The organism is Mesorhizobium sp. P2_E10 (genome assembly GCF_056404235.1).
Map to the genome: position 1 here is coordinate 1 of NZ_JBFUEK010000025.1, position 45000 is coordinate 45000.

The 45000-nt window shown below is 63.2% G+C and carries 41 protein-coding genes, 1 tRNA gene and 1 pseudogene; 23 read left to right on the plus strand and 20 right to left on the minus strand.

Annotated features, from left to right (window positions below; all coding sequences use genetic code 11):
* Positions 1 to 226, plus strand: a pseudogene (locus AC1D0N_RS29905) (IS110 family transposase); the annotation flags it as partial.
* Between the two features lie 137 nt (positions 227 to 363).
* Here the strand turns inward: AC1D0N_RS29905 and AC1D0N_RS29910 are convergent.
* Complete coding sequence (locus tag AC1D0N_RS29910; protein ID WP_477250073.1) at positions 364 to 882, minus strand: disulfide bond formation protein B; 519 nt, start codon at positions 880 to 882, stop codon at positions 364 to 366.
* A 46-nt stretch (positions 883 to 928) separates the two neighbouring features.
* The gene (locus tag AC1D0N_RS29915) at positions 929 to 1516 is read right to left on the minus strand and encodes a YqaA family protein (protein ID WP_477250009.1); all 588 of its coding nucleotides are present in this window, start codon (positions 1514 to 1516) and stop codon (positions 929 to 931) included.
* A 180-nt stretch (positions 1517 to 1696) separates the two neighbouring features.
* On the opposite strand from AC1D0N_RS29915, the gene AC1D0N_RS29920 reads away from it, so the two are divergent.
* Positions 1697 to 1781: transfer RNA gene (locus AC1D0N_RS29920), tRNA-Leu, on the plus strand.
* A gap of 381 nt (positions 1782 to 2162) precedes the next feature.
* Here AC1D0N_RS29920 and AC1D0N_RS29925 read toward each other — a convergent pair.
* The 8 genes from AC1D0N_RS29925 to AC1D0N_RS29960 form a co-directional block, all read right to left on the minus strand.
* Positions 2163 to 3743, minus strand: coding sequence for an alpha/beta hydrolase (locus tag AC1D0N_RS29925; RefSeq protein ID WP_477250010.1), 1581 nt, complete (start codon positions 3741 to 3743; stop codon positions 2163 to 2165).
* A gap of 383 nt (positions 3744 to 4126) precedes the next feature.
* Complete coding sequence (locus tag AC1D0N_RS29930; RefSeq protein WP_477250012.1) at positions 4127 to 4336, minus strand: hypothetical protein; 210 nt, start codon at positions 4334 to 4336, stop codon at positions 4127 to 4129.
* A gap of 75 nt (positions 4337 to 4411) precedes the next feature.
* Complete coding sequence (locus AC1D0N_RS29935; RefSeq protein ID WP_477250013.1) at positions 4412 to 5569, minus strand: YncE family protein; 1158 nt, start codon at positions 5567 to 5569, stop codon at positions 4412 to 4414.
* Between the two features lie 139 nt (positions 5570 to 5708).
* The gene (locus AC1D0N_RS29940; protein ID WP_477250015.1) at positions 5709 to 6989 is read right to left on the minus strand and encodes a GNAT family N-acetyltransferase; all 1281 of its coding nucleotides are present in this window, start codon (positions 6987 to 6989) and stop codon (positions 5709 to 5711) included.
* Positions 6989 to 8401, minus strand: coding sequence for a lipopolysaccharide biosynthesis protein (locus AC1D0N_RS29945; protein ID WP_477250016.1), 1413 nt, complete (start codon positions 8399 to 8401; stop codon positions 6989 to 6991). Before AC1D0N_RS29945 ends, AC1D0N_RS29940 begins: the two co-directional genes overlap by 1 nt.
* A gap of 276 nt (positions 8402 to 8677) precedes the next feature.
* A complete protein-coding gene (locus tag AC1D0N_RS29950) occupies positions 8678 to 9178 on the minus strand; it encodes a hypothetical protein (protein WP_477250018.1) in 501 nt (166 codons plus the stop codon).
* Between the two features lie 175 nt (positions 9179 to 9353).
* Positions 9354 to 9668, minus strand: coding sequence for a hypothetical protein (locus AC1D0N_RS29955; protein WP_477250020.1), 315 nt, complete (start codon positions 9666 to 9668; stop codon positions 9354 to 9356).
* Positions 9646 to 9918 (minus strand): DUF4242 domain-containing protein, encoded by a 273-nt coding sequence (locus AC1D0N_RS29960; protein WP_477250021.1) that lies wholly within the window; start codon positions 9916 to 9918, stop codon positions 9646 to 9648. The genes AC1D0N_RS29955 and AC1D0N_RS29960 overlap by 23 nt, the downstream gene beginning before the upstream one ends.
* Positions 9919 to 10161: 243 nt before the next feature.
* Between AC1D0N_RS29960 and AC1D0N_RS29965 the strand changes: the two genes are divergently transcribed.
* A complete protein-coding gene (locus tag AC1D0N_RS29965; protein WP_477250022.1) occupies positions 10162 to 12750 on the plus strand; it encodes an ATP-binding protein in 2589 nt (862 codons plus the stop codon).
* 223 nt (positions 12751 to 12973) lie between these two features.
* On the opposite strand, the gene secA is transcribed toward AC1D0N_RS29965, so the two are convergent.
* The gene (gene secA, locus AC1D0N_RS29970) at positions 12974 to 15706 is read right to left on the minus strand and encodes a preprotein translocase subunit SecA (RefSeq protein ID WP_477250024.1); all 2733 of its coding nucleotides are present in this window, start codon (positions 15704 to 15706) and stop codon (positions 12974 to 12976) included.
* A 252-nt stretch (positions 15707 to 15958) separates the two neighbouring features.
* Here secA and AC1D0N_RS29975 point away from each other — a divergent pair, with 252 nt between their 5' ends.
* The gene (locus tag AC1D0N_RS29975) at positions 15959 to 16876 is read left to right on the plus strand and encodes a peptidylprolyl isomerase (RefSeq protein ID WP_477250026.1); all 918 of its coding nucleotides are present in this window, start codon (positions 15959 to 15961) and stop codon (positions 16874 to 16876) included.
* Between the two features lie 61 nt (positions 16877 to 16937).
* On the opposite strand, the gene AC1D0N_RS29980 is transcribed toward AC1D0N_RS29975, so the two are convergent.
* From AC1D0N_RS29980 to AC1D0N_RS29990, 3 genes are all read right to left on the minus strand, one after another.
* Positions 16938 to 17537 (minus strand): TetR/AcrR family transcriptional regulator, encoded by a 600-nt coding sequence (locus AC1D0N_RS29980; protein WP_477250028.1) that lies wholly within the window; start codon positions 17535 to 17537, stop codon positions 16938 to 16940.
* Between the two features lie 89 nt (positions 17538 to 17626).
* The gene (locus AC1D0N_RS29985) at positions 17627 to 18190 is read right to left on the minus strand and encodes a nuclear transport factor 2 family protein (RefSeq protein ID WP_477250030.1); all 564 of its coding nucleotides are present in this window, start codon (positions 18188 to 18190) and stop codon (positions 17627 to 17629) included.
* Positions 18187 to 18852 (minus strand): caspase family protein, encoded by a 666-nt coding sequence (locus AC1D0N_RS29990; protein ID WP_477250031.1) that lies wholly within the window; start codon positions 18850 to 18852, stop codon positions 18187 to 18189. Before AC1D0N_RS29990 ends, AC1D0N_RS29985 begins: the two co-directional genes overlap by 4 nt.
* Positions 18853 to 19018: 166 nt before the next feature.
* On the opposite strand from AC1D0N_RS29990, the gene argJ reads away from it, so the two are divergent.
* The 5 genes from argJ to AC1D0N_RS30015 all read left to right on the plus strand — a co-directional run bounded on the left by argJ (position 19019) and on the right by AC1D0N_RS30015 (position 22194).
* Positions 19019 to 20260, plus strand: a complete 1242-nt coding sequence (gene argJ, locus AC1D0N_RS29995; RefSeq protein WP_477250032.1) for a bifunctional glutamate N-acetyltransferase/amino-acid acetyltransferase ArgJ — start codon at positions 19019 to 19021, stop codon at positions 20258 to 20260.
* Positions 20260 to 21039, plus strand: a complete 780-nt coding sequence (locus AC1D0N_RS30000; protein WP_477250034.1) for a GNAT family N-acetyltransferase — start codon at positions 20260 to 20262, stop codon at positions 21037 to 21039. Before argJ ends, AC1D0N_RS30000 begins: the two co-directional genes overlap by 1 nt.
* On the plus strand, positions 21036 to 21458 hold the full coding sequence (locus tag AC1D0N_RS30005) for a (deoxy)nucleoside triphosphate pyrophosphohydrolase (protein ID WP_477250036.1): 423 nt from the start codon (positions 21036 to 21038) through the stop codon (positions 21456 to 21458). Before AC1D0N_RS30000 ends, AC1D0N_RS30005 begins: the two co-directional genes overlap by 4 nt.
* Before the next feature lie 111 nt (positions 21459 to 21569).
* On the plus strand, positions 21570 to 21884 hold the full coding sequence (locus AC1D0N_RS30010; RefSeq protein WP_477250037.1) for a hypothetical protein: 315 nt from the start codon (positions 21570 to 21572) through the stop codon (positions 21882 to 21884).
* Between the two features lie 127 nt (positions 21885 to 22011).
* Positions 22012 to 22194: a Flp family type IVb pilin gene (locus tag AC1D0N_RS30015; RefSeq protein ID WP_477250038.1), complete on the plus strand. Its 183-nt coding sequence runs from the start codon at positions 22012 to 22014 to the stop codon at positions 22192 to 22194.
* A 38-nt stretch (positions 22195 to 22232) separates the two neighbouring features.
* On the opposite strand, the gene AC1D0N_RS30020 is transcribed toward AC1D0N_RS30015, so the two are convergent.
* Positions 22233 to 23105, minus strand: a complete 873-nt coding sequence (locus tag AC1D0N_RS30020; RefSeq protein WP_477250039.1) for a methyltransferase domain-containing protein — start codon at positions 23103 to 23105, stop codon at positions 22233 to 22235.
* A gap of 62 nt (positions 23106 to 23167) precedes the next feature.
* On the opposite strand from AC1D0N_RS30020, the gene AC1D0N_RS30025 reads away from it, so the two are divergent.
* From AC1D0N_RS30025 to AC1D0N_RS30040, 4 genes are read left to right on the plus strand one after another with little or no spacing between them, the layout of a single operon-like run.
* Complete coding sequence (locus AC1D0N_RS30025; RefSeq protein ID WP_477250040.1) at positions 23168 to 23953, plus strand: ComF family protein; 786 nt, start codon at positions 23168 to 23170, stop codon at positions 23951 to 23953.
* Positions 23954 to 23988: 35 nt separating this feature from the next.
* Positions 23989 to 24258 (plus strand): glutaredoxin 3, encoded by a 270-nt coding sequence (grxC, locus tag AC1D0N_RS30030; RefSeq protein ID WP_477250042.1) that lies wholly within the window; start codon positions 23989 to 23991, stop codon positions 24256 to 24258.
* 10 nt (positions 24259 to 24268) lie between these two features.
* On the plus strand, positions 24269 to 25135 hold the full coding sequence (locus AC1D0N_RS30035; protein ID WP_477250044.1) for a carbon-nitrogen hydrolase family protein: 867 nt from the start codon (positions 24269 to 24271) through the stop codon (positions 25133 to 25135).
* On the plus strand, positions 25132 to 25557 hold the full coding sequence (locus AC1D0N_RS30040) for a DUF1178 family protein (RefSeq protein WP_477250046.1): 426 nt from the start codon (positions 25132 to 25134) through the stop codon (positions 25555 to 25557). Before AC1D0N_RS30035 ends, AC1D0N_RS30040 begins: the two co-directional genes overlap by 4 nt.
* Before the next feature lie 4 nt (positions 25558 to 25561).
* Here the strand turns inward: AC1D0N_RS30040 and AC1D0N_RS30045 are convergent, their stop codons facing one another.
* Entirely contained in the window at positions 25562 to 26047 is a 486-nt protein-coding gene (locus AC1D0N_RS30045; protein ID WP_477250048.1) for a MarR family winged helix-turn-helix transcriptional regulator, read from the minus strand.
* A gap of 101 nt (positions 26048 to 26148) precedes the next feature.
* Between AC1D0N_RS30045 and AC1D0N_RS30050 the strand changes: the two genes are divergently transcribed.
* Entirely contained in the window at positions 26149 to 27039 is an 891-nt protein-coding gene (locus AC1D0N_RS30050; protein ID WP_477250049.1) for a DMT family transporter, read from the plus strand.
* Positions 27040 to 27185: 146 nt separating this feature from the next.
* On the opposite strand, the gene AC1D0N_RS30055 is transcribed toward AC1D0N_RS30050, so the two are convergent.
* Both AC1D0N_RS30055 and ubiG read right to left on the minus strand, forming a co-directional pair.
* Positions 27186 to 27395: an MmcQ/YjbR family DNA-binding protein gene (locus AC1D0N_RS30055; RefSeq protein ID WP_477250050.1), complete on the minus strand. Its 210-nt coding sequence runs from the start codon at positions 27393 to 27395 to the stop codon at positions 27186 to 27188.
* Positions 27396 to 27420: 25 nt separating this feature from the next.
* Positions 27421 to 28170 carry a bifunctional 2-polyprenyl-6-hydroxyphenol methylase/3-demethylubiquinol 3-O-methyltransferase UbiG gene (ubiG, locus tag AC1D0N_RS30060; RefSeq protein ID WP_477250051.1) on the minus strand — a complete coding sequence of 250 codons (750 nt, stop codon included), beginning with the start codon at positions 28168 to 28170 and terminating at the stop codon, positions 27421 to 27423.
* A gap of 361 nt (positions 28171 to 28531) precedes the next feature.
* Between ubiG and AC1D0N_RS30065 the strand changes: the two genes are divergently transcribed.
* From AC1D0N_RS30065 to AC1D0N_RS30100, 8 genes are all read left to right on the plus strand, one after another.
* Positions 28532 to 29785 (plus strand): aspartate kinase, encoded by a 1254-nt coding sequence (locus tag AC1D0N_RS30065; protein ID WP_477250053.1) that lies wholly within the window; start codon positions 28532 to 28534, stop codon positions 29783 to 29785.
* Between the two features lie 81 nt (positions 29786 to 29866).
* Complete coding sequence (ptsP, locus tag AC1D0N_RS30070) at positions 29867 to 32137, plus strand: phosphoenolpyruvate--protein phosphotransferase (RefSeq protein WP_477250054.1); 2271 nt, start codon at positions 29867 to 29869, stop codon at positions 32135 to 32137.
* Positions 32138 to 32146: 9 nt separating this feature from the next.
* Entirely contained in the window at positions 32147 to 33226 is a 1080-nt protein-coding gene (prfA, locus tag AC1D0N_RS30075; protein WP_477250056.1) for a peptide chain release factor 1, read from the plus strand.
* Entirely contained in the window at positions 33219 to 34088 is an 870-nt protein-coding gene (gene prmC, locus AC1D0N_RS30080; RefSeq protein ID WP_477250058.1) for a peptide chain release factor N(5)-glutamine methyltransferase, read from the plus strand. The genes prfA and prmC overlap by 8 nt, the downstream gene beginning before the upstream one ends.
* Before the next feature lie 313 nt (positions 34089 to 34401).
* On the plus strand, positions 34402 to 35412 hold the full coding sequence (locus AC1D0N_RS30085) for a DUF4167 domain-containing protein (protein ID WP_477250059.1): 1011 nt from the start codon (positions 34402 to 34404) through the stop codon (positions 35410 to 35412).
* Between the two features lie 223 nt (positions 35413 to 35635).
* Positions 35636 to 38242 (plus strand): ATP-dependent chaperone ClpB, encoded by a 2607-nt coding sequence (clpB, locus tag AC1D0N_RS30090; RefSeq protein WP_477250061.1) that lies wholly within the window; start codon positions 35636 to 35638, stop codon positions 38240 to 38242.
* A 35-nt stretch (positions 38243 to 38277) separates the two neighbouring features.
* Complete coding sequence (locus AC1D0N_RS30095; protein ID WP_477250063.1) at positions 38278 to 38634, plus strand: MmcQ/YjbR family DNA-binding protein; 357 nt, start codon at positions 38278 to 38280, stop codon at positions 38632 to 38634.
* 135 nt (positions 38635 to 38769) lie between these two features.
* The gene (locus AC1D0N_RS30100; RefSeq protein WP_477250065.1) at positions 38770 to 40260 is read left to right on the plus strand and encodes a L,D-transpeptidase; all 1491 of its coding nucleotides are present in this window, start codon (positions 38770 to 38772) and stop codon (positions 40258 to 40260) included.
* Here AC1D0N_RS30100 and AC1D0N_RS30105 read toward each other — a convergent pair.
* Positions 40234 to 40866 (minus strand): TMEM175 family protein, encoded by a 633-nt coding sequence (locus AC1D0N_RS30105; RefSeq protein ID WP_477250067.1) that lies wholly within the window; start codon positions 40864 to 40866, stop codon positions 40234 to 40236. The two genes, AC1D0N_RS30100 and AC1D0N_RS30105, sit on opposite strands and share 27 nt — an antisense overlap.
* A gap of 170 nt (positions 40867 to 41036) precedes the next feature.
* Here AC1D0N_RS30105 and AC1D0N_RS30110 point away from each other — a divergent pair, with 170 nt between their 5' ends.
* On the plus strand, positions 41037 to 42596 hold the full coding sequence (locus AC1D0N_RS30110) for an MFS transporter (RefSeq protein WP_477250069.1): 1560 nt from the start codon (positions 41037 to 41039) through the stop codon (positions 42594 to 42596).
* Between the two features lie 59 nt (positions 42597 to 42655).
* Here the strand turns inward: AC1D0N_RS30110 and AC1D0N_RS30115 are convergent, their stop codons facing one another.
* Entirely contained in the window at positions 42656 to 44623 is a 1968-nt protein-coding gene (locus tag AC1D0N_RS30115; protein ID WP_477250071.1) for a M23 family metallopeptidase, read from the minus strand.
* Between the last annotated feature and the right edge of the window lie 377 nt (positions 44624 to 45000).

The following is a 45000-nucleotide window of genomic DNA, read 5'->3' on the forward strand; positions in this document are numbered from 1 at the left end:
GGGCAACAGGCATGTGCGTGGCGGACGCGCCGGGCCACGGGGCATCCTCTTCATCGTCGCGGCCATCGTGGCCAAGTTCGATCCCCATCTCAAAGCTTTCGCTCAACGGTTGCAACAGGCGGGAAAACCCAAAATGCTCATCCGCATCGCGCTCGCCAGAAAACTGCTCGTCATCCTCAATGCAAAAGCACGCGACGCGCGAGCCGAGTTCGCAAATGCAACTTGACACCCCAGATAGTCGCTCTCCCCCCTCCGGAGGGAGAGGAAGGGAGCCAGCTGGAATCGCTTCGCGCCTTTCCTCTCCCCGTTGATCGGGGGAGAGGTGGCTCGGCGAAGCCGAGACGGAGTGGGGGTCGACCTGGATCAGTCGCGGGAAAGTGCGCCGCGGAAGGCGACGGCGGCGAGGATGAAGCTGGCGATGGCGTTCCAGCCGGCCAGCGACAGGCCGAGGATGCGCAAAGCCGCCTTGTCGCAGGAGGGCGGCACGAACTTGTCGAGCGCGTCGAGCACGCCCTTGCCGCCGGTGTCCACCGGTCCCGCACCCGCGGTGCAATCGGTCGGACCTGCCCACCACGCCCATTCGACACCGGAGTGATAGACGCCGAGATAGAGGCCGTAGAGCATCAGCAGGCCGCCGATGCCCAGCAGTCCGCGGGTCAGCCATGCCGGCGCGTGCAGCACCGAGGCAAGCACGGCCAGCAGCATCAACGGCGCGCCGATATAGTAGGGCGTGCGTTGCTCCAGGCAGAGATGGCAGGGGATGTAGCCGCCAATATGCTGGAAGGCCAGTGCCGAGCCGACAGTGGCGGCCATGGCGACGGCAAGAAACAAGGCTGTCCGTGTTCGCTGGCGTCCGGCGTCGGCATCCATGGTCGCTGTCATTGTTTGTTCGTCCATTGAGTTCGCCGCCCGCTCAAAGCATCCTTGCTCAGAAAGCGTATTTGACGAGGATATAGAGCAAAATCAGGGCAGCGGCCGCGGCACCGGCGATCAGACCGAGGCGCTTTTCGATGAATTCGCGGATCGGCTCGCCATAGCGGCGCAGCAGCCAGGCCAAAAGCAGGAAGCGGCCCCCGCGGGCGACGATCGCCAGCACGATGAACAGCGCCAGATTGACGCCGATGACGCCGGACAGGATCGTCACTACCTTGATCGGCGGCAGATGGGCAGCGCCCGAGGTGATCAGCATCAGGATGATGAAACCGATGCCCGACGAAGTGCGCAGCTGCTCGAACTCGTCATACTTGCCGTAGAATTCGAGGATCGGTCGCGCCACTGCGTCATAGGCATAGTGGCCGATGAACCAGCCGGCAATGCCGCCGAGAACCGAAGCAACGGTGGCGATCAGTGCATAGCGGTAGGCGCGGTCCGGCCGCGACAGCGCCATCGGCAAGAACAGCACGTCGGCCGGCACCAGGAACACTGAGCTTTCGACGAAAGCGATGAAGGCCAGCCACCATTCGGCGGATTTTCTTGCCGCCAGCGACAAGGTCCAGTCGTAAAGTCCGCGAAGCATCGGCACTCCCTGTGGCATGCGCCGTTTGTCTAGAAAGATTTTCCGCGCTGCACAATGGCCGCGACCTGACGAAAGCGAAAGGTGAGGTTTTGACGCAAGCCCGCCTCGGTGGAGAATTGGCCAGTTGACGAACAGGCCTCCAACCGTATAGTCCGCGCCCATCCAGGCCCTGCGGCCTGAGCCCCTATGGCGGAATTGGTAGACGCGCTCGACTCAAAATCGAGTTCCGCAAGGAGTGCTGGTTCGATTCCGGCTAGGGGCACCATTTTCCATTTTTTCGAGCTTTGATATCGCGGAACCTCTTAGCGGAAGCTTGTGGCTTCCGCGATGTTCAGAGCAGATTCCGCATAGGCCAAAAGCCTAGCAAGGCGGGGATAGCGCTACTTGGTTGCTTCCGCATGCGGGGTATTAAAGCGCGTCGCGCTGAAGCGGATTCAGGTGACGCGCTTTAAGCCTTTGTTTTTGTGCATGTCGTTCCCCCAAAACCGCTGCGCACTTTTGGGCGACAAGCACTAGTTCTGTGAGTGAGGACAAATCTTGGGGTTTGTCATCGCGGCAATTACCAGGCACGGCCGACCAGCGCGGAACTTCCATTCCGAGTCCTAACGCACAAAAGCGATTAAGCTGCCTCTCGACGAATGACGTGCTACTCGATCGAAATCGCAGCGCGATGCCCGGATCGAAATGGCAATCTTCTCTGTTTTGAAGCCATTGCCGACAGCCCCGACCATAGTTCCTCGACATGGCCTGGGAACTCGGGAGCCCCCAGCTGGTCGACACATTCAGTGTCCAGCTTGCGTCGAGGGTTTGCCAAGAAATCGTCCGCCACCTTCGAACCACAAGGATCGGAATCAATCACATCATGTCCGATTCCTCGAAAAACGACCACTTGCCCGAACGGAAGCGTTTTGGCTGCCCGGTTCGCCCAGACAGTCGGCGTGGCCGGATCATACTCTCCTGACAACAGCAGGGTAGGTATATCAAGGCGACGTGGCTTCTTTAACGATGCGGGCCTATCATCAGCGAGCCAGAGTGGGCATGCCCAGGTGTAGTCACTCCGTTCGGCCCAGTTTGCCCAGTATTGGTCATGTTTGCCGCTCAGATCAGGTGGGTCGGTGTCTGAACAAGTTACAGAGAAGTCCATACCCTGGGAGATTTCGAGGTCGTCGGGCTCAAACATGATATCCGTCAGCGGCCGGTAGTCCTGTTTGTATGTCCTCTCGATCAGCTCCGGCAGGCTTGGTATAGTCTCCCTGTCGTATAGCATGCCGAATATAAGATCGAGGAAGTTTGCACCGGAAACATATGTGTATCGCGGATGCTTCTCCGCGCTACGCAAGAGCGCTGGCTGACGATCGAGTTGCCTAGCGATGGAGTGGACGGCTTCGGCTAATCCTTGCTTACAGCCATTCGCTTTCAGGCAGTCCTTCTGCAAAATGGCGAGTGATCGATCAAGGTTAGGGCCGTCTTCATCCAGGTAGTTGATGTCCATCGGAACAACTGAGTCCAATATGCTCGCGGACACCCCCTCGGGATGCTGGTTCATCACTTCCAAGGCTAGAAGTGTGCCGTATGAGACCCCATAAAGTACCCATTTTTCTATCCCGAGAGCCTTTCGAAGATCGTTGATATCCTCGGCATTTTGTTCGGAGGTGTAGGCGTTGAGATCGATTCCCTTGGCGATCAAGGCGCTCCTGCACGCGAGAAGCTCCTTCTTCTGGACATCGACTAGTCTGCTTTCCGCGTCGAGACTGGGCAAAATGGAATTCCAGTGATCAACTACGAAAAAAGGAGAGCAGTCTAGAGACGGATCGGACTTCCCGATTCCGCGTTGATCGACGACGACCACTCGGCGTCCAATCATCCAGCTTTGGGCACCAATAAAGTCCCACCATCCATCGATGTCTTCTCTGCTACCGATTTCGACGGGCTGACCCGGCCCACCCGTGAGAAATACGATTGGCTCGTGCCGTTCGAGATCCGGTTCAAAGACGACCGCGGACAAAACGATTTCAGCATCAGTTTTCGTCTGACGGTTCTCGGGCACACGCAGGGTTCCGCATGTCATTGTGCGATCCCGCGGAACTTCAAACCAGCAGTCCGCCTTCTTGAACTCGCCCGCGAACAGCTCTCCACCACCTGCGCAAACAAGAAACGCAGCCAGCATGATTGGGAGAACGGACGCCCGATAAATAGCGAATAAAGTAAATCTGAAAACGGTCAGCATTTGCCCCCCCCCTTTAAAATAAAGGTTGGAATAACCTTCGCTTGCACAAAAATCGGACGCGCTGTCTGACGTGCTCGACGAATGAGTAACGGTCGCGCCTATTATCTATGCGAAGCTAACGGTGTTTCTCTACGAATGTTTTTCAGGTCGGCGACAATTTATCGATCATGCTTTGAAGGTCGCTTTTCCCGATCTTTGCCCTGAAAGTTCTTGAAGGCCTTTGCCTCCAAATCATCGGGTTAGATAAGATACAACAGTAGCCCGGTACGAACATCCACGCACAAGCTGTTTCATTATCCCCTCACTCCCCCCATTTAGATATGGCATACAAGCATATTCTAATGTTCGGTTATCGGCAAGCGGGCGTAATGGAAGTTGGCTACTCATTTTGGATTGATCGTGCAGCCCCGTTGCCGCAAGTGAATCGATTGCCCGGATACTGCCAAGCTATTGGCTGTGGTGTTGGTGTTGCCAATGGTGTCGATGATCGAGCCGCTGGCGAAGACGTCGCCTTCGACGTTGAGGTTGCCCTTCAGGGTGGGCAAGTCGCAAGAAAAGCATAATGACTTTTGGAGGCGCAGGATTCGTCCCATCCATTCGCTAAGCGCCTGAACTATTTCACTTCTTGTTCCCGGTTAGGGGGCATCAGTCTTTCCCGCAAACGCAACCTACCGCATATTTCCCGTATGCCCTTGCGAGTACCGCCCAGGCTGCGGCCAGACCGTCAGGCCATGCGGCTCGACCCCGACACGGATCTTGGTCACGGCGCCGTTCGTCGTGTCGATCATGTAGGCGTCGCTGTCGAAGCGGCCGGACAGCCATAGCTGTTTGCCGTCTGCGCTGACATTGCCCATGTCGGGGCTGCCGCCGCCGGGGATCGGCCATTGCGCGACGACCGCGCGGGTGGCGAAGTCGATCACCGTCACGCTGCCCGGTCCCTTTGCCTTGCCCTGCTCCATCCTGTGCGAGCCGCGGTTCGAGACGTAGAGCCGCTTGCCGTCGCGGCTGACGACGAAGCCGTGGGTGCCGATGCCCGTCGGAATGAAGCCGATTTCCTTGAAACTGTCGCCATCGACCAGGAAGACGCCGTCATTCATCATGTCGGCGACGTAGAATATCTTGCCGTCGGGCGAGAGGCGGATGTCCTGCGGCATGCCCATTTTCGAGAAGTCGAGATGACCAAGCACCTTCTGATTCTTCAGGTCGATCTTGGCCAGCCCGCCATTACCGTACTCGCAGGTGAAGATCGCGTAGGCGCCGTCGACCGAGAAATCGGCGTGGTTGATGCCGGGGCAGGTCGGCGTCGGCAGGCTCGACTTCAGCGCCATGGTTTGAGGATCGCGGAAATCGAGCTGCTCCAAGGCTTCGTCGACGATGATGGCCGCGCTGCCATCCGGCATGAAGTAGACGTTGTAGGGATCGTCCACGTCTATCTGCGCGCCGGGCTTGCCGGTCATTGGATCGATCGGCGTCAGGCTGCCGTTCTTGCCGGTGCCGTTGTTGGCCACCCATAGTGTCTTCAGGTCCCAGGAAGGGATGACGTGCTGCGGTTTGCTGCCGACCGAGAACCTGTCGACTTCCTTCAGCGTCATGGTGTCGATCACCGTGACGCTGTTGGAGGAGCGGTTCGGCACATAGACGCGGGGCAGCGCGCCAAGCGTGGCCGGGCCGAGATGGCCGGCGACTGTGTGGCTGTAGATGTTGACGCACGGCGGGGGCTCGCTGCAATCCTCGGGACAAGTATCGGCCCAGGCACGAGCGGGCAGGAGTGCAAGCAATAGGAAGGCCGCACCGGCACTGGCGTGACGCGAAAAATTTGTGATCATCTGGATGGTGTGTCGTGAAAGCCGGCTGAAATTGCCGCCGGGACCAATAGCGTGTGTTTCGTGGTTGATCCAGCGCCTTTTCAGGCCTCGGCATACGGTTGAGCAGCCGAAGTGCCTGCGTTGGAAGACCATCTCTGGACTAGCGCCGCCCGAGCAGGCTCTTCATGCGGTTGCGCAGGATGCGTGCCATGTTGCGGGTCTCGCGGTAGAGATGCAGCTGCGAGGCCGCCTGACGGGCGAGGCGGTCGGCGTCCGGCGTCAGCCCGATGACCAGCGAGCCGACCGGCTTGCGCTCGCTCCACAGCCGGCTCATCACCGGATGGTCGGGCACGGCGCAGGAATCGGTCATCATGATGTTGGGGTCGTCGAGATGCTGCCTGGTCACTTCGATCATCAGCAGCGTGCCGGGCGAATAGGCGGCGAGCCTCTCGTCATAGGCGGTCTTCCAGGTGTAGGCGACGCCGGCTTCGACGAAGACGATCAGGCAAGCGACGGTGCGGCCGTCCAGCGTCAGCGAATGGATGCGGCACAAATCGTGTTCGGCCAGCCGGTGCACGGCCTCGCGGGCGAAGGCGGCGCGGTAGCGGTCGATGGCCATGGCGGTGCGCTCGCGGCCCTTCCAGCCGGCGGCCTCGAGCGTCAGGAAGCTTTCGATGGCGTGGCGGATCTCGTCGGGTCCGCGCGCCACCACATGCTCCAGTTTGCCAAGATCGGCGAGGCGCCGCTTCAGCCGGCGGAACTCGCGGTAATGGTGCGAGCGCAATGACGCCTTGAGGTACGCGTCGCCATCGAGCTCGCTCTCAAGGAACGGACGCTCGGCCTTGCCGGTGGTGACCATCGTCAGGCCGCGCGTCTCGGCGACGCTGGCGAGCAGGCTTGCCACCGCGCCGTCGAGCCGCATGTCAGGCAGGACGAAGACCTTTGGCAATTTGAGATGCGGCCGCGACAGCATCGCAAAGAAATCCTCGATCACGCCGACCGGATCGTCGCGGTCGACCAGCGGCGTGCCGATCGGACCGAACGGGCTCGACCATGTGCGCATGACCGGGACGCCGAGCGGCACCGCCGGCTTTTCCACCGAGAATGGCACAAGCAGGCGCAGGCGGTTGCGGTATTCGTCGCCGTCGCGGATGACGGCCAGCCGCACTTCGCGGTCTTCCAGCCGCGGCATTGCCGGCGCCAGGAAGCGCGGGTTGAAGAAGATGTTTGGCTCGACCGTGCGTGTGCACAGATAATCCAGTTCCTCGACCAGGTCGAAGCCGGCGGAGGCCGGGTAGATCGCCAGCTTCCGCTGCGGCCGGTTGTTGGCCAGGATCTCGAGATGGGCGGGATCGGCGTCGCGCTGCAGCCCGGCAAGGCCGGACACCATGGCGCCGGCCGGGCCGCCGCTGGTTTCCTCGAGCAACGGGGTGGCGGCCATCAGGCGTCTCCCCTGGCGGCCGGCACGGCGGGCACGAAGATGAGCATGACGATGCCGAGCTTGCGCCAGACGGTGAAGGACAGCGCGCTGGCCTCGAAGATCATGGCGAAGCTGGTGGCGATCGCCGCGCCCCACAGGCCAAACAGCGGGATCAGCACGACGTTGAGGCCGATGTTGAGGGCCAGCGTCATGGCATAGACGGCCGCGCAGATGTTCTGGTTGCCGCTCATCGTCAGCAGGCTTTCGCACGGGCCGACGGCGGCGCGGGCGACAACGCCGAAGACCAGCAGGAACAGCAGCGGATAGCCTGCTGTGAATTCAGGGCCGAACAGCACCAGCATCGGCCAGCCCAGCGCCAGCACCAGCAGCGCCATCACCAGCGACGGCCAAAAGGTCCACGACACCGTCTCGCGGGCGAAGGCAGCAAGCTTGTCGGGGTCGCCATGGGTGAACTGCGCGTAGCGCTGGGCGACGCCGGCCTTGACCGCGAAGTAGACGAAATGCACCAGCGCCAGCGTCTTGACGGTGGCAAAATAGACGGCGACGTCGTTGGGGTCGAGATAGGCGCCGACCATCAGCACGTCGGCATTGGTGAGCAGGAAGAAGAAGCTCTCGACCAGGAAGATCGGCAGCGACACGATGAACCATTGCGCGAAATGCACCTTCATCGGCCCGGCCGGGATTTTCTTGTCCATGCGCGTGGTGACGCCGATCAGCTGCGCCAGCGTGGTGGCGTAGGTGGCGGCGATCGAGGCGAAGATCGCAGTTTTGGCGTCGGGCGCGTAGCCGACCAGCAGCATCAGCGCCATCAGCGCCAGGATCAGCACCGGCCGCACCAGATAGGTCGGCGACAGCGCAAACAGCGCCCATGAATTGGCCCGCGACAGCCCCTGCAAAAGGTCGCCCATCGCGATCATCGGCAGGCAGATGACGCCGAGGATGAACGGCACGACATAATAGTTTTCGATAAACGGCGAAAACAGCCAGACGCCAAGCGCGCCGAGCCCGGCGAACAGCGTCGAGGCGATCAGCACGAACAGGCGGCTGGCCACCACGATGCCGCGCAATTCGTCCATCATGCCGCGCTCGCGGTATTCGGGGATGAAGCGGATGACCGAGGTGTGGAAGCCGAGGCAGGCGAGGTTGCCGACGATGACCATCGTCACCCAGACGAGGACGAAAATGCCGTATTCGAACGAGCCCATCCAGCGTGCCATCAGCACCTGGCTGACGAAGGCGATGACGGCGCTGATGATGCGGATGGAAAAGGCGATGATCGACATGCGGCCGGCTTCGCCGCGCTCGTCGGCGGTGAACAGCACGGCATCGATGCGGCCAAGCAGCGGCCTTATGCGCAGCGCCAAGCGCTGCGGCAAGAACCGCCCGGCTGTCGTGGCCGCGGAAAAGCGCACCCCGATTTCACTCCGTTTTCCGCCTCTTTTCTGGGTTCGGTGTAGCCAAAACACATTAAGAAAACGTGGGCGGAGGGAGGCCTTCTCCCCGTCTCTATACGGGCGGAAGGTGCCGGCAGGCGGATGAGGGGCAGCGCAAGCTTTGGGGGATTTGCGCGTATATCTTCGAGACGATGGGGCGGCGATGAGATAATGGCCAACCCCTGCGCCGCCCCTCATCCGGCCCTTCGGGCCACCTTCTCCCCGTAAACGGGGAGAAGGAAGAATCGCTCCGCCCTACATCCCCTTCATCGCCTCACACGACACGTTCGGGTTCATGTCGGCGAAGGTGCCGGTCGGGTTCTGTTTCCAGGCCCAGACATGCAGCTCGTAGAACGGGCCGAGGCCGTAGCGGTTGGGGGCGCTGTTGAAGTTGAACAGCTGGCCGCCGAGCGAGGCCGGGCCTTTCGAGGTGATGTATTCGACCGCCACCAGTTTCAGCGTTCCGTCGGCCATCGGCTCGTACATCACCGCCTCGGGCTTGGCGACATTGACCGCGTCGTCCTTGAGATAGGCGCCATTGACGTAGTGGATGCCCATGGCGCCGCCGGTGATGCCGCTGGCGCAGGGGATCGGCGCGTAGCCTTCGGCGGTCGCCGCCGCCACGTTCTCGAAGCGGTCGTTGGCCGTTCGCACCATGTCGGCCAGCATGTTGGCGTCGTGGGCATGGGCGGCCGTGGCTGTGATCGACAGGAGGGCGAGGGCAGCGAAGCGCCCGGTCCAAAGCGTTTTGGTCATGATCGTTCCATTCGTTGTTGATGACGCGACAGGACGGCCGGCCGTGAGGCCGGGCCGTTGCAACGCTGCGGCGTCTGGTTTGCAATCCGGAACGGACTGACCGTCCGGTTTATTCAGGCCACGTGGCCTTTGCGGTTTTCGAAATGTCCTTGCCGTTCAAAACGGTTTTGCGGAATCAGTGGTCCCACCAGTAATATTGCCAGTATTCCCGCTGGATACGCTCGGAAAGGCCGATGTCGCGCCTCAGATAATCGTCTTCCGGGGGCAATCGCCGCCTGCCATACAGATGCGAAGGCAGGTTCGCCGCGAACCGCCATAGACGGCCGAGCAGGGAGGTTGCTTGACCTCCCACGACAGGCGCGGCTTCACCGACCGGCAGGCCAGCAAGCAGGTCGCCATCGCCGCGAAGGGCAGCTTGATGCTCATCGATTTGCCGATCATTTGAGATGTGCCGATCGTTTTGGAGCTCAACGGTAAAAGTAAGGGTCAAGAACCCGCACCTCCATGATCTTGTCGACCGGCAGCGAATTCTTGTGGGCCGCGCTGCGGATCGCCTCGGGCGAGGGGCCGTCATAGATGCAGAAGCTGTGCTTCTTGTCGGGCGTTACGAAGGACTGCACCCAGGTGACACCTTTTTCGGCGTTGCGCATGACGACGCCGCCGAGCGCTTCGGCGCCGATTTCGGTCATCGGCACGTTCAGCCCGTCTGGAAATGTCCGTTCCACCACATAACGAGGCATGGGAAGTTCCTCTTCTTATCGATTCACGCTCGGTCCGAGCGCGGCTGGACAATGATCACGTCCGGCAAGAGCGCACATCGGAGCCATTCCCTATTTTTGGCGGGACGATTCCCTATGTTGGCGACGTTATTTGTGGAGAGAGTCACCGCAATGTGTGGAAAGTCACATTGCCGCGCTTTGGCCCAGGGCTATCGTGGCGGCAGCCACCAGGTGGCAAACCCCCGATCTCGCGAGAGAATGACAATGCTTCTGGAACGGCAGACACAGCTGGAGCAACTGGACGGCCTGCTCATGGAGGCGGCACGCGGCCGTGGCCGGGTGGCGGCGCTGGGAGGAGAGGCGGGCGCCGGCAAGACGTCGCTCGTCGAGGCCTTCATCGGCCGGGCGGGAGAAGGCACACGCGTCTTGCGTAGCGCCTGCGAGGATCTGTCGATACCCGATCCGCTCGGGCCGCTCTATGATCTCGCCCGGGAGGCGCAATGGGCGCTGCCGCAAGCGATCGACCACCGGCAAGGGCAAAGGCTGCCGCTGTTTTCCGATGCGCTCGAGATCTTCGAGACCAAGGCGCAGCCAAGCCTGCTGGTGATCGAGGACCTGCACTGGGCAGACGACGCGACGCTGGATTTCGTTCGCTTTTTCGGCCGGCGCATCGTCAACACCCATATCCTGCTTCTGGTGACGGCGCGCAACGACCGCAGCGAGGCGCAGATGCGCGTGCGCCGGGCGCTGGGTGAAATCCCGGCGGGCAATGTCGCGCGCATCGACGTGCCCCTGCTCAGCGAGGCGGCGGTGCTGTCGCTGGCCGACGCGGTGGGCCGCGACGGCGACGCCATTTACAGGGCGACGGCCGGCAACGCCTTTTTCGTCACCGAACTGTTGTGCGCCGAAAATGCAACGACGCCGCCGGCCAGCGTGCGCGATGCCGTGCTGGCGCGGGCCGAGCGGCTGTCGGCCGGCGCCCGCTCGATGCTCGACGCGGTGTCGGTCTTTCCAAGGCGCGCCGATGCCTGGGCGTTGCAGGGCCTGTGCGGCGTCGCCAGCGCCGGGCAGCTGGCGGAGTGTGTCTCGGCCGGCCTGCTGGACGATATGGGCGACGGCTATGCCTTCCGCCACGAGATCGCCCGCCGCGCCGTCGAAATGATGCTGACGACGAGCCACAGGCGGCAATTCAACCAGCGCGCTCTGGCTGCCCTGCTCGAAAACAGCGATGTCTCCGCCGGTCGCCTGGTGCATCACGCGGTGGAGGCGCACAATCTGGAGGCCGTGCGCGAACTGGCGCCGATCGCCGCGCGCGAGGCATCCCGCGTCGGCGCACATCGCGATGCCGCCGGCTATTATGAAGTCGCCCTGCGCCATGCCGACGGCCTGCCTGCGGTGGAGCGCGCGGTGCTCTATGAGAAATATGCCTTCGAGTGCCACCTCATCGGCCAGATCGAAGAGGCCATCGAGGCGCAAGGCCATGCGCGCCTCCTGCATCAGGCTCAAGGCAACAGAGCGAAGGAAGGCGACTGCCTGAGATGGCTGTCGCGCTTTGCCTATCTGATGGGCGATCGCAAGGCCGCCGACGTCTTCGGCGAGCAGGCGGTGACGCTGCTGGAAACCGTGCCGGCCGGCGCAGAACTCGCCATGGCCTACTCCAACCTATCGCAACTGGCGATGCTGGCCGAGCGGCTGGACGAGGCGTTGCTGCTTGGCGAAAAGGCGGTCTCGCTTGCCGAGCGCATGAACCGGCCCGACATCGTCTGCCACGCGCTCAACAATCTCGGCAGCGCCGGGCAGTGGCTGGATCTGGCAGCGGGACGGCTGCACCTTGCCCGCAGCCTGGAGATCGCGCTCGAGCAGAATTTTCAGGAGCATGCGGCGCGCGCCTTCACCAACAGCGCCTGCAGCGAGATGAACCAGCTTGGCTTCGACGTCGCGCAGTCCTTCCTCGATCGCGGCATCAACTATTGCGTCGAAAACGATCTCGTCACCTGGCGCGATTATATGCGCGGCGTGCTGGCGCAGCTGCTGCTACGCCAGGGGCAATGGGAAGAGGCCGCCACCGAGGCGCTCGATGTGCTGTCCAACGATCATGCGACCATGCTGGTCCGCTATCCCGCGTTGATTGCGCTGGCGAAGCTCAGGATACGGCGCGGCGATCCTTCGGCCGAACCGCTGTTGCAGGAAATGAAACAGTTCCTGGAAAAGGGCACGGAGCTGCAGCGGCTGGCGCCCTATGCTTGTGTCATGGCCGAGCGGGCATGGCTCGGGCAAGGCGACAGAGATGAGGCGCTGCGGCTGATCGATCTGGCCGAGAGCCTGTCACCGACACGGGCGGTCTTCAGCGACCTGGCGACATGGCGCCAGAAGCTGGCTCCGCATAGTCACCCCGGCGATACGTCAGGCATGGCCGCGCCCTACCAACTGCTTCTTGACGGCGACTGGCAGGGGGCGGCGGCGCTTTGGGCCGAGCTGAACGCGCCCTATGAACGCGGACTTGCCCTCGCCCAGGGCGACGAGGAGGCGCAGCGTTTGGCGCTGGAGATTTTCGAGAACCTCGGCGCCAGACCGGTGGCGCAGCATGTGCGTGAAACGATGCGGCGCAACGGCGTCAACAATATCGCCCGGGGGCCACGCCGCACGACGCGCGAAAATCAGGCCGGCCTGACCCAGCGCCAGATGGAAGTGCTGCAGCTGATCGAACGCGGTTTTTCCAACAAGCGGATTGCCGAGCAGCTGACCATCTCACCGAAGACGGTGGATCATCATGTGTCGGCGGTGCTGGGCAAGCTGGAGGCTGTTTCGCGCGGGGAGGCGACTGCTGCGGCGCGCGATTCGGGGTTGCTGTAGGAAGTCGTTCGGGAGGGACGGTATCGAAGGTCGGCGAACCTTCGCGCCCCCCTCTGCCCTGCCGGGCATCTCCCCCACGAGGGGGGAGATTGGATGTCGCGTCGGCTTTCGCCAATCCCCAAGGTTGAAGAAAAGGCGCTGTCAGCGCAGCTGCCGATCTCCCCCCGTGTGGGGGAGATGGCCGGCAGGCCAGAGGGGATGTGCCCGCCGACCTATTCAGTTATCAGGCAAACGCGCCGTGGCAATGCTTGTACTTCTTGCCGGAGCCGCAAGGGCAGGCCTCGTTGCGGCCGACCTTGCCCCAGGTTGCCTGGTTGTTGGGATCGCGATCTTCGGGGGCGACGATGGCGTTCTGTTCCTGACGGACCAGGAGTGCTGTCTCGCCGCCTTCAAAGTCGTTCTCGCCGGTGGTGCCGTCGATATGGAGGCCGAACATCTCCGGCGCTTCCGGCGGCGGCGCTTCGGCCGCCTGGCGGACCAGTTCGACGCGCATCAATTGCGCCGTGACGGCCTGGCGCAGATTGCCCAGCATCGCCTGGAACAGTTCGAACGCCTCGCTCTTGTACTCCTGCAGCGGATCGCGCTGGGCGTAGCCGCGGAAGCCGACAACCGAACGCAGATGGTCGAGATTGACGATGTGCTCGCGCCAGAGGTGGTCAAGCGTCTGCAGCACCACCGAGCGCTCGACATAGGTCATCACGTCGGGGCCGAAACGCTCGGCGCGTTCCTTGGCGGCGGTGTCGGCGGCCTCGGTGATACGCTCGCGGATGTCGTCCTCGGCGATGCCCTCTTCCTTGACCCAGTCCTCGATCGGCAGGTCGAGGTTGAGGAATTCGGCCACCTCGGCCTTGAGGCCGGCGGCATTCCACTGCTCGGCATAGGCGTTTTCGGGAATGGCCTTGGCGACGATCTCGTCGATGACGCCTTCGCGCATCTCGGCGATGATTTCGGTCAGGCCCTCTCCGTCCATCAGTTCGATGCGCTGCTCGAACACCACCTTGCGCTGGTCGTTCGAGACGTCGTCGTATTTCAGGAGGTTCTTGCGGATGTCGAAGTTGCGGGCTTCGACCTTCTTCTGCGCCTTTTCCAGCGCCTTGTTAATCCACGGATGGATGATCGCCTCGTCTTCCTTGAGGCCGAGCTTCTGCAGCATGCCGTCCATGCGCTCGGAGCCGAAGATGCGCATCAGGTCGTCCTGCAGCGACAGGAAGAATTTCGAGCGGCCTGGATCGCCCTGGCGGCCGGAGCGGCCGCGCAGCTGGTTGTCGATGCGGCGCGATTCGTGACGTTCGGTGGCCAGCACGTAGAGGCCGCCGGCGGCGAGCGCCTTTTCCTTGAGACGGGCGACATCCTCGCGGATTGCCTTTTCCATGGCCTCGCGCTCGGGTCCCTCAGGCATGTCGCCAAGCTCGTCGGCGATGCGCATCTCGGCATTGCCGCCGAGCTGGATGTCGGTGCCGCGGCCAGCCATGTTGGTGGCGATGGTGATGACGCCGGGCTTGCCGGCCTGGGCGACGATGGCCGCCTCGCGCTCGTGATGGCGGGCGTTCAGCACTTCGAAGTCCTTGAAGCCTTCCTTGCGCAGGCGCTCGGCCAACTGCTCGGATTTTTCAATGGAGGTCGTGCCGACCAGGGTCGGCTGGCCCTTGGCGCTGGCCTCCCTGATCTCCTTGACGATCGCCTTGTATTTCTCCTCGACCGTCCGATAGACCTCGTCATCCTCGTCAATGCGGATGACCGGCAAATTGGTCGGGATCTCGGTGACGTCGAGATTGTAGATGTTGCCGAATTCCTCGGCCTCGGTCAGCGCCGTGCCGGTCATGCCGGCCAGCTTCTTGTAAAGGCGGAAATAGTTCTGGAAGGTGACGGAGGCCAGCGTCTGGTTCTCCGGCTGGATCGCCACATGCTCCTTGGCCTCGAGCGCCTGGTGCAGGCCTTCCGAATAGCGGCGGCCCGGCATCATGCGGCCGGTGAACTCGTCGATGATGACGATCTCGCCGTTGCGGACGATGTAGTCCTTGTCCCTTTGGAACAGCCGGTGCGCCTTCAGCGCATTGTTGACGTGGTGGACGATGGCGACGTTCTCGACGTCATAGAGCGACTCGCCCTTGAGCAGGTCGGCGTCGCGCAGCAGGTTCTCCAGCTTCTCGGTGCCTTCCTCGGTGAAGATCGAGGTCTTCTGCTTCTCGTCGATCTCATAATCCTGCGGCTGCAGCTGGATGATGAAGGTGTCGATGGTGTTGTACATTTCCGAACGGTCCTCGAGCGGACCGGAAATGATCAACGGCGTGCGCGCCTCGTCGACCAGGATGGAATCGACTTCGTCGACGATCGCGTAATTGTGGCCGCGCTGCACCATCTGGGCGCGCTCGTACTTCATGTTGTCGCGCAGATAGTCGAAGCCGAGCTCGTTGTTGGTGGCGTAGGTGACGTCGGCGGCGTAGGCGACGCGGCGCTCCTCGTCGGAGAGGCCGTGGACGATGACGCCGACCGAGAGGCCGAGGAACTTGTAGACGCGGCCCATCCATTCGGAGTCGCGGGTGGCCAGATAGTCGTTGACGGTCACGACGTGGACGCCGTTGCCGGCCAGTGCATTGAGGTAGACGGGCAGCGTGGCGACCAGGGTCTTGCCCTCGCCGGTGCGCATCTCGGCGATGCCGCCATTGTGCAGCACCATGCCGCCGATCAGCTGCACGTCGAACGGGCGCATGCCGAGCACACGGCGGGCCGCCTCGCGCGCGGTGGCGAAGGCCGGTACCAAAAGGTCGTCGAGGCTGGCGCCGTTGGCGATGTCCTGGCGGAATTTGTCGGTGCGGCCGACAAGCTCGGCGTCGGAGAGCGCCCGCATCTCGTTTTCCATGGCGTTGATCGCCTCGACACGGGGCCGGGTCGCCTTGACGCGGCGATCGTTTGAGGAGCCGAAAACCTTACGGGCGAGACCGCCGAGACTGACCATCCAATGGTCCTTTCGATAGAATTCTCAATCTTGAGACGGGTGCCGGCCGGCCCCATCACATCCGCGTGATACGCGGACGAACACAAAAAGCGCCCGGAAAACGGTTCTGGACGCAAAGTCGTTGGACAGATAAGAGGGGGCTCAACTGATGTCAACGCCGCGCTCGCCCTCGGGGTCGCGCCAAATTCCGCCACAATCAGGCTGATCTGCAAGCCCTTCCCGCTCTCGCAATCCCCCATTGGAGTTATCTTGATGTCCTTATTGTTCCGCCGTGCGTCGCTCGCCAGCCTTGGTCTGGCTTTCGGCCTGTCGGCTCTCTCCGTGTCGCCGCTGATGGCGGAAGATGCCGCCCCTGCGCAGCCGGCGGCCGCAGCACCCGCGGCGGCACCGGTCGATCCGAATGCCGTCGTCGCCACGATCGACGGCCAGACGCTGACCGAGGCAGACCTGGTGCTTGCCGAGGGCGAGCTGTCGCAGCAATTCGCCCAGCTTCCGCCCGAACAGCGCCGCGCCGCTGCCCTTTCGGCGGCCATCGAGATCCGCGTCATGGCTGCCCAGGCGGTCACCACCGGGCTCGACAAGGATCCTGATTTCCAGCGCCGCATGGCCTTCCTGCAGCAGCGTGCCCTGCATGGCGAGCTGGTCGAGAAGGGCGTCGTCAACAAGGTCACCGACGCCGAAATTCGCGCCCGCTACGACCAGGAAATCGCCAACACCCCGCCGGTCAATGAGGTGCATGCCCGTCACATCCTCGTGAAGACGAAGGAAGAGGCCGAGGCGATCATCAAGCAGCTCGACGGCGGCGCCGATTTCCAGAAGCTTGCCAACGAGCACACCAGCGATCCCTCAGGAAAGACCAGCGGCGGCGATCTCGGTTGGTTCGGACCTGGCCAGATGGTGCCGGAGTTCGACAAGGCCGCCTTCGCGCTCGAGGTCGGCAAATACACCAAGGAGCCAGTGCAGTCGCAGTTCGGCTGGCACGTCATCAAGGTCGAGGACAAGCGCGTCAAGCAGCCGCCGGCGTTCGACGACGTCAAGGACCAGGCCAAGCAGGCCGTCATCCGCGACAAGTATTTTGCGCTGGTCAAGTCGCTGCGCGCCGCCGCCAAGGTCGAGATTCCCGACGCGAACCTGAAAAAGGCGGTCGATACGCTGGAAAGCGCCAAGTAAGGCTGAGGCCGACGACAAAAGGGCGCTGCAAGCGAGAGGGCTTGCGGCGCCTTTTTTGTTTCTAGCGCGCGCCGGGGGCTATGCCGTGCATCACATAGCGGACAGCGGCGCGTATGGTTGCCTCGTCTTCGTCGAGGCGGTCGGTCAAAAGATGCGTCCAGGCGAAGGAGGCGATCAGGTCGGCGACAAGCGCCGGATCGACGTCGGCCGCAACCTCGCCGCGCGCTTTGGCGCGTTCGATCATCTGGCCGGTATGGGCGCGCCGGCCTCGCGCATAGTCGGCAAGGGCCGCGGCCGCGGTTGGATCCGACTGCGCTTCGGCGACCAGCGACCGGAACACGCTGCCCGACGACGTCTGACGCCAGTGCGAGAACAGGTTTTTCAGGAAACCGACGAGGTCTTCCTCCAAATTGCCGGTGTCGGGAGTGTCGACGCGCTTGCCCCGCTGATAGACTTCGAGCAGCAGCGCGGCCTTGCTCGGCCACCAGCGGTAGATCGTCGGTTTTCCCGCACGCGCCCGTCGCGCCACGGCCTCGATCGAAAAGCCGGCATAGCCGGCCTCGACCAGCACCGCTTCGGCAGCATCGAGAATGGCGCCGGCGCTGTCGGGGTTGCGCCGCGCGCCGATCGATTTGCGGCCGGGATCGGCGTCTTCACTCATCTGTCTGTTCCCTGCGGACCATTTCTCCAGGGATCATATAGGGTCTCTTGATGAAACGAAACGATCCGTTTTGCGCCCTGAGGCTGCGCTTATTTCATCGCTTCGGATGTTTCCGACGCAATGCGCCATTGCCCATCGGCCTTGACCAGTCCCAGCGTCACCCGCGCCTTGCCTGCCAGCCGCGCTGCCGCTTTGTCCTTCGGCACATAGTCGTAAGCCATGGCGAAAACCGCGTCGGCGCTGTCTTCGCCATGCGGCGTCACCTCAAGGCTGCCGGGCTCGAGATTGAACGACCATGATGCAAATTGCGCGAACCAGTCAGTCTTGACCTTGATGAGGGCGTCCGTGTCATAGCGGGTGCCGAAGATGGTGGCGGAGGGACTGTAAAGCCGCTTGACGGTTTCGCTCATCGCCTTGGTATCCGGTGCCAAATAGTCTTGGAGCAGGAAAGCCTCGATCGCGCCCTTGTCGCCGACGGAACGCTCCAGCGCCGCAACCTTGGTTTCGGGCGCGGGGCCGACAGCCGGCTTTACGTCCGCGACGGGTTCTCCGCCGGGCACGAATTCGAAGCGTTCGAGCAGCGAGCCTTGCTCCCAAGGGCGCTGCCCCTCGCGTGTTTCGGAGACCACGTCGCGGCGCACCGCGATCATCATGTCGTTGATGCTTTGGCCAGGTTCGGCGATGTGCCCAGAAGCGCTGCGGCGAAGGGGGAATTGCGCCCGGCACCGTCCATGGCGACGGCGCCGGGCGCAGTTGAGAAGGCGATGAACGAGCCGCGTGTCGAATCGAACTGCGCCAGGCCGGCAAGAGCCGCTGCCGATCGCGTGGTGGCGGTACGGCTCAGGCTGCGCGCAAACGGATTGTTGCGGCAGGCATCGAGAAACACCAGGCTGACCTTCGTCTGCTGTTCCATGATGTCGAGAACTTCGTCGATCGGCACGGCTTCGAGCTGCAGCTTGACCGGCATGTCGAGCCTGGCATCGACCGGGACGATGTAATTGCGCCCTTCGACCTGCAGGCCATGGCCGGCATAGTAGAAAAGCCCGGCGCCGGCGCCTTCCAGCGCGTCGGAAAACTCGCCGATCTTGCGTTCAAGGTCGCGCTTGCCGAGATCGTTGCCTTCGATGACCTCGAAACCGATGCTGCGCAGCTTGCCGGCAATGTCGAGCGCGTCGTTGACCGGATTGGTCAAGGTGCCGGCCTCGGCATAGGTGCCGTTGCCGATGACCAGCGCCACGCGCTTTTCCGGTTGCGCGTCGGCGCTCAGGAGCAGAAGCCCCAGAAACGCCATCGCCAAGATCACCAGCCTGCCCATGGCCGGATCATAACGCGAGAGGCCTCGCCGACGCCAACGGATTTGAAATGCAAGCTTAATCCAGGTGGCTTGCCGGCGCCGAAAACGGAAGAGAACGCCCTTGCGCCAGGCCGTGGTATCGGGCAAACCGGCCTTCCCCAGCGTTTTTCCGCCGCCCGAGGTCTCCATGTCCGCAACGATTTCGCCGCTCGCGCCGAAGAAATATCCCAAAATGCCTGCCATCGAGGGCGTGCGCATCGCCACCGCCGAGGCGGGGATAAAGTACAAGAACCGCACCGACCTGCTGGCCATGGTCTTCGATACCGGCACGACGGTTGCCGGCGTGTTCACCAAGTCGAAATGTCCGTCGGCGCCGGTCGATTTCTGCCGGCAGAACCTTGCCGCCGGCAAGGCGCGCGTGCTGGTCGTCAACTCCGGCAACGCCAATGCCTTCACCGGCAAGAAGGGCCGCGCCTCCACTGCATTGACCGGCGAGGCGGCTGGCAAGGCCGCGGGCTGCACACCGGGCGAGGTGTTTTTGGCTTCCACCGGTGTCATCGGCGAGCCGCTCGACACGGCGAAGTTCAGCCATCTGCTGGCCGGGCTGGTCAAGGACGGCAGGCCGGACCAGTGGACCGAGGCGGCAAAAGCCATCATGACCACCGATACCTATCCGAAAGTGGCGACCGCGACGATCAAGCTCGGCGACACCGACGTCACCATCAACGGCATCGCCAAGGGCGCCGGCATGATCGCGCCCGACATGGCGACGATGCTCTCCTTCATCGCCACCGACGCGCCGATCGCCGCACCCGTGCTGCAGGATCTTTTGTCGCGCGGCACGGCCAAGACCTTCAACGCGGTCACCGTCGACAGCGACACCTCGACCAGCGACACGCTGCTGATCTTCGCCACCGGTGCTGCCGGCAAGCGTGGCGCACCGGCGATCAGCGACCCTAAGGATGCCCGCCTCGGCGCGTTCCGCCGGGCGCTGGGCAAGGTGCTGAAATCGCTGGCGCTGCAGGTGGTGCGCGACGGCGAGGGCGCCCGCAAGCAGGTCGAAGTCACCGTCACCGGCGCGAAATCGGCCCGCTCGGCCAAGCGTATCGCGCTGTCCATCGCCAACTCGCCGCTGGTCAAGACGGCGGTCGCCGGCGAGGACGCCAATTGGGGTCGCGTCGTCATGGCCGTCGGCAAGGCCGGCGAACCCGCCGACCGCGACCTTCTGTCGATCTGGTTCGGCGACAACCGGCTGGCGCATGAAGGCGAGCGCGACGCCGGCTACTCCGAAGCGGCGACATCGGCCTACATGAAGCGCGACGAGATCCGCATCCGCGCCGATATCGGCATCGGCCGCGGCAAGGCGACGGTGTGGACCTGCGATCTCACCAAGGAGTATGTCGCCATCAATGGCGACTATCGGAGCTGATGGCGGTGGTCCCCAGACATCCGGCAAGCGTGCTCGCGACCGTGCGCCGCTACGAGGCGGCCGGCTTTCGCGCCTGGCCGGCGGCGGCCGTCCATTATGACGGCACCTGGGTGGTGCGGCTGACGGCCGGCCATCCAGCCAAGCGGCTGAACTCGGTCAACCCGCTCGATCCCGGCGACATCCAGCACATTGCCGAGCGCATCGGTCGCGCCAGTCGTCGTTTCGAGGCCTATGGCAGGCCGTTGACCTTCCGCATCTCGCCGCTGTCGGGGCCTGATCTTTCCAACCATCTCGACAGCGAAGGCTGGAGCACCTTTGACGAATCGCTGGTCATGCGGTTGCCGCTGGCGGACGCCCAGCTCGACGCCGCCATGGACCAGATCCCGTTGAAGGACATCAGCCGCTTCATCGGCGCGTCGCTCAAGGTCAGCGGTTCGGATGTGTCGCTGCGGCCAGGTCTGTCGGAGATCATCGGCGCCATCCAGCCGGAGGCCGGGCTGTTCGCGCTCGAAGAGGGGACCGAGCCGCTGGCGACGCTGATCTGCGTCCATGATGGCGATCTCGCCGGACTGTTCGAGATCGCCACCGACAGATCGGTGCGCAACCGGGGCCATGGCCGCCACCTCATCCTGTCGGCGCTGAAATGGGCGCGGCTGCGCGGCGCGCGCGAGGCCTGGCTGCAGGTCGAGGCCGTCAATGTGCCGGCGCTGGGGCTTTATCATTCGCTCGGCTTCAACGAAGTCTATCGCTATCACTATCGCCGGCCGCCCGGGGCATGAGCGGCGCGAACCCCGCCGGCAAGCGCCTGCTGCTGGTCGCCGCCTGTGCGCTGGTCGACACCGATGGCCGCGTGCTGCTGGCGCAGCGCCCCGAAGGCAAACAACTCGCCGGCCTGTGGGAGTTTCCGGGCGGCAAGGTCGAACCCGGCGAGACGCCCGAACAGTGCATTATCCGCGAACTGCATGAGGAGATCGGCATCGAAACCGAGATCCCGTGCCTGGCGCCGCTGACCTTCGCCAGCCATTCCTATGATGATTTTCATCTGCTGATGCCATTGTTCGTCTGCCGCCGTTTCCGAGGCATTGCGCAGCCCAGGGAAGGTCAGGCGCTGAAATGGGTGCGACCAAAGCAGATGCGCGACTATCCGATGCCGCCGGCTGACGCACCGCTTATCCCGTTCCTCATCGATCTGCTGTGATCCACAGCCACTGCCTTGGTTTAGGCAGCGTTAATGGAAGTTTTATCTTGCCGTGAAAGATTGAGGGAAGGCCAAGTCTGGCCGCGCGTTGATCCGCTGGGGAGCGATTGCATGAGCCTCGACAAGGACTGGGACTCGATCCGGCCCGATCGCAGCCGCGCCGCTGATGCCGGCATGGGCATCTTGCGCGTCACGCTGCTGTTCGGCTCAGCCGCTGTAGCGCTGGCCTTGATCGCGACCCCCTTCCTCGCCAGCCAGATGCGGTCGCAATCCGATCGTGACGGTCTTGCCAGCGGCCTCGACATGACAAGCACAGGCTCGGTAGGCCATCGTGACACCTATACGCTGCGCAGAAGCGTGCTGCAGTCGCTGCCCAGTTCGATCTGCGTGATCCGCGCAAACGGCAAGCGCAGTGGGGACTGCTGAGAACATAGTCAACAAAGTCTTGGGGCCATCCCGTGTGAAGGCCCTGTTTCACCGCCTGTTAAGCTTGTGCCGTTAACCTTTCTTAACAGGTCCGCGTTATGGTTCCTGACAAGAGGGATCGACGATCATGAAACCACTACTGCAACGATTTCTGGAAGATGAAACTGGCGCCACGGCCATAGAATATGGCCTGATCGTCGCTGTATTGTCGCTCGTCATCGTCGGCGGCGTCGGTAGGGTCGGCAATGCGATTCAGTTCCTGTTCAGCGATGCCGACAGCAAGCTTGCCGACGCCTTCGCTCACCACTGATGTCATCTCACAGCGGCTGCGCAATCCGGGCAACCCGGTCAGCGTCGGTCGGGATTTTCCAATATCGTTTTCAACGATAGCTTTGCCGAGCCCGGCTTCAGCGGCTTTTGTTGCGAGGCATCGGGCGCCCAGCCGGACATCCACACGATCGAGAAACTCGCCCTGACGCGGCCATCGGCGTCCGAAAACCGCTCGGCGTAGATTTCGGCGGCGCGCGCAAACAGTTTTCGTGTGCCCGGCCGTCGGCTGCGGTCGACGAGCGAGCTGGTTTCGCCCATGGCTCTGAGATCGGCGAGCAGACCAAACAGGCTGTCGTAGCGCACCGCCACGGTCTCGACATCGGTGACCGGCAGAGCCAGGCCGGCGCGTTGCAAAAGCGCGCCGGCGTCGCGGACATCGGTGAACGGAATGACGCGCGGGCTGGCGCCGCCATACAACTCGGTCTCGGCGGCGAGCAGGCTTTCGCGCAATTCGAACAGCGTGCCGGCGCCGGCAAAGGCGCCGAGGAAAAGCCCGTCCGGGCGCAATGCGCGGCGGATCTGCACCAGCATGCCGGGAATGTCGTTCATTGCCTGCAGCGACAAAAGCGAGACGATGAGGTCGAGGCTTTCCGCCGGGAAAGGCACTGTTTCCAGCGGGGCCAGCAGGCCTGGCCCGCCATCCAGGAAGACCGGGTCCGCCTCGACGCGCACGATATCCGTCACCTTGCCGCTCTCGGCGACCACGCCGGTTGCCGACGGCGTCTGGCAAAACAGTATTGCTGCCTTGGCGAATTTTCGCTCGACCGCCCCCAGCCGATCGGCAAGGTCTTCGCTCGCCCGCCGCATCAGAAAATCGGCGCCGCCCACCGGGCGCGCCAAAGCCCGGCGCTTGCGCGCCAGCCAGAGCGAGGTGTCGATTATCGGCTGCAACGGATGGTTCCTGTTTTTCCGCACCGATCATGTGGTGCTATAGTGGTGCGGAGACCAACCACGTGGCCGATCCCATGCCAGAGATCAAGAGTATTGCTCGAAAGGCATTGGACTGGCCGGCGCGTATCCTGTTTCCGCCGGTCTGTGCCGGGTGCCGCCGTCATGTCTCGCAACCCGGTGTGCTGTGCGGCGCCTGCTGGCCGAAGCTCAGGCTGCTGGAGCGGCCATGGTGCGCGGTGATGGGCACGCCCTTCACCCACGACATGGGCGAAGGGTTTCTGTCGGCCGAAGCGATCGCCGATCCGCCGCCCTTCGACCGGGCGCGGGCCGCCGTCGCCTATTCAGGTGTCGCCCGCCAGATGGTGCAAGGGCTGAAGTACCAGGATCGCACCGATCTGGCGCCGTGGATGGCGCGCTGGATGCTGCGCGCCGGTTCCGAACTGATCGCGGACGCCGATGTGGTCGTGCCGGTGCCGCTGCACTGGCGGCGCTTTTTCAGGCGCCAGTTCAACCAGTCGGCGGAACTGGCCAGGGCGGTATCGCAGCTCAGCGGATTGCCGTTTTCACCCTCGGCAATCCGCCGCGTCAAACTCACCCGCCAGCAGGTAGGGCTGGAGCGGCACGAGCGCGAGGAGAATGTTCGCGCCGCCTTCCGTGTGCCCGGCGAGGCGGAAATCCAGATCGCCGGCCGCCGGGTGCTATTGATCGACGATGTCTACACCACCGGCGCCACCGTGCGTGCCGTCGCCAAGGCGCTGAAGAAGGGCGGCGCCGGCGCGGTCGACGTGCTGACCTTTGCGCGTGTGCTGCCGGGGGACTTTCGGGCCGACGAGTCCGCGACTATATAGTGGATAGTGCCAAGACAAGGCAGGACTGCTGACCGATGATCGATGTGACGATCTACACGCGGATGATGTGCGGCTATTGCGTAGCGGCCAAGCGGCTGCTTGAGCGCAAGGGCGTCGCTTACACCGAGCACGACGCTTCCTTCTCGCCGGAACTGCGCCAGGAAATGATTTCCCGCGCGCATGGCCGCTCGACCTTCCCGCAGATTTTCATCGGCGATACGCATGTCGGCGGCTCCGACGATCTCCACGCACTGGAGGCACAGGGGCGGCTGGACAAGTTGCTCGCCAACGGTTCGACCAGGTAGGGACATGACGATGGGTGTTTTCAAGGCGGCGGCGATCCAGATGCGTTCGGGCGAGAACCCGGAGCGCAACGCGGTCGATCTGGAGCGAATGGTGCGCGACGCGGCAGGCCAGGGCGCGACCTACATCCAGACACCGGAAATGACCGGTGCGCTGATCCGCGACAAGGAGGCGCGTGCCGCTTCCTTCACCTCCGAGGACAAGGACATCATCGTCTCGACGTCGCGGAAGCTGGCCAAGGAGCTCGGCATCTTCCTGCATATCGGCTCGACCGCCATCCTGCGTGCCGACGGTAAGCTGGCAAACCGCGCGCTTTTGTTCGGGCCGGACGGCGCGACGCTTGCGGTCTACGACAAGATCCACATGTTCGACGTCGATCTCGACAATGGCGAGAGCTGGCGCGAGTCCGCCGCCTATGAGCCGGGCACCGAGGCCGTCGTCACCGAGATCGACGGCGCCAGGCTCGGCTTTGCCGTCTGCTACGATCTGCGCTTTCCGCAATTGTTCCGCGCCGAGGCGCTTGCCGGCGCCGATGTGCTTTCGGTGCCCGCCGCCTTCACCCGCCAGACCGGCGAAGCGCACTGGCATGTCCTTCTGCGGGCACGGGCCATCGAGAACGGCGCCTATGTCGTCGCTGCCGCGCAAGGTGGCGTGCATGAAGACGGTCGCGAGACCTACGGCCATTCGCTGATCGTCGACCCGTGGGGCCGCATCATCGCCGAGGCCGCGCATGATGAGCCGGTGGTGATCGTCGCCGAGATCGATCCGGCGCAGTCGCTGGCCGCGCGCAAGAAGATCCCCAATCTCAAGAACGCCCGCGACTTTGCCGTCAATGCCGGCTCGGTGGAAGCGCCGCGCCTGAGAGGGGCGGCCTCGTGATCCGCTTTTCCCTGATCTGCGAGCACGAGCACGAATTCGAAGGCTGGTTTCGCAGCAATGACGATTTCGACCGCCAAAAGAAGCGCGGTTTCGTCGATTGCCCGGCCTGCGGTTCGCACAAGGTCGACAAGGCACTGATGGCGCCGGCCGTTTCCACCGGGCGCAAGCAGGAAAAGATCGCTCTGGCCATGGGCGAGGCGCAGAAGCAGGCATTGGCGCAATTGAAGGCGATGGCCGAGAAGGTGCGCGAGAACGCTGACTATGTCGGTGACAAGTTTGCCGAGGAAGCGCGCAAGATCCATTTCGGCGAAAGCGATGCGCGCGGCATCTATGGCGAGGCGACACTGGATGAAGCCAAGAGCCTGGCCGAGGACGGCGTCGAATTCATGCCGATCCCGAGTTTTCCCGACGACCGGAACTGATCGGTCAGCTCACGCTGCCTATCAATTTCTCAAGCAGCTGAGCCAGCGTCTCCCGCTCGGTTTGCGTCAGGCCGGCGAGGATTTCGTGCTCGTTGGCGACGTGGGCGGCGATGGCCTCATTGATCAAGGCAAGACCCTTTTCGGTCAGCCGCACGACAATGCCGCGCCGGTCGCTGGGATGCGGGCCTCGCAAGGTCAACCCGACCTTTTCCAGCCGGTCGAGCCGGTTGGTCATGGCGCCCGAGGTCACCATCGTCGCCTCGTAAAGAGCAGTCGGCGTCAGCGCGTAAGGCTGGCCGGACCGGCGCAGCGTCGCCAGCACGTCGAATTCGCCGGCTTGCAGCCCGAAGCGGGCAAACAGCGGGGCGAGGCGCTCGCGCGCGATCCGTGAAGACGCCTCGTTCAATCGGCCAAGCACCGCCATCGGCGAGACGTCCAGATCCGGCCGCTCCCGTTTCCACTGCTCGATCGCCTTTGCCGCGCGATCCATCTGTCTCACCGTTAAATATCTTGACGTTAAGAATCTCTGCGTTATCTTATCTCAAGATACAACACCGGCCAAGTGCCGCAAGTGAGTAGCGGGACCACCCGATGAAATTTCTCTGGGATTCGGCGCTCGGCCTGCTGGTCGTCACCGGCGGGCTGCTCGGCCTGACATTGCCATTCGGCAAGCTGGCCACAGTGGCCGGCGTTCCCGCCATGGTCTGGGCCTTCGTCATTTCGCTTGGCGCCGGCGGCGTTCTGTTGTGCTCATTGCTGTTGCGCGGTCAGCGCATCCGGCTGACCCCACATAAATTGCGCTATTTCTTCATCACGGCGGCGGTGTCCTACGCCTTCCCCAATCTGTTGATGTTTTCGGCCATCCCACATCTTGGCGCCGGCTACACCGGCATCATGTTCACGCTGTCGCCGGTGATTACGCTGGTGTTCTCGATCCTGCTGCGTGTCCGGCGTCCCAACATGCTGGGTATTGTCGGCATTGCCGTCGGCTTCGTCGGCGCCGTCATGGTGGCGGTGACGCGCGGCGAAGCCGGCCAGCCGGCCGAATTTTTCTGGGTGGCGATGGGGCTGCTGATCCCGGTCAGCCTGGCCGCCGGCAACATCTACCGCACCGTCGACTGGCCCGAGGGGACCGGGCCGATCGAGCTTGCCGTCGGCAGCCATTTGGCGTCGGCCGCGATTCTGCTCACCGGGATTCTGGTTTTGCTGGGTGGCAGTGCGTTCGGCCCGCTCGGTGGCGTGCCGCTGGTGGTCGCAGCCCAGGTCGCGTCGGCCTCGGCGATGTTCGTCTTCTTCTTCCGGCTGCAGGCGGTCGGCGGTCCGGTCTATCTCAGCCAGATCGGCTATGTGGCGGCGGCGGTCGGGCTGTTTGCCGGGACGATCTTTCTCGGCGAGCACTATCAGCTGCTCACTTGGGCAGGTGCCGTCATCATCACCGCCGGCGTGTTTATCACTACCAAAGCGCAGAGCCAGAAGGGCTAGCGTCAGGGGTGCTATCAAAGCAGGCTTGCGTCGAAGATTTTCCGGAGAGCCGGCGGCGCAACATTTCGCCAGGACATACGCACTGCGCCGCGGAACGTCAGCTCGTCGCAGGCATCGAGCATGACCGACGTCCAGCCTTTTTGTCCCTAGCCGCCCGGCACAGGCTTGAAAATCAGCGGTTCGGCTGCAGTCATCATGTCTTGCTGGTCGCGATCGAGCTTGATCACGGCGCGGTCGTTTTCGGGCAGCGACACGAAGATGCGATTGCGCACCCGGAAGTCGGCCTTGCCGAAATGCGATTTCTCGGCGGCTTCGGGAAGTTCAAGCGTCAGCTGTCGGGCTCTGCCAGTGTCCACGGCCTGACAATCTCCAGATCAACCCTCAGACCGAGCCTTTTTCGGCCAGCACCATGTAGTTGACGTCCATGTCCTTCGAACGCTGCCAGCGATCGGCGAGCGGATGGTAGACGACGCCGGTGCGGTCGATGATGGTGAGGCCGGCGCCGCCAAGCGCCTTTTCGAGCTCTTCCGGGCGCACCAGCTTGCCGAACTGGTGGGTGCCGCGCGGCAGCCAGCGCAGCACATATTCGGCGCCGATGATGGCCAGGCCCAGCGCCTTCAGCGTGCGGTTGATGGTGGCCACGAACATGATGCCGCCGGGTCTGACCATCTCGCCGCACTTGCCGACGAACAGGTCGATGTCGGCGACGTGCTCGACCACTTCCATGTTGAGGATGACGTCAAATTTTTCCCCGGCGTCGGCCAGATCCTCAGCGGTGGTGGCGCGATAATCGACGCTGACGCCGGCCTCTGCCGCATGCAGTTTGGCCACTTCGATGTTGGTGACCGAGGCATCGGCGCCGACCACTTCGGCGCCAAGCCGCGCCATCGGCTCGCACAAAAGCCCGCCGCCACAGCCGATATCGAGGAAGCGCAGGCCCTCGAACGGTCGCGCCGCGCGCGGGTCGCGGCCGAAGCGTGCCGCCACCTGGTCGCGGATATAGGATAGCCGGACCGGATTGAACTTGTGCAGCGGGCGGAACTTGCCGTTCGGGTTCCACCATTCGGCGGCTAAAGCGGAGAAGCGTTCCACTTCTCCGGCATCGATCGTCGATCGTCGGGGCTCTGGCATCGCTTGGTCTCCCGCGGACTCACAAATAAGGCGCGATCGGACGCAAACCGGCTCGCGCTCTGGTCGCTAGGAAGTCGGGCGTAGGGGAGGGAAAGTCAAGGCAACAATTTTTTCGCCGCCAGCCACCGCTGACGGAAGGTGTCATTGCCGCGATGGATCAAAATGTCGTTATCATGGCCGATCGTGAAGCAGGGTGAACCCATCTCCAGGGACGGGCGATTCTCCCGGGTTTCCTACGGTCCTTGCGGATGGCCCCTGTTTTGGCTAAGGAGGCCGCGCATCCAGCGGCTCGGCTTGGCTGGGCGCGTTCTTTCCGCTTTCGGCCCTCGGTCCGGCATTCAGTCAAAGGCATTTCGCTTCCATGGCGCGCATCGTGATGAAATTCGGCGGAACCTCCGTCGCCGACATCGCCCGCATCCGCAATGTGGCGCGCCATGTCAAACGCGAGGTCGATGCCGGGCATGAGGTGGCGGTGGTGGTTTCGGCGATGGCCGGCAAGACCAACGAGCTGGTCGGCTGGACGCGTGAAGCCTCGCCGATGCACGATGCGCGCGAATATGACGCCGTCGTCGCCTCCGGCGAGCAGGTGACCGCCGGTCTGCTGGCGATTACCTTGCAGAATATGGGCGTCCACGCCCGTTCCTGGCAGGGCTGGCAAATCCCGATCAAGACCGACAATGCGCATGGCGCGGCGCGCATTCTCGACATTGATGGCGCGTTTTTGATCAAGCGCTTCGGCGAGGGCCAGGTGGCGGTCGTCGCCGGTTTCCAGGGCATTGGTCCAGACAACCGCATCGCCACGCTCGGCCGCGGCGGCTCGGATACCAGTGCGGTGGCGATCGCGGCGGCGGTCAAGGCCGACCGCTGCGACATCTACACCGATGTCGACGGGGTCTATACGACCGATCCGCGCATCGAGCCGAAGGCCCGGCGGCTGGCCAAGATTTCGTTCGAGGAAATGCTCGAAATGGCCTCGCTGGGCGCCAAGGTGCTGCAGGTGCGCTCGGTCGAGCTTGCCATGGTGCACAGGGTGCGTACTTTCGTGCGGTCGTCCTTCGACGATCCCGATGCGCCCGGAATGGGGGATTTGCTCAATCCGCCGGGAACGCTCATTTGCGACGAGGAAGAGATCGTGGAACAGCAGGTCGTCACCGGAATTGCCTACGCCAAGGACGAGGCGCAGATCTCACTGCGCCGTGTCGGCGACCGCCCGGGCGTTGCCGCCGGCATCTTCGGACCGCTGGCCGAGGCCAACATCAATGTCGACATGATCGTCCAGAACATCTCCGAGGACGGCAAGTTCACCGACATGACCTTCACCGTGCCGTCGGGCGATGTCGACAAGGCGCTTGCCGTGCTCGAGCGTCTCAAGGCCACGATCGGCTACGATGTGGTGCAGTCGGAAGCCGGCATGTCGAAGGTCTCGGTCATCGGCATCGGCATGCGCAGCCATGCCGGCGTCGCCGCCACCGCCTTCAAGGCGCTGGCCGACAAGTCGATCAACATCCGAGCCATCACCACCTCCGAGATCAAGATTTCGATCCTTATTGACGGTCCCTATACCGAACTTGCGGTTCGCACTTTGCATTCCGTCTACGGTCTGGATAAGCAGTAACGAGACAGAGTCGGTTGTTGCGTTTGTGCCGGTGCGCGAGGAAGCTGCGCTGGCCGAGAAGCCATTGGAGAACAAGCCGCGATGCGTGATACGGCCAGTGGCCCGCGCGTTTTGCTGAAACGGCTCCGCGAGCTCATGCAAGAGCCGCTGGAGCCGCAGGAGCGGCTTGACCGGATCGTGCGCGACATCGCCTCCAACATGGTCGCCGAAGTCTGCTCGCTCTATGTCCTGCGTTCCGATTCGGTGCTGGAACTCTATGCCACCGAAGGTCTGAACCCGAACGCCGTCCATTTGGCGCAGCTGCGGCTCGGACAAGGCCTGGTCGGCACGATCGCGGCCAGCGCGCGGCCGCTCAACCTTTCCAACGCGCAGGAACATCCGGCCTTCGCCTACCTGCCGGAGACCGGGGAAGAGATCTACAATTCCTTCCTCGGCGTGCCGGTGCTGAGGGCAGGGCGCACTCTCGGCGTGCTGGTGGTGCAGAACAAGACCATGCGCCACTACCGCGACGACGAGGTCGAGGCGCTGGAAACGACGGCGATGGTGATCGCCGAGATGATCGCCACCGGCGATCTCGCCCGGCTGACCCGGCCTGGACTGGAACTCGATTTGCGCCGTCCGGTGAGTTTCACCGGCCTGTCGTTCAATGACGGCGTCGGCCTTGGCCATGTCGTGCTGCACGAGCCGCGCATCGTCGTTACCAATCTGTTCAACGAGGACAGTGAGGAAGAGGTCCGCCGGCTCGAGACGTCGCTTGGTTCGCTCAGGCTTTCCATCGACGACATGCTGGAGCGCCGTGACGTCGCCTTCGAGGGCGAGCATCGCGAGGTACTCGAAGCCTATCGCATGTTCGCCAACGACCGTGGCTGGGTGCGCCGGCTGGAAGAGGCGATCCGCAACGGCCTGACGGCGGAAGCAGCCGTCGAAAAAGTGCAAAGCGACATGCGCGCCCGCATGCTGCACATGACCGATCCGTATCTGCGCGAGCGCATGAGCGATTTCGACGATCTCGCCAACCGGCTGCTGCGCCAGTTGATGGGCCGCGGGCCGGACGATGTCGCGGCCTCGCTGCCGAAGGACGCCATCATCGTCGCCCGCTCGATGGGTGCTGCCGAACTGCTCGACTATCCCCGCGACAAGCTGCGCGGCGTGGTGCTCGAGGATGGTGCTGCGACCAGCCACGTCGTCATCGTGGCGCGCGCCATGGGCATTCCGGTCGCCGGCCAGATGAAGGGCGCCGTTTCCATGGCGGAAAATGGCGATGCCATCATCGTCGACGGCGAGGAAGGCACCATCCATCTGCGCCCGCAGCCCGACCTCGAAGCCGCTTATGCCGAAAAGGTCCGCTTCCGGGCGCGGCGGCAGGAAGTCTACCGCGAACTGCGCAAGAAGCCGTCGGTGACCAAGGACGGCGTGCAGGTCGACCTGTTGATGAATGCAGGGCTGGCCGTCGACCTGCCGCAACTGGCCGAGGCAGGTGCCGCCGGCATCGGCCTGTTCCGCACCGAACTGCAATTCATGGTCGCCTCGACCTTTCCGCGCGCCGAAGCCCAGGAGCGACTCTACCGCGATGTGCTCGAAGCGGCGCGCGGCAAGCCGGTTACCTTTCGCACCATCGATATCGGCGGCGACAAGGTGCTGCCTTACTTCAAGGGCGCGATCCAGGAAGAAAACCCGGCGCTTGGCTGGCGCGCCATCAGGCTGACGCTCGACCGGCCGGGCCTGCTCAGAACCCAGATCCGCGCTTTGCTGAAAGCGTGCGGCGGCCGCGAACTGAAGCTAATGCTGCCGATGGTGACCGAACTTGGCGAGATCGCGCAGGCGCGCGAGATCATCGACCGCGAGGTGCGGCATCTCTCCCGCTTTGCCCACCATCTGCCGACCAGCCTGAAACTGGGCGCCATGCTGGAAGTGCCGTCGCTGCTGTTCCAGCTCGACGAATTGATGAAGGCGGTCGATTTCGTCTCGGTCGGCTCGAACGATCTGTTCCAGTTTGTCATGGCGGTCGATCGCGGCAACACGCAGCTCTCCGACCGCTTCGATACGCTGTCGACGCCGTTTCTGCGGGTTTTGAAGCAGATCGCCGATGCCGGGGTTCGCAACAACACGCCGGTGACCTTGTGCGGCGAGCTCGCCGGAAAACCCATATCCGCTATGGCGCTGATCGGCCTCGGCTATCGCTCGATTTCGATGTCGCCGGCCTCGATCGGTCCGGTCAAGGCGATGCTGACTGAACTGCCGCTGGACGAATTGCAAGCCTTCTTCGACGACAATCTGATGGCCCCGCCGCAAGGATTGCCGATGCGGGCGCTGCTGCAGGCCTTTGCCGACGACCGCTCGATTCCGCTATAGCATCTCGCCATGATCAACCTGCCCCGCGACCGTATGGATCAAGTCGTCAAGCGTTTCGAGATGCTCGAAGCGCAGATGTCGGCCGGGCCGGCTGCCGACGCCTATGTGAAAATGGCGTCGGAATACGCAGAGATCCAGGACATGGTGGCCAAGGTCCGGTCGCTGCGCTCGGCCGAGCATGAGCAGGCCGATCTGGAGGCGATGCTCGCCGACAAGGGCACCGACGCCGAGATGCGAGCACTGGCCGAGGCCGATCTGCCAGCGGTCAAGGAGCGCATCGAGGCGCTGCAGCAGGACATCCAGATCCTGCTTCTGCCCAGGGATGCCGCCGACGACAAGAACGCCATTTTGGAAATCCGCGCCGGTACCGGCGGCGACGAGGCGGCACTGTTCGCCGGCGACCTGTTTCGCATGTATGAGCGCTACGCGGCGGCACGCGGCTGGCGTTTCGAGGCGGCATCGGCCAGCGACGGCGATGCCGGCGGCTTCAAGGAAATCATCGCCACTGTGTCGGGCAAGGGCGTCTTTGCCCATCTGAAGTTCGAATCCGGCGTGCACCGCGTGCAGCGCGTGCCGGCGACCGAGGCCAGCGGGCGCATCCACACTTCGGCGGCGACGGTCGCGGTGCTACCCGAGGCTGAAGAGGTCGACATTGACATCAAGGCCGAAGACATCCGAATCGATACGATGCGCGCTTCGGGCTCCGGCGGCCAGCACGTCAACACCACCGATTCGGCGGTGCGCATCACCCATCTGCCAACCGGCATCATGGTGGTGCAGGCGGAAAAGTCGCAGCACCAGAACCGGGCGAAAGCCATGCAGATCCTGCGTGCGCGGCTCTATGACCTCGAACGCGGCAAGGCCGATGAGGAGCGCTCGGAATCGCGCAAGTCGCAGGTCGGTTCGGGCGACCGCTCGGAGCGCATCCGCACCTACAATTTCCCGCAAGGCCGCGTCACCGACCATCGCATCAATCTGACGCTCTACAAGCTGGAGCGGGTGATGATGGGCGAACTCGACGAGATCATCGACGCGCTGCTTGCCGATCATCAGTCGAAGCTGCTTGCCGATATGGGCGTCGATGGCTGATATCTTGCCCGGCAAGCTCGGGCTGCTGCTCAAGGCGGCGCGGGAACGACTTGCGCTGGCCGGTGTCGCCGATCCGGCGCTCGATGCCAGGCTGATCGTCGAGCATTTTTCCGGCACGAGCCGTACGCAGGCTATCGCAAATCCGGAGCAGGCGGTCGATGCCGGCATGGTCGCCGCGATTGATGCCGCCTTGCGCCGGCGTATCCTGGGCGAGCCGGTGCACCGCATCCTCGGGTTTCGCGAGTTCTACGGCTTGCGGCTGTCACTGTCGCCGGACACGCTGGAGCCGCGGCCGGATACCGAAACGCTGGTCGAGGCGATCCTGCCCTTGGTCAAGACGACAGCGGAGCAGCAAGGCGGATGCCGCATCCTCGATCTTGGCACCGGCACCGGCGCCATTGCTCTGGCACTGCTCAGCGCCGTACCGGCCGCCATCGCCACCGGCGTCGATGTTTCAGAGGGCGCGCTGGAAACCGCCATGCGCAATGCGTGGAATCTGGGTCTTGCCGGCCGGTTCGAGGCGCTCCACTCCAACTGGTTCGAAAAAGTTTGCGGCCGATACCATGTAATTGCCGCAAACCCTCCCTATATACGGTCTCAAGACATTGGAAATCTGCAGGATGAAGTCCGCGATTTCGACCCGCACAAGGCCCTTGATGGCGGCGCGGACGGTCTTGGCCCCTACAGGATCATCGCCGCCGAGGCGGCAAGGTTTCTGGAAGCTGAAGGCAGGATAGCTGTCGAGATCGGCCATACGCAGCGCCAAGACGTTGCAGATATATTCGCATCGGCCGGCTATGTGCTGGCCGGGGCGTTCCGCGATCTTGGTGGTAACGACAGGGTTTTGATCTTTGAACTGTGAATGCCTTGATGCAGTGCGAAAAAAGCGCTTGGCAATGCCGGGGAATGCGGCTAGGGTCGCCATAACCGGATGAGACGAAGCAGGCAGTGCTCTTAGCGATTCGGTTTTCCTTGGAAATAGCTGCCTTCTTGCGCAAACGACGCCCAAGCTTCGTGCGGGAATCGTCCGGCAAGTGATGTAACCGGAACAGGATGACACGTGGCGCCAACGCAATTGATGCGGGCGAACGCCGGTGAAGAAACGAAACGGCTGGCTGCATGAGCGCCTCCGTTCGTGAAGAGTTTTTCGAAAATTTCAAAATGAAGAGAGTCGAATGAGGCCACAACAGCAGAACAGGCGCATGCGCGGTCGCAACAACAATGGCGGCGGCGGTGGCAACAACAATAACAACAACAACAACCGCAAGGGGCCAAATCCCCTGACGCGCAACTACGAGAGCAACGGCCCGGACGTGAAGATCCGTGGATCGGCTCAGCAGATCGCCGAAAAATACGCCACCCTTGCCCGTGACGCGCAGAGCTCCGGCGATCGGGTCATGGCGGAAAACTATCTCCAGCATGCCGAGCACTACAACCGCATCATCGCCGCCGCACAGGCGCAGTTGCCGATCCAGAACGCGCAGCAGAACCGCGACGATTTCGACGATGACGGCGACGACGATCGCGACGATTTCGACAATTCCGGCAACAACAACGGCAATGAGACACAGGCTCCGGTGGTCAATCACGGTGCCGGTCCGCAGCCGGTCATCGAGGGCCCGCCGGCCGAGCTGGCGTTCAACCAGGAAAACAGCCGCGACAATCGCAACAATCGCGACAACAATGGCCGCGACAATAGTGGCCGAGACAACAATGGCGGGCGCCATCGCGACCGCCGTCCCGGTGGTGGCTATGGCCAGAACGGCCAACGTGGCGACAATCCGCGCAATGAGCAGGGCGGTCAACGCTTCGACCAGAGCCGACCCAATGAAACGCCTGTGCAGGTAGAAACCGTTTCGCAGGCCGACACCGGCTTCGTGCCTCAGGCCGACACCGGCTTCGTGCCTCGGACCGAAACGAGTTTCGTGTCCCAGGCAGAACCTGTTTTCGTGGCCGATCCTGCGCCAATGTTTGACAGTTTTTCGCCGGCGGCTCTTGCCGCTCAGGCCGAACTCAACGAAGCAGCCGCTGAAAACGGCGCCGCACGGCGGCCGAAGCGTCCGCGCCGTCCGCGCCTGAACGCCGACCAGGTGGATGGCGGCAATGACGCCGCAGCCGCAGACGCGAATGCGGCGCCGGCTGAAGACAATGGTGGCGAACCGGCCGCTGTCGTCATCGACAACTAATCGATCAAGGCTTTCGGATAGGTTAGACGGCGGGGAGAAATCTCCGCCGTTTTTGTTTTAGGCGCGCGTGGAATATTATGCGTTGACCGATATCAAGGCGTCTTGAGAGACCGTAGCCTATGCACCATATCTCGCGTGAACAGGACCCGGCTCGAACGAGCGGGCCCGTCACCGCAATCTGATCCGGTGCCGCAAAGCGGGCCGGTGATGGAAGGAGACAGATATGAACCTTGAAAAATACTCCGAGCGCGTGCGCGGTTTTATCCAGTCCGCGCAGACCATGGCGCTCTCGCGCAATCACCAGCAGTTCACCCCCGAACATATGCTCAAAGTCCTCGTCGACGACGATGAGGGGTTGGCGGCGTCGCTCATCGAGCGCGCCGGCGGCAACGTCCGCGACGTCAAACTCGGCGTCGAGACGGCGCTCGAGGCGATGCCCAAGGTGGAAGGCGGCAATGGCCAGCTCTATCTGGCGCAGCCGCTGGCCAAAGTGTTTTCGACCGCCGAGGAACTGGCCAAGAAGGCTGGCGACAGCTTTGTCACCGTGGAGCGGCTGTTGCAGGCGCTTGCCATGGAGAAGTCGGCCAAGACCGCCGATATCCTCTCCAAGGCCGGCGTCACCGCGCAGACGCTCAACCAGGTGATCAACGATGTCCGCAAGGGCCGCACCGCCGATTCGGCGAGCGCCGAGCAGGGCTATGACGCGCTGAAGAAGTATGCGCGCGACCTCACCGCGGATGCCCGCGCTGGCAAGCTCGACCCGGTCATCGGCCGTGACGACGAGATCCGCCGCACCATCCAGGTGCTGTCGCGCCGCACCAAGAACAATCCGGTGCTGATCGGCGAACCCGGCGTCGGCAAGACGGCGATTGCCGAAGGGCTGGCGCTGCGCATCGTCAATGGCGACGTGCCGGAATCGCTCAAGGACAAGCAGTTGATGTCGCTTGATCTTGGCGCGCTGATCGCCGGCGCCAAATATCGCGGCGAGTTCGAAGAGCGGCTTAAGGCTGTGCTGTCCGAAGTCACCTCCGCCAACGGCAACATCATTCTGTTCATCGATGAGATGCATACGCTGGTCGGTGCCGGCAAGGCGGATGGCGCCATGGACGCGTCGAACCTTTTGAAGCCGGCGTTGGCGCGCGGCGAACTGCATTGCGTCGGTGCGACCACGCTCGACGAATACAGGAAGCATGTCGAGAAGGACGCAGCGCTTGCTCGCCGCTTCCAGCCGGTGTTCGTAGACGAACCGACGGTGGAAGACACGGTGTCGATCCTGCGTGGCCTGAAGGAAAAGTACGAGCAGCACCACAAGGTGCGCATCTCGGATTCGGCACTGGTTGCGGCGGCAACACTGTCCAACCGCTACATCGCCGACCGTTTCCTGCCGGACAAGGCGATCGACCTTGTCGACGAAGCCGCGTCGCGGCTGCGGATGCAAGTCGATTCGAAGCCCGAGGCGCTGGACGAGATCGATCGCCGCATCATGCAGCTCAAGATCGAGCGTGAGGCGCTGAAGGTCGAGAAGGACGACGCGTCGAAGGACCGGCTCGCCCGCCTCGAAAAGGAACTCTCCGGCCTCGAGGAAGAATCGACCGAGATCACCACCAAGTGGCAGGCCGAAAAGCAGAAGCTCGGGCTTGCCGCCGATCTCAAGAAGGAGCTCGACGAGGCCCGCAACGAGCTTGCCATTGCCCAGCGCAAGGGTGAATTCCAGCGCGCCGGCGAGCTTGCCTACGGCCGCATTCCGGAACTGGAAAAGCAGCTGAAGCAGGCCGAAGCCCAGGACGGCAAGGTCGGCATGGTCGAGGAAGTGGTCACGCCCGACCACGTCGCCCATATCGTGTCGCGCTGGACCGGCATTCCGGTCGACAAGATGCTGCAAGGCGAGCGCGACAAGCTGTTGCGCATGGAAGACGAGATCGGCAAGCGCGTCATTGGCCAGGGCGAAGCGGTGCAGGCGGTGTCGAAGGCGGTGCGGCGTGCGCGTGCGGGCCTGCAGGATCCGAACCGGCCGATCGGCTCGTTCATGTTCCTCGGGCCGACTGGCGTCGGCAAGACCGAACTGACCAAGGCACTGGCCAATTTCCTGTTCGACGACGAGGGCGCCATGGTGCGCATCGACATGTCGGAGTTCATGGAAAAGCACTCGGTGTCCCGGCTGATCGGCGCTCCTCCCGGCTATGTCGGCTATGAGGAAGGCGGCGCGCTGACCGAAGCGGTGCGGCGCCGGCCCTATCAGGTCGTGCTGTTCGACGAGATCGAGAAGGCGCATCCGGATGTGTTCAACGTGCTGCTGCAGGTGCTCGATGACGGCCGCCTGACCGACGGACAGGGCCGCACCGTCGACTTCCGCAACGTGCTGATCATCATGACGTCGAATCTCGGTGCCGAATACCTGGTCAATCTGAATGAAGACCAGGATGTCGACGTCGTGCGCGACGAGGTGATGAATGTCGTCAAGGCGTCGTTCAGGCCGGAGTTCCTCAACCGCGTCGACGAGGTGATCCTGTTCCACCGACTGCGCCGGCAGGATATGGGCCGCATCGTCGAGATCCAGCTCAAGCGGCTGGAAAGCCTGCTCGTAGAGCGCAAGATTACGCTGTCGCTCGATCAGGAGGCGATCGACTGGCTGGCGGCCAAGGGCTACGACCCGGCCTATGGCGCGCGGCCGCTGAAGCGGGTGATGCAGAAGGAACTGCAGGACCCGCTGGCGGAGAAGATCCTCCTCGGCGAGATCCTCGACGGTTCGACCGTCAAGGTCACCGCCGGCTCCGATCGGCTGAATTTTCGGTCGAAGCCAACGGTGGTGGCGACCGAGGCGGCAGCCTGAACCCAGGCTGCCTTTCATAAAATGGCGGGGCGCGGATGACGCTGGACGACTACAACGGCTTCTGCGCCTCGCTGCCTTCGACACACCATGTCGTGCAGTGGGGCGGCGCCCATGTATGGAAGGTCGGAGCCAAGGTTTTTGCCATCGGCGGCTGGGACGAGGGGAGAGAACCCTTCGTCACCTTCAAATGTTCCGAGATTGCCTATGACATACTGAAGGAGCAGCCGGGCCTGCGGCCGGCACCCTATCTCGCCTCGCGCGGCATGAAATGGATCCAGCGTCAGACAAGCCAGAGCATGGATGATGATGCGCTGAAAGACTATCTGCGCGAAAGCCATCGCCTTGTCGTGTTGAAGTTGACGAAGCAGACGCGCGTGGAATTAGGCCTGTAGCCGCCGGAAATCCGCCATCTTCATGCCCGGTTCATGTTGGAACCTTATGGTGGGGTAACTGGTTTGCTGGCGAAGGGTTCGCCTTGCAGGACACTGCCGGGCGGCGGCAATTACGGACCGGAGAGTTTGGCAACGATGTTCCGCACGATCTTCACCCTTTCGGTGTTCGCCGTTGGGCTCGTATCTTCCGGCGCGCTCGCCGCGCCGACGCAGGACACCGCGCCGCGGGCTGTTCGCTCTGACGACGCCGGTGGCGTGCTTGTCGCCCAGAACGGCGATTTCGATGTCTACTACGATGCCAGAGGAAACCGCGTCATCGTCGATGCGGAGTCCGGCAAGGTCATCGCCATCCAGCCGCCGCAGACCAGGCTCGACCGCCGTGCGTTGCGCCGCCAACTGCGGGCACGCGAACTCGGACGTGCACCCGTCGAAGATGACGACCGCTACTATCTCGAAAATCCCGAGGACATGGCGCGCTACCGCCGCAAGCGGCTGGACGAGGATGGCAACATCATCATCGAGCCGCAGGTCGAAGAATCCGGTCCTTATGGCGACAATTCGGAGCAAGCCTTTCCTGATCCGCCGCAGGGTGGTGGTATCAATCCGGAGATTTCGCAGCCCGAGGAGCCGGGCACTGTCAAGCGCCAGCCGCTGGACGAGGCTTCGATAGACCCCGTCGAGCCGACCGAGCAAGGTGCACTGCCGCCAAAGACGGACGGCAAGGCATCGGTCGATCCGTCACTTTCGCTCGGCGCACGCCAGGACGTGGCGAACCTGCAGGTGCTGCTCGACCGAGCCGGCGCCTCGCCCGGTGTCATCGACGCACGCTTCGGCTCCAATGTCGACAAAGCGCTCGCCGCCTACAACGAGATCACCGGCAGCAATCTCAAGTCGACCGATGCGGTCGGCATCCAGGCAGCCCTTGCGCAATCCGGCGGTGATGCGTTCGCTTCCTATACGATCACGCCTGAAGACGCGGCCGGCCCCTATGTCGCCTCGATACCGGAAGACTACAGCAAGAAGGCCCAACTCGATCGCATGGGCTACACCTCCGTCACCGAAGCGCTGGCCGAGCGCTTCCATATGGATGAGGCCTATCTGAAGTCGCTCAATCCGGAGGCCGCTTTCAACCGCCCAGGAACGATCATCAAGGTTGCCAATTTCGGCAAGCTGGTAGCGACGCCGGTTGCCCGCATCGTCGCCGACAAGGGCAAGAAGGAAGTCTTCGCCTATGACGCAGCGGACAAGCTGATCGCAGCCTACCCTGCAACCATCGGCTCTGCGGACACGCCGTCACCCACCGGCATCCATGCGGTGTCGCGGATCGCGCTCGATCCGAACTACACCTACAACCCCAACATCAATTTCAAGCAAGGCGAAAACGACAAGGTGCTGACCATTCCGCCCGGCCCGAACGGCCCGGTCGGCTCGGTGTGGATCGCGCTGGACAAGCCGACCTATGGCATTCACGGCACGCCGGAACCCTCCAAGATCGGCAAGACCGAAAGCCATGGCTGCGTGCGCCTGACCAACTGGGACGCGCGCGAACTGGCCAAGATCGTCTCGCCGGGCGTCACGGTCGAGTTCATCGGCGGATCGTCAGCCGATGACCTTGCGCAGCAATGAGCCACGCAGCGCGGCGGCATAGATCAACTGCACCACCAGGATGAAGCCGACGCTGAGCAAGGGGCTGATGAGAGAGAGCGCCGCGCCGACCGCCCACAGGATCTGCGCCTTGACGATGCGCATATAGACGGTGCGCCTGGTTTCCGTGTCGACGTCCTCGGCGACAAAGCCGTTTTTCTCCGCATACCACCAGCTGGCGAACAGCGTTACGCCCAGCATCAGCAGATTGAGCCAGTAGACCAGCACCGCTGTCCTGAATTCGAGGAAATCGGCCAGAAGGTCGGTCGAAAATGGTAGCAAGGCGATGAAGGCGAGAAAACACAGGTTCAGCGTCGCAAGGCGCCGGTCTGACCTAGCGATCAACCCATGCTGCGCCTGCTGGCCGAACCAGAAGATGGTCAGCGTCAGGAAGCTGAGCGCATAGGTCAGAAAGCGCGGCGCCAGGGCTGCGATCGCCGAAAGCAATTCGCCTTCCGAGTGGACCATTTCGTGCGCCGGCACCCTGATTTCGAGAACGATCAAGGTGAGCGCGATGGCGAAGACGCCATCGGTGATGCCGACGACGCGCCCGCGCGCCTCCGCAGACGGTTCGAGCGGTCGCTTCATGTGTTTTTCCCTCTTTGGGTTGCTCCGAAAAACTTAGCATGAGATTCGCGGTTTGCACCGGGATCGGCGACATCCTGCCCACGCGGTCAGGCCGTTGCCGAATCTGGTTTCAATGTGGGTCGCTCGCTGGCCGGTTGTTGCCGGCGCATTGCAGGTCTAAGCAGGCTTCCATGAAATCTCCAAGCGAAGCTGCCGCCATCCCCCTGACCGGTTCCCTTCCAAGCGATTCGTTTTGTCCGCAAGCGCAGCGCCGTTTTGTGCTGATCGCGGCGATCCTGGCCTCGGCGCTCGGCTTCATCGACGGTTCGATCCTGGCCATCGCCATGCCGGCGATCCGCGTCAATCTCGGCGCCAGCCTCGCCGAAGCGCAGTGGATTTCCAACGCCTACGCACTGACGCTGTCGGCCCTCATCCTCGCCGGAGGTGCGGCCGGGGACCGATTCGGCCTGCGGCGTGCCTTCGTCGCCGGCATTGCGCTGTTCATCGTGTCTTCGCTGGCCTGCGCGGTGGCGCCGAACGCGGGTGTGCTTATTGCTTTTCGCGCGGTACAGGGCATCGGCGCCGCCATCATGGTGCCGGGCAGCCTCGCCATCATCGCCAAGGCCTATCCGAAGAAGGAGCGCGGCAGGGCGATCGGCATCTGGGCGGCGGCCTCGGCGCTGACCACCGCACTTGGCCCGGTGCTGGGTGGCCTCGTCCTGTCGGCTTTCGGCGATGGCATCTGGCGGGCGATTTTCGCCGTCAACCTGCCGCTCGGCCTGCTCTCGATCTATCTGCTGCTGGCCAAGATCCCGGCCGATGCGCCAACGGAAAAGCGCAGCCTCGATCTCGGCGGTGCGGCACTGGCCACACTGGCGTTCGGGGCGCTGGCCTACGGCCTGACCTCGATGAGCGGCAAGGGCGAGGGACTTATGTCGGGCCCGAGCATCGCCGCCGGCGCGGTGCTGCTCGTCCTCTTCATTGTCTTCGAGCGCCGGCAGCGTGAGCCGATGATCGACCTGTCGCTGTTTCGCATACGCGCTTTCGCCGGCGCCAATGTGGCAACCTTCTTCCTCTATTTCGCGCTGTCGGCCAATCTGTTCTACCTGCCGATGCTATTGATCGCCGGATGGGGGCTCAGCACGGCCGAGGTCGGCTTCATCTTCCTGCCGCTGTCGGCGTCGATCGCGCTGTTGTCGGGTCCGGTCGGACAATGGTCCGATCGCATCGGGCCGCGCTTTCCGATCGCCACAGGCAGTCTGGTCGTTGCCTGCGCCTTTGCCGGGCTTGCCTGGCTCAGCCATGCCGGCATCCACAGTTTCTGGACCGGGGTTTTTCCGCTGATGGCGGTGATGGGGCTTGGCATGGCGCTGGTCGTGTCGCCGCTGTCGACCGCGATCATGACAGCGGTCGAGGACAAGGATACCGGTGCTGCCTCGGGCATCAACAATGCGGTGTCGCGCATTGGCGGCCTGATCGCGGTGGCGGCGATGGGGTCGCTCGCCGCTTTAGTCTATTCGACGGTGCTGGATATTAGCGTCAGGCCTGGCATCCCGGGCTTTGGTGAACCGGCAATGGCCGGCATTCCGCCCGAACTCGATGCAACGCGGCTCGCCGCCAGCGATGCGGCCTTCTCGGCCATCGCCTGGGTCACCGCACTGCTTTGCCTGCTTTCGGCAGTTATTGCCTGGACGACCGTTTCCGGCGAGCGGATGCCATGGTCGCCCCGCCCAGAAAAACGGCAGAGCTGATTCGTCTGTATTGACTCGAAAGCACTGATTCGAAGGCACAGATTCGGGGGCGCGAAGGGTTAACCTTCGATCTTGGCGCTCGCGACCTTAAGCGAGTTGCTGTCCTGCTGCTTGAGCAGGTCGTCGATGCGCTCGCGCTCGCGCTTGAAGGCAACCAGGTCGTCGCCCTTCAGCACCTTGCCGACCGGCAGGCGGACTCGCATCGAATCGACCTTGGTGCCGTTGACGATCAACTCGTAATGGAGATGTGGACCGGTGGAGAGGCCGGTCTGGCCGAGAAAGCCGATGACCTGGCCCTGGCGGACATGAACGCCCGGCTCGATGCCTTTGGCAAAAGCGCTCTGGTGATTGTAGGACGTCTCGTAACCATTGGCATGGCGCAAGATGATCTGCTTGCCGTAGCCGCCAGCCCAGCCGGCCTTCTCGACGACGCCGTTGCCGGCGGCGATGATCGGCGATCCAATCGGAGCGGCCCAATCGGTGCCTGTATGCATACGGACATAGCCGAGGATCGGGTGCTTGCGCGCACCAAACCCGGAGGTAAATCTGCCGTTGGGCAGCGGATTGCGCAGCAGGAACTGCTCGGCGCTCGAGCCATTCTCGTCGAAATAGTCGGTGCTGCCGTCCTGCAGTTGGAAGCGGTAGAAGTTGCGCGTCTGGCCGCCGAAGGTCGACGACACATAGAGCAGTTCAGACTCGTCGGACGCCTGGTCGTCGCCGTCCGGCTGCGAGAACAGCACTTCGAGGCGATCCGCCGGATTGAGCCGCGACTGGAAGTCGACGCCTGATGCCAGCAGTTTGACCAGCCGCTGGGTCATCTTCTTCGACATGCCGTAGGAATAGGCGGCGCGATAGATGCCGTCATAGATGTTCGGCAGATTGCCGCGCACCACCACCGGCGGTGAGTCGTCGAACGCCGTCAGCAATTCGGGATTGGGTTCCGGCTCCTGCGCCGGCACATACTGGCCGTGATCGTCGAGCGCGATGGTCACGATATGCGTGGTCTTGTCGTAGACGCTGGTGCGGACCACCTTGGCGGCGTCGCCATGCACCTCAAGACCGACGCGCAGCACGGTTCCTGCCTTGAGCGCCGGTGCGTTGAGCAATTTGGCGATCGCCTCGGCCATGCCGATGGCGTCATCACCCGTATAGCCCGAATCAGCAAAGGCTTCTGTTATGTCGCGGTCCTTGGTGAAGGGAATGATTTCCTCGGCGAAAGCCGGCGTCTGGTCGTCGGCGATGGCGCGGGGCGACACCGAGACGTTCTCCGGCACGATCTTGACGTCGTAGGAGCCGGCCATGCTTTCGGCAAAGGCATCGCCGAATCTCTGCGGATCGACATAATGCAGCGATGCGACCTGCACGGCGCCGTCGCTTAGGTCCGAGCCGGCCTCGCGCACCACTTTCTCCACCTCGTCGGCGGACAGGTCGCTCTTTTCGTCGAAGGCCGCCGTCTCCATCGGGAAGTCGACCGTCTTCAGGCTCATCTCGCTTTCGACCTTGGCGCCATAGATCTGGCCGGCGGTAGCCGCGGCGGTTGCCGGCTGGCCGGCATTGTCGTCGCCGTCGTCGCCAAACACCTGCATCGGGTCGAAGGGCGGATAGGGGCGATTGGTCGTATGCCCGGCGGCAAGCGCCATCTTGATCTGCACGAAGGGCATGGTGTGGATGACGTCGCGGTCGCCGACCTTGGTCACCATCGACACCTCCATACGCCGACGGTCCTTGGCCTTGGCGATCTGGCGCGGCGGCACCAGCCTGGTGGTCTTGGCGACTTCACCGGAATCATCGCCATTGGCAACGCTGATCAGTTCGGCGATCTCGGGCGGCGTCGCCAGTTGCTGGCGGCCGTCAAGGGCGGCGAACAGCGCCACGCCCATCAGCACGCTCGAGGTGACGCCGGTAAGGAAGGTGCCCGACAGCCAACGCGCCGAGACCTCGCGCCGGTCGGGCGGGCCGCTGCGACCGTCCGCGATCAGCGGCGGCTCGTTGCCGAGTACGGCTATGACATCTTCCGTGTCTGGCATCCAGAAAGGCTGCTTCTTCCCCGGGCGGAACGGCTTGTCGCTTTTGTTGGGCCATGACATTTGCCTGTCACGGCGAGTGAAGTCAACGAAGCGGCGAAATCCCCACTCACACGCTCTGTCCTACAGCCCCTTATTGAGAGGCGTCTTTGCTCTCTTATAAGAGGTGCCAACCGATGGTACGCAGACCCCGCTTTGGTCTTATAAGAAAGCGCCGCGCGGGTCGCGCTGCGCCTTCTTTGTTGGTCTTGGTGTCGAACGGCAATGCGGCGGCAATAGGGCTCCTTCTTGGCAACCCCAATGTTCCCCTGGGGCAGTCCGCTGGCTCCAAAACTTCTGTCGCAAAAAGTTCAAAAACATGGTTGAGTGGTGTTGACAGT

Excerpts from the sequence above, each read along its gene's own strand:
- AC1D0N_RS30035 (WP_477250044.1), top strand. The coding sequence starts at position 24,269 with ATGGGTGTTTTCAAGGCGGCGGCGATCCAGATGCGTTCGGGCGAGAAC.
- AC1D0N_RS30065 (WP_477250053.1), top strand. The coding sequence starts at position 28,532 with ATGGCGCGCATCGTGATGAAATTCGGCGGAACCTCCGTCGCCGACATC.
- AC1D0N_RS29965 (WP_477250022.1), top strand. The coding sequence starts at position 10,162 with ATGCTTCTGGAACGGCAGACACAGCTGGAGCAACTGGACGGCCTGCTC.
- prfA (WP_477250056.1), top strand. The coding sequence starts at position 32,147 with ATGATCAACCTGCCCCGCGACCGTATGGATCAAGTCGTCAAGCGTTTC.
- AC1D0N_RS30110 (WP_477250069.1), top strand. The coding sequence starts at position 41,037 with ATGAAATCTCCAAGCGAAGCTGCCGCCATCCCCCTGACCGGTTCCCTT.
- prmC (WP_477250058.1), top strand. The coding sequence starts at position 33,219 with ATGGCTGATATCTTGCCCGGCAAGCTCGGGCTGCTGCTCAAGGCGGCG.
- AC1D0N_RS29930 (WP_477250012.1), bottom strand. The coding sequence starts at position 4,336 with ATGGGACGAATCCTGCGCCTCCAAAAGTCATTATGCTTTTCTTGCGAC.
- AC1D0N_RS30010 (WP_477250037.1), top strand. The coding sequence starts at position 21,570 with ATGAGCCTCGACAAGGACTGGGACTCGATCCGGCCCGATCGCAGCCGC.
- AC1D0N_RS30100 (WP_477250065.1), top strand. The coding sequence starts at position 38,770 with ATGTTCCGCACGATCTTCACCCTTTCGGTGTTCGCCGTTGGGCTCGTA.
- AC1D0N_RS30005 (WP_477250036.1), top strand. The coding sequence starts at position 21,036 with ATGAGCGGCGCGAACCCCGCCGGCAAGCGCCTGCTGCTGGTCGCCGCC.
- AC1D0N_RS29975 (WP_477250026.1), top strand. The coding sequence starts at position 15,959 with ATGTCCTTATTGTTCCGCCGTGCGTCGCTCGCCAGCCTTGGTCTGGCT.
- AC1D0N_RS30095 (WP_477250063.1), top strand. The coding sequence starts at position 38,278 with ATGACGCTGGACGACTACAACGGCTTCTGCGCCTCGCTGCCTTCGACA.
- clpB (WP_477250061.1), top strand. The coding sequence starts at position 35,636 with ATGAACCTTGAAAAATACTCCGAGCGCGTGCGCGGTTTTATCCAGTCC.
- AC1D0N_RS30050 (WP_477250049.1), top strand. The coding sequence starts at position 26,149 with ATGAAATTTCTCTGGGATTCGGCGCTCGGCCTGCTGGTCGTCACCGGC.
- ptsP (WP_477250054.1), top strand. The coding sequence starts at position 29,867 with ATGCGTGATACGGCCAGTGGCCCGCGCGTTTTGCTGAAACGGCTCCGC.
- AC1D0N_RS29990 (WP_477250031.1), bottom strand. The coding sequence starts at position 18,852 with ATGGGCAGGCTGGTGATCTTGGCGATGGCGTTTCTGGGGCTTCTGCTC.
- AC1D0N_RS29910 (WP_477250073.1), bottom strand. The coding sequence starts at position 882 with ATGACAGCGACCATGGATGCCGACGCCGGACGCCAGCGAACACGGACA.
- AC1D0N_RS30115 (WP_477250071.1), bottom strand. The coding sequence starts at position 44,623 with ATGCCAGACACGGAAGATGTCATAGCCGTACTCGGCAACGAGCCGCCG.
- AC1D0N_RS29985 (WP_477250030.1), bottom strand. The coding sequence starts at position 18,190 with ATGATGATCGCGGTGCGCCGCGACGTGGTCTCCGAAACACGCGAGGGG.
- AC1D0N_RS29950 (WP_477250018.1), bottom strand. The coding sequence starts at position 9,178 with ATGACCAAAACGCTTTGGACCGGGCGCTTCGCTGCCCTCGCCCTCCTG.
- argJ (WP_477250032.1), top strand. The coding sequence starts at position 19,019 with ATGTCCGCAACGATTTCGCCGCTCGCGCCGAAGAAATATCCCAAAATG.
- AC1D0N_RS29980 (WP_477250028.1), bottom strand. The coding sequence starts at position 17,537 with ATGAGTGAAGACGCCGATCCCGGCCGCAAATCGATCGGCGCGCGGCGC.
- AC1D0N_RS29935 (WP_477250013.1), bottom strand. The coding sequence starts at position 5,569 with ATGATCACAAATTTTTCGCGTCACGCCAGTGCCGGTGCGGCCTTCCTA.
- AC1D0N_RS30045 (WP_477250048.1), bottom strand. The coding sequence starts at position 26,047 with ATGGATCGCGCGGCAAAGGCGATCGAGCAGTGGAAACGGGAGCGGCCG.
- ubiG (WP_477250051.1), bottom strand. The coding sequence starts at position 28,170 with ATGCCAGAGCCCCGACGATCGACGATCGATGCCGGAGAAGTGGAACGC.
- AC1D0N_RS29940 (WP_477250015.1), bottom strand. The coding sequence starts at position 6,989 with ATGGCCGCCACCCCGTTGCTCGAGGAAACCAGCGGCGGCCCGGCCGGC.
- AC1D0N_RS30015 (WP_477250038.1), top strand. The coding sequence starts at position 22,012 with ATGAAACCACTACTGCAACGATTTCTGGAAGATGAAACTGGCGCCACG.
- AC1D0N_RS30000 (WP_477250034.1), top strand. The coding sequence starts at position 20,260 with ATGGCGGTGGTCCCCAGACATCCGGCAAGCGTGCTCGCGACCGTGCGC.
- grxC (WP_477250042.1), top strand. The coding sequence starts at position 23,989 with ATGATCGATGTGACGATCTACACGCGGATGATGTGCGGCTATTGCGTA.
- AC1D0N_RS29915 (WP_477250009.1), bottom strand. The coding sequence starts at position 1,516 with ATGCTTCGCGGACTTTACGACTGGACCTTGTCGCTGGCGGCAAGAAAA.
- secA (WP_477250024.1), bottom strand. The coding sequence starts at position 15,706 with ATGGTCAGTCTCGGCGGTCTCGCCCGTAAGGTTTTCGGCTCCTCAAAC.
- AC1D0N_RS29960 (WP_477250021.1), bottom strand. The coding sequence starts at position 9,918 with ATGCCTCGTTATGTGGTGGAACGGACATTTCCAGACGGGCTGAACGTG.
- AC1D0N_RS30085 (WP_477250059.1), top strand. The coding sequence starts at position 34,402 with ATGAGGCCACAACAGCAGAACAGGCGCATGCGCGGTCGCAACAACAAT.
- AC1D0N_RS29925 (WP_477250010.1), bottom strand. The coding sequence starts at position 3,743 with ATGCTGACCGTTTTCAGATTTACTTTATTCGCTATTTATCGGGCGTCC.
- AC1D0N_RS30105 (WP_477250067.1), bottom strand. The coding sequence starts at position 40,866 with ATGAAGCGACCGCTCGAACCGTCTGCGGAGGCGCGCGGGCGCGTCGTC.